Origin of the sequence: Bacillus sp. ISL-39 (assembly GCF_018613295.1) — a bacterium.
Taxonomy (GTDB): Bacteria; Bacillota; Bacilli; order Bacillales; family Cytobacillaceae; genus Mesobacillus.
Genome location: NZ_JAGGQM010000001.1, coordinates 134545 through 192215, shown reverse-complemented (window position 1 = coordinate 192215; position 57671 = coordinate 134545). Strand labels below are relative to the sequence as shown.

Here is a 57671-nt window from a genome sequence, read left to right as displayed (position 1 = left end):
TGGACAAATGTAATCGGCATTTCGCAATAAATATCATCGCCGTCACGCTCAAAGAATTCATGCGACCTGATGTGGAAGACAATGTAAAGGTCGCCTGGAGGACCGCCATTGATACCGGCTTCTCCTTTTCCTGCCACCCTCAGCTGCTGGCCATCATCGACACCGGCAGGAATTTTAACATGAATCTTGTTCCTTCTGGTAACCTTCCCAGTGCCAGAGCAAGTTGAACATTTTTCTTTGATTTCCTTACCTGTTCCATTACAGTAATGACACACTCGGCGGTTAACAATACGTCCAAAAGGCGTGTTTTGTTCTACACTGATTTGTCCGCTGCCATGACAGTGTTTACATGTATCGACTTTAGTACCAGGTTTGGCACCAGTTCCGTCACAAGTATCGCACTCTTCTTCACGAGGGATCTCGATATCTGTTTCCTTGCCAAATACAGCTTCCTCGAACTTCAAGGTCATTGTGTACTGAAGGTCAGCACCCTGTCTTGGCGCGTTCGGATCACGGCGCCTGCCGCCTCCGCCGCCGAAGAAGGAATTGAAAATATCTTCGAAACCGCCAAAGCCGCCGCCGAAATCGCCGCCGCCTCCAAATCCCTGGTTAGGGTCCACATGGCCGAACTGGTCATAATGAGCACGCTTTTGATCGTCGCTCAATACTTCATAAGCTTCCTTAACTTCTTTGAACTTTTCGTCTGCTCCCGGCTCTTTGTTAATGTCCGGATGGAATTTTTTAGAAAGCTTGCGGTAAGCCTTCTTTATTTCATCCTTCGAAGCCGAATTACTGACTCCGAGGACTTCATAGTAATCCCGTTTACTCATGATTACCACTCCCGAATCTTTTCACATAAAGATAATTCTAACATTCCCGTACATTCATACGCAATATTTAAAATATCTGGATATGCGTTATTTTGAATCTCTTTTTTTATCCAATGGCTATGATTAATTAGTCAGTTGGCATTAAAAAAGCCAAAGCCAAGTATGACCTGACTTTGACTTTTTGGTTGCTATGACAGTTTATTATTTATCGTCATTTACTTCTTCGAATTCTGCGTCTACGACATTGTCGTCTTTCTTTGTTCCTTCTTGACCTTCTGCGCCTTGCTGTCCCTGCTGTTGCTTGGCAGCTTCTTCGTAAAGCTTGACGCTTAGGTTTGTAACGATCTCTTGAAGAGCATCCTTCTTAGTGCGGATTTCTTCAATTTCGCCTTTTTCGATTGCAGCCTTCAGCTCATCTTTAGCTTCGTTTGCCTTCTTGACTTCTTCTTCATCTACCTTGCCTTCAAGGTCCTTCAAAGTCTTTTCAGCAGTGAATACTAACTGATCAGCTTCGTTGCGAAGTTCTACTTCTTCTTTAAGCTTCTTGTCAGCTTCAGCGTTTTCTTCCGCTTCTCTTACCATGCGGTCGATTTCTTCATCAGATAATCCTGTAGAAGACTTGATTGTGATCTGCTGTTCTTTGTTTGTACCAAGATCCTTCGCACGTACGTTTACGATACCGTTCTTGTCGATATCGAATGTTACTTCGATTTGAGGTACTCCGCGTGGCGCTGGCGGGATATCAGCCAACTGGAAGCGGCCAAGTGTCTTGTTGGCAGAAGCCATTGAACGCTCACCTTGAAGCACGTGGATATCAACGGCAGTCTGGTTGTCAGCAGCTGTTGAGAATACCTGTGATTTTGAAGTAGGAATTGTTGTATTGCGATCGATCAGCTTTGTGAATACGCCGCCCATTGTTTCAATACCAAGTGAAAGCGGAGTAACGTCAAGAAGAACGACATCCTTTACATCACCAGAGATAACGCCGCCCTGGATCGCTGCACCCATGGCTACAACTTCATCAGGGTTTACGCCTCTGTGAGGGTCTTTTCCAGTTTCTTTTTTGATTGCTTCCTGTACAGCCGGGATACGTGTAGATCCACCGACAAGGATAACTTTATCCAGTTCAGATGGGCTTAAACCTGCATCTTTAAGCGCCTGGCGAGTTGGTCCCATTGTACGCTCTACCAAATCTGCAGATAGCTCTTCGAATTTAGCGCGAGTCATGTTCACTTCAAGGTGAAGCGGTCCAGCTTCCCCAGCCGTGATGAACGGAAGTGAAATCTGTGTAGAAGTTACCCCGGAAAGGTCCTTCTTTGCTTTTTCTGCAGCATCCTTCAAACGCTGAAGAGCCATTTTATCTTTTGAAAGGTCAATGCCATTTTCTTTCTTGAATTGTTCTACCAAGTAGTCAATGATTACCTGGTCAAAGTCGTCACCGCCTAGACGGTTGTCACCTGCAGTAGATTTTACTTCGAACACGCCATCGCCAAGTTCGAGGATGGAAACGTCGAATGTACCGCCGCCAAGGTCATAAACAAGGATCGTCTGGTCTTCATCCATTTTATCAAGACCGTAAGCAAGAGCAGCAGCCGTTGGCTCGTTGATTATACGCTCAACTTCAAGGCCTGCGATTCTTCCCGCATCCTTAGTTGCCTGACGTTCTGCATCGTTGAAATATGCAGGAACAGTAATGACGGCTTTAGTCACAGGCTCACCAAGATAATCTTCTGCATAAGACTTCAAGTATTGAAGAATGACTGCAGATAATTCCTGCGGTGAGTAATCTTTTCCTTCAGCTTCCACCTTATGGTCTGTTCCCATGTGGCGCTTGATGGAGATGATTGTATTAGGGTTAGTGATTGCCTGACGCTTTGCCACTTCACCAACCTGGCGTTCGCCATTTTTGAACGCGATGACAGAAGGAGTCGTTCTGTTACCTTCTGGATTTGGGATTACCTTTGGTTCGCCGCCTTCTAACACGGCAACACAAGAGTTAGTTGTTCCTAAGTCAATACCAATGATTTTACTCATTTTCAATTACCTCCTGGTTCTTTTATGTAGGCTCTTTTCGTAAACTTTGTTGCTTTTTCAAGCAAACCGTAAAAACCGGCACCTGGGTTTTTACGAGTATTAATATAATCTTTCTTCAGAAATCTCCTCGAAAAGAGCCCTGATACCTTTATTAATACGGATGCTAGAAATGGTACGAAAAGCGACAATCACTGTAAAAACAGCCTTTAATAACCACTGTTATTGGTTCACTTTTACCATTGCCGGACGAATAATGCGGTCCTTGAGCATATAGCCTTTTTGAAACTCTTCAACAACAATGTTAGGACCGAAATTTTCATCTTCAGCCTGCATAACAGCCTGGTGAAGATGCGGATCAAATTCCTTGCCGACAGCTTCAATTACCTCAACGCCTTCATTTTTAAGCGCATCAAGCAAGCTGCGGTACACCATTTCCACTCCCTGCTTAAGGGATTTCGACTGTTCATTATCCACTTCCATCTTCAAAGCACGCTCGAAATTGTCGATAGCGGGCAGAAGATCCGTAATAATGCTTTGGGCTCTATATTTAGCGCTCGCTTCAAGTTCAATCCTTGAACGACGGCGGAAGTTGTCAAAATCAGCCTGAAGGCGCAAGTAACGGTTGTCGGCTTCATCAAGCTTCCCTTGCAGTTCAGCCACTTTCTTCTCCATCGGATCTTGCTCTTCCTCTTGAGATGGCATCTCTTCAGTTTTTTCAGAAGCTTCATTTTCAGCAAAAACTTCCTCAACCGTTTCTTCATCCGTCTGGCTGTTCAATTCTTGCTCAGTATTTCTCTCTTCTGTCACGTTAACTCACCTCCCTCAAAGTATCGCGGCCGTGTAGTGCCGCTGTTCCAGGTGGTCTGGATTGGTTTATATTTCAACGAAGCAAACATGCTTCAGTAGAAAACACATGACGATTCAGGATGGAACAGGCTGCTCCACCCTTAATCAATATTTCCATGCTTATTTATTTTGATACAGCTGTGTCAGCACCTTGGACAAATCGGTACTGATCAATTGGAGCAAGCTGATGACTCTCGAATACTCCATTCGTGTCGGTCCCAAAACCGCGATGGACCCTAGCTTTTCTTCACCCATGGAATAAGTCGCAGTAATCAGGCTGCAATTTTCCATTGCAGAGTTATCATTTTCTGTTCCAATCTTGACATTGATTCCAGCCGGGTTTTGCCTGATCAGATGATATAAACCATCTTCATGTTCAATCATATTCATCAGGTTACGGATTTTCTCGACATCATTGAACTCTGGCTGACTGAGGATATTCGTCTTGCCGCCAAAGAACACCTTCTCACTGGCCGGCATGTTCAAAGTATCCATGATGGTATTCAGGAGTGTGTCATAGCTGCTGATATGCTGGCGCAGCAGCATGGCAATCTCCTTGTAGATCTTGGAATTCAGATTGGTAAGCGGAACGCCTGCCAAGCGTTCATTCAGGATATTGACCATTTTTTCAACATCTGAAGGATCAATGCTGGTTGGGAAATGGAAAATCCTGTTTTCTACATGCCCTGTATCAGTTATGATGATGGCGATAGCCGTATCCTTATTCAAGGGAACGATCTGCAACTTTTTCAGCCTGTTATCCTTTACAGCCGGTCCTAAAACAATCGACGTATAATTCGTCATTTCCGATAAAATTCTCGCTGATTTCTGGACGATTTTTTCTAATTCGTAGATCCGCTCAGCAAAAATCGATTTTATAGCCGCCATATCTGAATGATTCACTTTTTGCGGCAGCAGAAGGTTATCTACATAAAAGCGATATCCCTTCTCGGATGGAATCCTTCCAGAGGATGTATGGGTCTTTTCAATGAATCCCATATCCTCCAAATCCGCCATTTCATTCCGGATCGTCGCCGAACTGAAATTAATTTCTTCCTTTTTCGACAAGCTCCTTGAACCTATCGGTTGAGCTGAACGAATAAAGTCATCAACAATCACCTGCAAAATGAGCACCTGACGATCTGTTAACAACATCATCACCTCTGTTAGCACTCTATAAGAACGAGTGCTAATTCTAAAAATAATTTATCAATAAACGCTGAGGATGTCAATGATTTGATACCCCGATGAAGGATTGAAAAACTTCATTACCGAGAAGGCGCCCCTGTCTCGTGAGGAAGATTTTTTCTCCATCCGTTTTGAGCAGACCTTTTCCAGACCAATCCTTGATTTGATCTGAGAATAAATGCAGCGGATTCCGGCCGAATTTTTCTTCGAAGTGTCGAATCGAGACACCTTCCGTTTTCCTTAGTCCGAGGAACATCTCTTCTTCCATTTTTTCCTCGACTGTAACCTTGTGGGCATCCATAATCGGAAGTTCACCTTTGGATAAGGGCTCCATATATTTTTTCATGGGCCCATAATTTGACTGCCTGATTCCATTGACATAACCATGGGCTCCGGCACCGAATCCAAAATACTCCTCGTTGTTCCAATAGGTAAGGTTGTGTCGGCTTTCAAATCCAGGGACAGCAAAATTGCTGATCTCATATTGTCTAAGGCCGCCGCTTTCCATTTGCTCGATGAGTGTTTCGTACATTTCCGCTTCCGTATCCTCGCCTGGAAGCAGCAGCTTTCCTTTTTGCAATAAGTTATAGAATACCGTTTTAGGCTCAATGATCAATGAATAGCCTGAATAATGGACCAGTCCCAATCCGAGGGCTGTTTGGATTGATTGTACGAAATCCTGCTTTGTCTGGCCGGGAAGGCTGTATATCAAGTCGATGCTGATATTATCAAAGCCAGCTGCTTTCGCATTTTCAATCGATTCAAACACATCCTTCGCCCGATGGCTTCGGCCGATTTTTTTTAAAAGTTCATCATTAAAAGTCTGTACTCCAAAACTCAGACGGTTCACACCAGCATCTTTCAGAATGGCGAGTTTCTCTCTTGAGAGATCGCCTGGATTTGCTTCAAAGGTATATTCAGTGTTGCTGTCTATATGAAGCTGCCTGTTTATACTTGAAACAAGTCTCTCCAGTTGTTTTTCATTCAAGGCAGTAGGTGTGCCGCCCCCGACAAACACCGTTTCCATAATTTGTTTGTTTGCTGAAAGGCTCATTTCATTCTCCAGGGACTCCAGGTAATCATCAACCGGCTGCCCTTTCATGAATACCTTGTTAAAATCACAGTAATGGCAAATGTGGTGGCAGAAAGGGATATGGATGTATGCTGCTTTCATTATTCGTTCACTTCCCAGGTGGCTTAAAAGCCAGATTTAGCATCAATTACTTTTCAAGAAATTTTCTTATAAACCGTGATTCTATTGAAAAAAGAGGCCAGAATCGCTTGCTTTAACAAGCACATCCAGCCTCCCCCGCTATTTTACTTCTTTGTATTGCTGTCGTCCATTTTCAGGACTGCCATGAAGGCTTCCTGCGGTACTTCTACAGAACCGACTTGCTTCATGCGTTTTTTACCTTCTTTTTGCTTCTCAAGGAGCTTACGCTTACGTGAGATATCCCCACCGTAACATTTTGCCAATACGTTTTTACGCATTGCCTTTATGGTGGAACGAGCAACGATTTTCTGTCCGATCGCCGCCTGGATAGGCACTTCGAATTGCTGTCGTGGAATTAGGTCTCTCAGCTTATCCACGATCACCTTTCCGCGTTCATATGCAAAGTCCCTATGAACGATGAAGCTCAATGCGTCGACTTTTTCAGCGTTAAGCAGGATATCCATCTTTACAAGCTTGGAAGGCTTGTACCCGATCAGTTCATAATCGAAAGAAGCATAGCCTTTCGTGCTTGATTTTAGCTGATCGAAGAAATCATAAACAATTTCAGACAACGGGATTTCATACACGATGCTTACACGCGTTTCATCCATATATTGCATATCGATAAAGATACCGCGCTTTTCCTGGCAAAGCTCCATGATCGCGCCAACATAATCATTCGGTGCCATCATTGTAGCTTTTACATAAGGCTCTTCAACACGGTCAATCTTCTGAGGGTCAGGCATATTAGACGGGTTGTCTACCTTCAGTTCAGTACCATCAGTCATGATGACATCATAGATAACACTTGGCGCAGTCGTAATCAAATCAATCTTGAATTCACGTTCGATACGCTCCTGGATGATTTCCATGTGAAGAAGTCCGAGGAATCCGCAACGGAAACCGAAGCCTAACGCCTGTGAAGTTTCCGGTTCGAACTGTAGCGCTGAATCGTTAAGCTCCAGCTTTTCAAGAGCTTCCCTTAGATCATTGAATTTCGCTGAGTCAATCGGGTACAGACCGCAATATACCATTGGGTTTAAGCGGCGGTAACCTGGAAGCGGCTCAGCAGCTCCATTCTTCGCGTTCGTAATCGTATCACCAACACGTGTGTCGCCTACATTTTTAATTGCTGCTGTTAAAAATCCAACATCTCCGACAGTCAGTTCTTCCGCAGGAGTGGCTTTCGGAGTAAACACTCCAACCTCTGTTACTTCAAACTCTTTGCCTGTCGCCATCATCCTGACTTTGTCGCCAACTTTTACCGTTCCATCGACGACTCGGATATAAGCAACTACGCCGCGGTATGCGTCGTATAATGAGTCAAAAATCAAAGCCTTCAAAGGTGCGTCCGGGTTCCCTTGTGGCGCCGGAACCTTTTCAACGATTTGTTCTAGGATTTCCTCAATTCCGATTCCTGCTTTTGCAGAAGCAAGAACAGCTTCGGAAGCATCCAGACCAATCACTTCTTCAATTTCATTTCTTACACGCTCAGGATCCGCACTCGGCAAATCAATTTTATTGATGACCGGCACGATTTCAAGATCATTGTCGATTGCAAGGTAAACGTTCGCCAATGTCTGTGCCTCAATTCCCTGGGCAGCATCGACAACAAGAACCGCTCCCTCACATGCTGCAAGGCTTCGGGAAACCTCATACGTGAAGTCTACGTGACCAGGAGTATCAATTAAATGGAATGTATAAACCTCTCCATTCTTTGCCTTATACTTCAATTGTACTGAATTCAGCTTTATCGTGATTCCGCGCTCACGCTCGAGATCCATGGAGTCCAAAAGCTGATCCTTCATTTCACGGGCAGTCAATGCATTCGTCTTTTCAAGGATACGGTCAGCCAGCGTGGACTTACCATGGTCAATATGGGCGATGATCGAAAAATTTCGTATTTTGCTTTGTCTATTAAGTCTATCTTCTCTGTTCATTGCGTTCACTCCTACTTTACTCGCGCATGTACACTATTGTTGATTATATCAGCACGAATATCAAGATTCAATAAATAATAGAGGAAGTCTCGCGGACAGCAGCCTAAACTCGGCTGGACTGCGTCCATAGATTGTTCACAGAATATTAGGAACTTATTAGGTAAAATAAACTGTAGAAAGGATGTGGATTATGTTTATAAAGAATCGCTCTGAATCGGAAGAGTTAAGAGTGCTTAAGGCGCTGAACCCAAGAATGGATTTAGCAGAGAAGCAGAAACAATATTATTTCAATCTAAAAAAAGGATTTGAAGGAGAGGTGATGTTTGATGGGTATCTCAAACGAATACTTATTCAATCTCTTATCCTTAACGATTTGCTGCTTGAACAGAATCATTCCCATTTCCAAATAGACTCACTGATGATTTCACAAAGCCTCACCTATTTATTTGAAGTTAAAAATTTTGAAGGAGAGTATTATTTTGACGGTGATACATTCAGGAAAATTAACGGGACCGAAGTTAAGAATCCACTGCTCCAACTTGAAAGGAACGTATCACTGTTAAGACAATTTTTCAATAGTATCGGATTTAAAATCCCCATCGAACCCTATCTTATTTTTGTCAATCCTGATTTCACTTTGTACCAGGCTCCCCTCAACAGGCAAATCATCCTCCCGACCAACCTAAATCGCTTTATCCAACATTTGAATAACCAGAAGTCTAGTCTAAACTATCAACATTCCAGACTGTCTGAATCATTATTATCCTCTCATTTGACCAGATCTCCTTTCACTAAAATACCACCATATGAATATGCACAGCTGCGAAAAGGTGTGTTTTGTCATTCTTGCGGGGCGGTTTTGGAGGAGTTTCGAGGGGTTATACTAACGTGCAAGAAATGCGGGAGACATGAGAATACAAAAGAAGCTTTGTTAAGAAGTATTGAAGACCATCGAATCTTAAGTCCGACTAAAAAGGTCTCTACGAATATCATCTATGAATGGTGTGGTGAAATATTACCCAAACCAGTAATAAGGCAGGTTTTAAAGGAGAATTACAGCGTTTCAGGCTATGGTAAATGGTCGTATTATGAATAAGTAACTTTTAAATCACTAATGCCTTAGTCGTTAGTGATTTTCTTTTGTTTTGTCTGCTTTCATGAGCATTTTTACCATAAATTAGAGAAAAAAGATGCCAATCAACTATATTGTTGTTGAGATTTTCTTTAATCTGGATTTTTCTGTTACCAATACGCCTTATTGATGTTGGGAATTTCCTTAATTTGGATTACCTAACTACCAATACGCCTTATTGGTGCTGACAATTCCCTTAATCTGGATTTTTCTGTTACCAATACACCTTATTGATAATGATAATTCCCTTAATCTGGATTTACTAACTACCAATACGCCTTATTGATGATGAGAATTCCCTTAATCTGGATTTCCTAACTACCAATACGCCTTATTGGCGTTGATAATTTCCTTAATTTGGATTTCCCAACTACCAATACGCCTTATTGGTGCTGACAATTCCCTTAATCTGAATTTTTCTGTTACCAATACGCCTTATTGGTGTTGGGAATTTCCTTAATCTGGATTTACTAACTACCAATACGCCTTATTGGTGTTGAGAATTTCCTTAATCTGGATTTACTAACTACCAATACACCTTATTGGTGCTGACAATTCCCTTAATCTGGATTTTTCTGTTACCAATACGCCTTATTGGTGTTGGGAATTCCTTAATTTGGATTCCCTAACTACCAACACGCCTTATTGGTGTTGATAATTCCCTTAATCTGGATTTTTCTACTATCGCTCATCTTAATTGGGTTATCCAATAACCTCAAAACAAAAAACAGCGGGCCAAGGCCCGCTGCTCTACTCACTTCCCTGCAATCAATTCAACGGTTTTCTCGACGATGGCGGATACTCCATCTGCGAGTTGTTTGCCTAGTGATGAGAAGAGGTTGAATGCTTTCATTTCTTCTAGTTTTTTCCGTTTTTGTTCGAGGTCATGGCTGGAAATGTCATTTCCTAAAATGGCGGTTTCAAAGCTCCCGTTTTCGTTTTCGTTTATGCTGAACGCACTTTTGAATTCAGGGTCTTCATAGCCTTTCATTTTATGGATGCCTTCATTTGCCTGCTGCATGCCGAACAATACGGATATGAACATTAAAGAAGCAAGCATGAAGCTTTTAAGCATGAACATTTTCATCTCGATCACCTATCGATTTTTTATTGTTTGTCAGAAGCTTCCTGCGATGGTGCATCTACTTTTTCCGCCTGCCAGTAGAATTCGCTGAAAACATCTGCAAGTGCGTCGGCGGACCGATTCAGCTCTTCAAAGGTGTTATCAACCCCGCCAAACTCTATTAGTAAGGCATTACCGGACAAGTCCTGATTGAACTTTCCATTCGTCGAGGCACCCTTTTTCTCGATAATCCCCCTGCTTAATCCCTTGCCGTATTTTTTATCAAGGAGATTATGCAATTCCCGCGCGAGAGCAAGGTTCTTTTCGTAATTGGCGTTTTCCCCGCCGATGACAAATGCAAGTTTTGCGTAAGGCTTTCCGTTGATATCAATCGTCGTTTTGTCTTTGCGGTAACCGTCTCGGTGGATATCAATAAAGTACTGAAGGTTCCGGTTCCCAGCCATAGCGGCTTGCACAACCGGCCGTGATTCCTGATAGGCTTTTCCAAACCCAAGCCCTTTCTTGCTGAGATTAGCCATTACATCGGTTTTATCTACTGTTGTTCCGATTCCGCGCTGCTCCAGGCTTGACTTCAGCTGGTCGCCTATCTTCGTGACATTCACCTGTGAGTGATAAGCCTTATTCGGATCGGTCACTCCCTTTAAATATGGAAGATACGATTCTCTAGTATGTGTAAAATAAATATAGACAGCTTTGCGGTCTCCAGTGGACAGCGGGGGTGCCGCGGTATTTCCCGGAGACCCTGATGTAAGGTCTTCCGTATTTTGCAATGCTGCTTCCTGCTCTGCCTTTAATACATCTACTGGAGGAGCCGATTCCATTGGCATATTGGTATAATTCGTGCCTTCACCTGCAACTAATATTTTTCCGTCAAAAAGTGAGAATCCCGGAAGCTCCCTGCCGAGCAAACTCCTTGGATCATCCAAATTAATATTGGTAGAAAGCTTGAACATGACGTTCGACAGCTTCGGTGTCTCATAGTCCTCTGGAAGCGCCTGCAGGAATTGATGGTTTTCCCAGCCCATCAGGCTGAATAGCAGCTGGCCATTCAGGTTGGTCGCTGCCTGATTAACAGAATCCGAGGTGATTCGATATTCAGGCCGCAGTGAAGTCATCGCTCCGCTTATTGAAAAAATCCCAATGAGAAAAAACACAAATGCTAAAGCCGCTTTTACTACTTGAGTCCCTTGGACAGCTACAATTATTCCGAATCGTTTACTAAGTCTCATTGTTCCACCTCTCTAGTGCAAGTCTAGTAAATGTTATGACTTTGCTAGAGAAGATAGAACATAGAATCCATCCGTAATATATTTGAAATAAACCTATAAATAAAATAGCCCTAGTGTGTGTACATGCCCGTATTATCCTGGTCAATATTCGAATGCAGCGCAGAATTGAGCCCGCTGGCAATCAAATTTGCCATGTCATCTATGAATACATCCACTTCTTTAGGAGTCACCATCAGGTTGTGGCCCAATGGAGACAGAACCTCATAAATCAGCTTCCGCTTTTCTTCGTCTTCCAGTGTTCCTATCATTCCGAGGAAGGTTTGACGGTGTTCTGCTTCCGGCAGGTCTTCTTCTGTCAGTTTCTTTCTTTTGCCAAAACTCATCCCGGCCGGCACAAGGGATCTCGAAGGCTTATCCCCTTCTCTCATTTCCTTTCCAAAGTGTTTCAAAATGAAATCAATCGTATCACTTGTAATCGAAACAGCATCTACTACTGTTGGCACCCCAATGGCAATTACTGGAATACCCAGCGTTTCTTTGCTAATTTCCTTCCTTTTATTACCTACGCCTGACCCAGGGTGGATACCAGTATCTGAAATCTGGATTGTCGAATTGACTCTTTCGATTGAACGGGAAGCGAGCGCATCGATTGCAATGACAAAGTCAGGCTTCGTTTTCTCGACGACCCCAAAAATAATGTCAGAGGTTTCAATACCGGTTAAACCCATTACCCCTGGGGAAAGCGCGCTGACAGAGCGATAGCCTTCTTCTACGCTTTCGGGCTGAAGATCGAACAGATGCTTAGTCACCAATAAATTTTCACATACAAGCGGCCCTAAAGCATCCGGAGTAACATTCCAGTTCCCTAAACCAACAATCAGACAGGATGCATCTTCCTTAATCCCGGATTGTTTGATAAAATGCGCAAACTCGTTTGCGAATACTTTCTCTACTTTTCCTTGCAGCTCGGTGTCCTGCTGGCGTATGCCGACCACTTCGATTGTCAAATATTGCCCCTGCTTTTTGCCAAGGCTCTTTTCTCCTTCAGCGGTCACCTCGACCAGGGAAATCTTTATATCATTTTCTTCTTTTTCCTTTATGATGACGCCTTCAATATGGGAGAGATTTTCCTGGGTATGGACAGTTGCCGCCTGGTCTGCCAGCACCATCTCCCTCGCTTCCACAGCCAGGTCAGTCCTGATTGAATACATGCTCAAGTCTACCGGTTCCTTCATTGTCGCATTCCTCCCAACACAGTTTGGCTGCTAAACAGCATACTATTGCCTATCTTTTCCTTTTACATAAAAAAACATTCACGATACACTAGACTTAAATTAACCCAGAGTATTGCATTATTGACCCCTGTTTGATAAAATATCATTTGTTCTTAATAAATAAGAAATGTACTGGAAATGTCGAGTTCCATAAAATCTCGATGCTTTTTAGGAGGTGAACGGAATGCCAAACATTAAATCTGCAATCAAACGTGTGAAAACTAGTGAAGCGAGCAAAGCTCACAACATTACTGTTAAATCTTCTATGCGTACAGCAGTTAAAAAAGCTGAATCAGCAATCGTAAACAACGATACTGATGCAAAGGCTTCATATGCTCAAGCAGCTAGCAAGCTTGATAAAGCAGCAGCTAAAGGTCTTATCCACAAAAACGCAGCTGCCCGCAAAAAAGCCCGTTTAATGAAAAAATTACAAGCTAATGGCTAATTTTTTTCATACTGCTAATAAAAAAACGACCTTTACGGGTCGTTTTTTTATTTTGCCTCTTATGTAACGGGTCATTTCCTGCCATTGATCTGGAACAAAATCATTTCAATCAGCATTTCTTTTTTCATGCCGCCGGTTTTCATCTGGTAATCAGCATCCGCAAGAAGTTTCATTATCCTGGTCAATTCCTCATCTGAAAAAGCTCCTGCCTGTCCAGCTGCCAGTTTCACCCTGAACGGATGGATTTTCAAAGCCCCTGCAATCTGCTGTTGTCCATAACCCTTTCGAGCCAACTCCTTCACCTGATAAATCAGCCTGAATTGACCCGTGATCACGGCTAGAATCTTAATCGGTTCCTCGTTTTGTTTTAACAAATCATAATAAATCCTCAAGGCAGATTCAACATTACGGTGTACAACCTTGTCGACGAGTGAGAATATATTCTGTTCCAACGATCTGGCAGTCAGACGATCGACAATCTCCCTGCTGATTGGCTGGTTTTCTCCGGCATAAAGTGCCAATTTATCAATTTCAGAAGTAAGCATGAACAAATTCGTCCCTGCAAGCGTCAATAGAAGCTCGATTGCATCGTTATTGATCAAAGCTCCATTTGCCTCAGCGCGTTCTTTTACCCAGGCTTTTGTTTCTTGTTCACTCAGCTTCTTTGCTTCAATGACCGTCGCTTTCCGCTTTAGCTCCTTCGTTACCTTCTTTCGTTCATCCAGTTTTTCGTATGGTGCAGAGAAAACAACGATTGAATAGGGCGCAGGCTGTGAAAGATATTCCTCCAGTTTCGCTAAGTTATGTTCTACCTTACTTTTCGACTTTTCCGAAGTCAAAAACACTGGATTCTGCAGGATGACCAATCGTTTTTCTCCCATGAACGGGAAAGTTTCAGCATCTTCCAGCGCTGCCTCAATCGGCGTTTCTTCTAAGTCGTAAACCGAGAAATTGAAATCTTTTTCTTCTTCATCCAATACATTGTCCACAAGCATCTGCTTTGTTTCATTTATCAGGAAGGTTTCTGTTCCAAACATTAAGTAGACAGGATCAACCTGTTTTTTACTGATTTTTTTCCAAATGTCCAATACCACTTTTTTCGCTCCGTTCAATCCAGTTTTGCCATATATTCTATCGTAAAGAAGCTTGGACATTTTGACAAGCATTCTAAGGGAATTGACCCAGGTTCGGGCCAATTCCCCTATTTATATTGAACGCTGAGATATAAGGCCTAGGATACTTAAATCTCAGCGGTGCATCGAAGTTAAGATTATTTTAGCCGCAGGCGGGAAAAGTATTTGTGACAACTCTTGGTACATGGCACAAAATAGAGGAAAGCCTGCAGAATTGTTCTGATCTCTTCAATTCGAATGCTGAGCAGACAAACACTGGATTTTTCAATTTGAATCGCTTATACTATTATAGAATTAATAGGGGGGATTGACTGTGAATCAATTCGAAGAAAATGTCCAAAGCAATCGTAATGACGCTGTTGACTCAGGTGTTGGATTCATCGTTTCTTTTGGATTCTTTGCAACAATGTTCATTATTGCGACAGTCGTGCAGTTAATCGGGAGTTAATCACGGCTACATAGGATAAACTTTTGGAGACTGCATTTACTTAAATGCAGTCTCTTTTCATGTTTTGTGATTATCAGGGGAGAAAACTGTTTGTTCTTGCTATATACTATGGAAATTGAGTCGAAAACGTTCCTGAATTGCCTGTAAACTTATAAATGATTGCGCCATCTTTATCGGTCCTGAAAATCTGGATGCCACGCTCTTCTAATCTTTTGATGACTTCCTCACCAGGATGCCCATACCTATTTTTCTCTCCAACGGAAATGACTGCAATGTCCGGGTTTGTCCTTTCCAGGAAAAGTTCAGAACTGGAATATTTACTGCCATGATGCCCAACCTTTAAAACGTCGATGTCAAAGTCAGCGATTTTCCGGGCCATTGTGTTTTCTCCTTCAATGCCCAAATCGCCTGAAAAAAGCCATTTCCTTCCTCCAATTGCTGCTTGAAGAACAATTGACTGGTCGTTTCGCTCTCCCATGCTTTCACTCGGGTTAAGAATCAAGAAACCTCCCTGGGCAGTTTTCCATCCAGTGCCCATTCCCGCTAAATAAACATCTGTACCATTCTCACTGGCAATTTTGATTATACTTTGCTCTAAATCAGATCGATCCGATATACGCGGTATGATCAGCTGCTTTACCCGTATTTCCTCCAATAAAGCAATGGCTCCCCCTATATGGTCCGCGTCTCCGTGGGTTAAAATCAATTTGTCCAAAGTCCTGATTCCTTCACTTTTTAAAAATGGAACTACAATTTTTTCACCAGGGTCAAAAGAACTCCCCCTCTGCTGCCAGTTTTCCTTTTCAAAAGACATGACACCGCCTGTATCGATAAGATAATTTCCCTGATTATACGGCATCTTAATGAAAATGCTGTCACCCTGACCGACATCCAGGAATATAACCTGCCCATATGGGTCTAAATAGGGCACGAAAACTTGGATTAAAAGCGGGATAACCGGAAGAGCAAAAATCCATAGAGGCGGCTTTAATTTTCTCAATATAAAACCTTCCCATATGAAAAAAAAGATTGGAATCAAAATGATTAGCAAAATCTGCAAAATTGGTTCCAGCTTACCAAGTATGAATGTCGACACCGGAAGCTCCGATAGTTGAATAGCCAAAAAATTCACCAGGTGGATAAGATTTTCCAGAAGGTTTAAAAAGAATGCAGGCAACTCTCCCAAAATTGACAAGATCATATAGGATATCAACAAAATCGGCAGCAGCACGAATGAGAATAGCGGCACAAAAAGGAGATTGGCGAAAATCGAAACCGCAGAGACTTCATAGAAGATGGCAAGGATGACCGGAAGACTTGAGAGCTGGGCTATAAAAGAAGCACCAGCAGTTTGTTTTAGAAAAGATGTAGAAGCTTTGAGTATAACTGGGGCTGAAATGATAAGGGAGAAGCTGACAGCAAAAGAGAGCTGAAATCCGGTATTAAATACGATGAGGGGCTGGAAAAGCGCCATGAGCATGAAGGCTGCCGAGACTGCGTCGAGCGGGGTCATACGCAGCGCCAAACGCCTTGAGCCGATCAGCATCAGCAACATGGCAGCCGCCCTGACAACAGGCGGAGCAAGGCCCGTCATAATGGCATAAATGGGCAGGAAGATCATTAGCAATATTTCCGTTTTTTCCTTCGTTATTCCCACCCTGATAAAAATGAAATACATCATTCCTGTAAGCAACCCGACATGAAGGCCGGAAATCGCCAGTAAATGCACGATTCCGATTTTTTGATATAAACGTTCTGTTTCGGGATCGAAGAGATTCCTTTCACCAAATATTAACGCTGCTGCAAGAGCAGAGGTCTCCTCTGGCAAGGTATCTTTTATCCTGGCAATTTCTCTATGCCTAAAAGCTTTTAGTGATGTAATAATACCTGTTTGTTGAGAGCAGGTTTCCAGTGAAAGTGTATCGACATCTAAAATCCAGGAGATTTTGTTTCTTTGAAGATACAGTTTGTAATCAAACGCATTGGGATTTCGCGCAGGTGATGGACTATTGAGGCTCCCGGAAGCTTGACAGTACATCCCAGGGATGAGGAGTTCTTGAATTGATTGTTGTTCCGCTAATGACTTGATTCTGTATCTTACCGCAAGCTTTTCATTGGAGGGCATGGCTTTAGCATAAGCAAAAACCAGGTCGCCGTCCACTTGGATTTCACCATCAAAAAAATGAGGAAGCTTTTTTCCCTGCCAGTAAATTCGGTTTCAAATTGAACAGAATCAAAGTATCCTGCAGCTATAAATAAGAAATAGCAGCCTGTCATCAGCATCAGATGGGAAGCAGGAAGTTTTTTCAGCTTTTTTAACAGGATCATGCCGAACAGAAACATTGCCCCGTATACGAGCTGTTTTTCGGTGATTGTCAGCAGACCCAATAAGGAGACAGCCGCCAGGAAAAACAGCTGCCCTTTCATTGGCCCAAATCGAATTGGCTTCATATTTTTTTATTCCTTAATCTCATTATTTAGATAAGTGGACAACCTCTACATCCCTTAAGAACAATTCATTATACTTGTTAGGATAGGCGCTGCGGTACACGATCCTTGTAATCCCTGACTGTGCAAGTGTCTTTGAGCACTTTTCACAAGGCTCATGAGTCACGAAGGCTGTTGCACCTTTCAGCAGACCTCTGTCGGCATGGATGACTGCGTTCTCTTCTGCATGCAAAGTCCTGATGCATCTTCCTTGTTCGTTGATCAGGCAGCCGGCGTCCTCGCAGTGGTCATGCCCATGTATAGAACCGTTGTAACCAGTTGACACAATGTGCTTGTCCTTTACAATGACACACCCAACATGCAGCCTCGGGCAGGTAGAGCGCGTGCCTACCTCTTCTGCGATATCCAAAAAGTATTGATCCCAACTCTTTCGTTCCATGCTGTTTTCCCCCTTTTAAAGACTCAAAATATGTAAAGGCATTATTAATAAACCCTTTCCCTGTCTCTAATTTTAATACTTATCATCAAAGAGTCAATTTCAATGCAGCTACTTAACTGAAATCAGGTCCTTCAGTTTTTCGAATGTTTTAACCCCTATCCCACTGATTTCCTTTAAATCTTCGATCGATTTGAACGGACCGTTTGTTTCCCGGTGCTTAATAATGGCGTCTGCTTTTGCAGGCCCTATCCCCGGTAATGTCTGCAGCTCGCTGGATTCGGCGGAATTAAGGTTCACTGTCCCTTTCCCATCACTCTCCCCCAACTGGGCTGGCAAAACTGCCTTAACCTCCTCTCCGATCCTCGGTACGTATATCGCCATTTCATCATGGACATACAGCGCAAAATTAATGGCAGCCGTATCTGCATCCTGTTCAAGGCCTCCAGCCAGTTCGATCAGGTCAATCACCCTTCCCCCTTCATTGATCTGATAGACACCCGGATTAACCACAGCTCCTTTGATATCAGCCATCATCGGTAATGCTTCTTCATCGAGGATGGTTTTGTTTTTTTCATCTGTGGCAGTTTCTTCGTTGGCAGCCAAAGCCAAAGCTTCTTTATTCATTTCGGTCAATTCTGCTTCTTTATCGAAGGAGGCATAGAGAAAAAATAATAAAGCGCTTATTCCTGCTATAATATAGATTTTGTTTTCCTTGATCCAGTCCATAAAATGTCAACACCTTTCTAAATGTCATAAACTGAAATTTAAAATCATATGGATATAGGAGAATAAATGTATGAAGGAGGGAAGGGTTATGAAAATAGGGATTATTGGCACAGGAAATATGGGGAGAATTCTCGCCGAAGCTCTCATTGATGGGAATGCCGTTTCCCCTTCTTCAATGAAGATTACAAACAGAACCTTATCAAAAGCTATAGAGATTCAAAAAATATATCCAGGCTTATCAGTTGGAAAGAATGCGGCAGAAGTTGCTGAAAATGCTGACGCCATTTTTGTCTGCGTGAAGCCTCATCATGTTTCGGGGGTCCTCAAGTCCATTAATCCTGTGCTTACTAGGGATAAATGCGTAATCTCCATAACAAGCCCAATCAGTGTGGAACAAATTGAAAGCATTGTGGATTGTTCTGTCATGAGAATAATACCAAGCATCACGAACAGGGCGCTCGCGGGTGTTTCGCTATTCTCATTTGGAACCCGATGCACGACAGAATGGAGGGAAGAACTGTTTACCCTGTTTAAAAAGGTTTCTGTTCCTCTGGAGATCGAGGAGAATATCACAAGAGTGGCGTCCGATATTGTCAGCTGCGGTCCAGCTTTCTTCAGTCATATTGTGCAGAGTTTTATCAATGCAGCCGTCAAGGAAACGGAAATTGACCAGGAAACTGCCACCAAGCTTTCAAGTGAGATGCTTATTGGATTAGGAGAACTCCTTAAGCAAAATCATTATACTTTACAAACATTACAGGAAAAGGTTTGCGTGAAAGGCGGCATTACAGGAGAAGGAATCATCGTACTCGAAAGTGAAACAGGAGATATGTTTGAAAAATTGTTTCAGGCGACACATAGAAAATTCGCAAAAGAATTGGAAAAGACGGAGGAACAATTCCGTCCTTAGAAGATTTCTCTACCAGCCTTTATAATCCTCCCTTATAAATGTGACAAATTTAGTACAAGAAAGGCTCCCAAATATTGGGAGCCTTTAAAAATCATTTCTTTTTCATAGCAAAAAACAACCGCTCTGCTGTTGGCTCAGGAGCCTTCAATGTGTAGTCCCCGGTGACCTCAATATTTGCAAAGCCTGCCTGCTCTAGCCATTTCACAAAAGAATCCTCTGGATATGTACGCTGGTAATGAAATTCTTCGACTCGGTCATATTTACCTGATAATTCATCACGGACGAAGAAAGTAAGCTCATGTTCAACACTGTGCGCGCCTTCACCTTTGAAGCTATTCCAAATATAAGTGATTTCTTCATTATCCCAGGTAAACGTCGCATCGGCAAAAATATGTTCCATTTTATAGACCGAATGGACATCAAACAGAAATAAGCCGCCTTTTTTCAAGAGGCGGTGCACCCCTTCAAGGGTCTGCCGGACCGCCTGTTCATCCTCCAAATAATTCAGGGAATCACAAAAGATGCCAATGATATCAAATTCACCTAATTCATCAAGCTCCGTCATGTCCTGCTGGAAAAATTGAATTGGCAATGACATCTCCTGAGCTTTTGCCTGGGCTACCGAAAGCATATCAGTTGATAAATCCGCGCCGGTGACATCAAAGCCTCTTTGCGCAAATCTTACAGATAGCTCCCCGGTACCGCATGCGAGGTCGAGGAGCTTCATTCCGTTCACTTGAAATTTCTCTTTGTATGCCTCTGCTATCGAAACCCATTCATCATAGGGAACGTCCTGCATAAGCTCATCATACAAATAAGCGAAACGTTCGTAAGACATTAATTTAACTCACTCTGTACGTTTTCGATTGGAGCATCTCCCCATAGGCGCTCGAGATTATAGTAGCTTCGCTCTTCTCTGTGGAAGACATGGACAACCACATCACCGATATCAATAAGCACCCATCTTGCTTCATCAAAACCTTCCATCCTCTTAAGACTATATCCCTGCTCTTCTGCTTTTTCCCTAATTTCACGGGCTATAGCCTGAACCTGCTTATCTGAATTCCCGTGGCAAATGATGAAATAATCGGCAATCAGTGAGATGCCTTTCATGTTCAGTACCATAATATCTTCAGCTCTTTTATCATCCGCTGCTTTTACCGCTGTCATTAATAATTCGCGATCACTCATTAAATCAACCTCCTGAATTTTGTACGATGCTGTTATATGCATTGAATGTATCCGGAAAGACCAGCTGGTTTTTCTTCATTAAAAAATTAATTGTATTTTTCATCGATTGAACCAAGGCCATGTCCAAATCATCCTCTGCCATTTTCCTGACTTCGTCCACTCCAGGAAAATGACGGCCTGGTTCAATATAATCAGCCAGATAGATGACCTTATCAAGAAGCGTCATGCCAATCCTTCCTGATGTATGATACCGGATTGCATCAAGGATTTCCTTGTCATCGATGCCGGCTTCCTTTTCGGCTAGATACGCTCCTACTGGCGCATGCCAGAGCTCGCTGTTAAACTCGAGCAGGATTGCCGGCATTTTTTGTTCCTCGATGATCTGTCTCATTTCATCCTTTGGGCGGAATTTAGCGTAATCATGAAAAATAGCAGCCAGTTCCGCCTTCTTTAGATCTGCTCCATATTTCCCGGCAAGCTTGATGGCTGTCTCCATCACGCCAAGAGTATGCTGGTAACGATGTTCGGTTAGCTGCGGCTTCACAATCTGAAGTGCTTGTTCACGTTCCATATAAGCTATGCTCCTCTATATAAACCCTCACCGGTTCGGGCAGCAGATAGCGGATGCTCTTTCCGCCCTTTACTCTTTCTCTAATCATACTTGATGAGATATCCATTTGCGGTGTATCTGCATAAAGAATATCATAAGGTGATTCAGTGCTGTATGAAGGTCTGCTGACACCGACAAACTTGACCATTTTCACAAGTTCATCAATTTTATGCCATTTTGGCAGATATTCAACCATGTCTCCGCCAATGATAAAATGAAAATCAATTTCTTTATACATATCTTTTAATATTTTCATCGTTTCATACGTGTAAGATGGACCACTTCTCTCGAGCTCTGCTTTTTCAATCCTGAATTGCTGGTTATCACCTACAGCAAGCTCGAGCATAGCCAGCCTGTCTGATTGGCTGATAGGCTCATCCACTGTTTTATGAGGCGGCACCTGATTCGGCATGAACCAAACCTCATCCAGCCCATAGGCATGCAGCACCTCATTTGCAATCACTAAATGTCCGGTATGCGGCGGGTTGAAGGTTCCGCCTAAAATGCCAACCTTTTTCAAACAGGCACCTCCCAGTAATTATCTTGGAAGAACGATTTGCTTATTTTCTCGGGACTCTTTATATAAAACGATTGTATTACCGATTACCTGGACAAGCTCTGCTTTGGCACCGCGGGAAAGCTGTTCAGCCACAGTGTCCCTGTCCTCGTCACAGTTCTGCAGGATGCTAACCTTGATCAATTCTCTCGCTTCCAGCACATCTGTGATTTGCTTGACCATATTTTCATTTACCCCACCTTTTCCAACTTGAAAAATCGGAGTGAGATGATGGGCTTTCGATCTTAAAAAACGTTTTTGCTTACCTGTTAACATGTGTTAACCTCCTAAATTTCTTAAAACATTCATTTCCATTCTATCAACGTCAGGAAAAATCCCTGTCCATTTTTCAAAAGCAAGCGCTCCCTGGAAAACAAACATTCCTACACCATTCTGGACTTCAGCTCCCCTTTTGGAGGCTTCTTTTAAAAACTCTGTTTGCATTGGATTATAAATTATATCACTAACTATCGTATTTAGGGTTATGTTTTCAGGAGACAGCGGCAAACTTTCTGTATCTGGCACCATACCAATAGAAGTCGTCTGGACGATCAGCTGATAGTCAGCCAGTGACTTTTTGGCTTCTTCGCGGCCAAGAACATTTGTATCCACCTTGAAAGGGCAAGAAGCTGCAAGTTCCTCAGCTTTTTCAGCAGTGCGATTATACAGGTCAATTCGCTCAAACCCTGCCTGGGCCATCGAAAAGTAAATGGCCCTCGAAGCTCCGCCGGCACCAATAATCAAAGCTGATCTTGAATCAAGATCAGCAGCCATATATTCAAGCCCTTTAACAAAGCCCGGACCATCCGTATTATAGCCTACCAGAAAGCCATTTTCGTTTTTGACAGTGTTGACCGCTCCTATTGCTCTTGCCAGTGGATCCACTTTATCAAGGTGCGTCATGATTGCTGTTTTATGCGGAATGGTTACATTGAATCCGCTCACACCCAGCGCTTTCAATCCTTTCACAGCATCCTCAAGATTCCCTTTGCTTACATGAAATGGCAGATAAACAGCATCAATTCCATAAAGCCCGAATAAATCATTGTGCATGGCAGGAGACATCGAATGCGCAATAGGAGCACCGATGACACCGAACAATTTTTTCAATTCCTCTCCCGCCCTTTCTATTTAAGTTGGATTACGTAACCTCTTATTTTAGACGGCCCTTACCGGCTCTAAATAAGTGACCTTCTCAGCATAACATGAACGCCTTTAGGGACATGCGCGGCGATTTTTGCGCCTGCGTCATTGACCGTTACCCAGCCAAGTCCTGAAAAAACAACATCAGTTTTCGCTTCCTTGATCGTGAACTCATGACGGACAAGTTCAGGGAATTCATCCATCTGCTCACGGCGCGGCGGTGTCAGCAGCTCACCAGCATGGTTCTGATACAACTCATCCGCCTTTTCAAGCTTTGTCCGGTGTATGCTGATTTCATTCGGCACATAACAGGAGAAAGATCTTCTGCCGCCAGATATATAATCGAAACGGGCCAGACCGCCGAAAAACAGCGTCTGCTGTTCATTTAGCTGGTATACCTTCGGCTTGATTTCTTTTTTTGGTGTGATGAACTTCAAATCTCGCTTATCAACGTAGTGCGCCATCTGATGATGGTTGATGATACCCGGTGTATCAACAATCGCTTTTCCATCCTCAAGCGGGATTTCTATCATATCAAGAGTAGTTCCCGGAAAGTGAGAAGTCGTGATGACATCTCCTTCCCCTGTTACTTCCTTGATGATCCTGTTAATAAACGTAGATTTCCCTACATTTGTACAGCCTACAATATAGACATCCTTGCCATTGCGATATTCATCTATTACTGCAGCAGCTTCCCTGATATTATATCCTTTTGCAGCACTGACGAGGGATACATCAATCGGATTGAGTCCCAGTTCCCTGGACTCTTTCTTCATCCAGTCAATCAATTTTCGCTGCTTGACCGATTTAGGAACAAGATCGGCCTTATTGCCAATCAATAATACCGGGTTTTTTCCGGCAAAACGCTGGATTCCTGGCAGCCAGCTCCCATTGAAGTCGAAAATATCAACAATCTTGACAATCAGGGCATCCCTGCTGCCCAGTTCATTCAATATTTTTAGGAAGTCGTCATCCGTCAGGCTAACATCCTGGATTTCATTATAATTTTTCAAGCGGAAGCATCTCTGGCAGACGACAACCTCTTTTTCCAATGAAGAGGCTGGGGCATATCCCAATTCCTCTGGCTTCTCCGTCTGGATTTTTATACCACAACCTGTACAGTTAAATTGCTCACTCAAATCTTAGTCCTCCCAATTAAGCTTTCCTTGTTTCCTGAACCAATTTAAAATTCTTCTTTCTACTTTCCTGTTGAACCTGGTCACAAACCCATCCGTCTGTGCAACTGGAACAACGAGAATCGTATGGAAGCCGCTTTTGTTACCGCCTAGTACATCGGTTAAAAGCTGGTCACCAATTACGACTGTTTCTTCCTTTTTAATTCCCATTTCCTTCAAAGCTTTATTGAAAGCTCGTCCCATCGGCTTTTTCGCCTGAAATATAAATGGTATTTTAAGTGGATCGGAAAATGCTTTTACTCTTTTTTCATTATTGTTTGAAACGATCGTTACGAGTATTTCATGTTTCCTCATATTATCAAACCACTCGATAAGCTTTGGAGTCGCACTTGGGCGGTCCCATTCAACGAGTGTATTGTCGAGATCTGTTATGATGCCCTTTACGCCCTTTTCCTTTAAGCTCTCAGGCTGGATTTCAAATATACTTTTCACATGCTGGTCCGGCAAAAAATGCTTTAGCAATTTCATTACACCTCATTAAATAAATTCCTATCATACCGTTAACATCATACCCAATTTTATCCTCGTATTCAAAACAAACATATAAATAGATAAGAAATAAAGAATTTAACCCGCTAAAGATCGTCAAAAATACTATCAATTCGCCTGTATTCGAAATTTTTAAAAAAAATCTCAAAAAACTTTTCGACAAAATCCAGCCATTTCCAGTCCTGTGGATAACCTTATACACAAAATACACATTGATTCTATTAATAATTTCCCATTTATAAACAAATTAATCACAGGTTATCCACCGCCGTTTGTGGATAATTAGAACAGTTGTTCTCTAAGTTTCATTCTGATAGAGTAAGGGTAGAACAAAACAACTTACAATTATATGCAATTAGCATCTGTTTTAGAAGATCCTTTTGGGGGTGAATGACTGGAATGCGTAAACTGTCGGACGAGCTGTTGATCGAGTCATATTTTAAAGCAAGAGAGTTGAATTTAAGCTACGAGTTTATTCGTTTGATTGAAACCGAAATACATCGGCGTTCATTATCTAACCGAATTAAAGCCTCATCCTGACAGCCCCTAAAAGGGCTTTTTTTTTGCTATTTTTCAGACAGCCTTATTCATTAACATTATAAAAATGGCTAAAGGCACAGATTCATTCTGTGCCCCCTCGCCTTTTAGACTTGTCCATTTAATGTGCCGATCTTCTCGCCATACTTAATATGATAGGGAGGAGTGATTTCCGGCAGCAGGTCAATAGAATTTTTCTCGAACAATAAGACTACAGTTGAGCCAAAGGTGAAGTATGCCATTTGCTCACCTTTTTCCAGCTTCTGGCCGTCGTGGGTTGTTTCAATCGAATTGACGAACATGGCCCCTACTTTGATTACAGCTGCCATCCCCGCTTCATGTTTGATTTCAGTAATCTTCCGATAGTTTTTAGACAATGGGTAGTTTCCATATTTCAATCCCATTTTGTTAACTGGATGCGACTTCTTTCCCAAAGTCCACTGATTAACGACCTCACCAGTCACCGGGCTATGAATTTGATGGTAGTGGCTTGGGCTCAAGTAAAAAATCATATAAGTCCCCTGCTCATACCTCGCCATCGCTTCATCATTACCGAGCATTTCGGATATAGAATAAACCTTCCCTTTTACCATGATCGTATGATCAGCTTCAATTTGGCCCACTTCTTCGATTACCGAATCTACTGGACTAACTACTGAATGAGGCTCCTGATCTATCTCCCTAGCGCCCTCTTTCAGGTTCCGGATGAAAAATTGATGGAGACTTTCATACTCCCCAATCGGCCTTTCCATTTCCTCCTGGTTGATTTTATACGTCTTAGCAAAGGAAGGAATAATCCTTTTGCTGCTTTTGGATTTTGCGAATTTATGCAGAATGGCTGAAGTCCACTTCCCATTTGTCAATTCGATGAGCAGACGATATATAGATTGGAACAATGCGATTACCTCCGATTATTATCTATGCGTGCACCGAATAGATTGTTTGTTTTGCTTTAATTAATCAAAATTTCCGAAAAGTATCAAAAAGAAATCTTTACGAAAAAGCATAATCAGCTTAGAATTATATATTATTATATAATAACCCAATGTGCCAGTTCCCTTTTCTGATTTCGAGGAGTGAAAATATGTTTCTGCATGATGTACTTGACAATACTGTCAAGAAAGTAAAATCCCAGACAGCCAATCTACTGACATTGGCAAATCTTTCTTTAGGCGGATTCGCGATCATCTTTGCCATCAACGGCAATCTGAATTTAAGTCTTTTACTGATTTTTATAGCAGCTCTGGCTGATCGTTTTGATGGCATGGTTGCAAGAAAGCTCAATATCGAATCCGATCTTGGAAAACAGTTAGATTCCATGAGTGATATTATATCATTCGGGGTCGCGCCTGCACTATTAATCTATCAGGGAATTTTATCCGATTTTGGTGCTCCCGGGGCCTTCTTCATCGTTTTCTACATAGGCTGCGGGGCCTTCCGCCTGGCACGATTCAATATCACCGAGAATACCGGGTATTTCACAGGATTGCCGATTACAGCAGCAGGAGTACTGGCAACACTGAGCTTCCTGGCCTTCCCCCTCCTTCCACCACAGACATTCCTGTTCACTATGATGACCCTCAGCCTGCTGATGGTCAGTCCCTTCAAGCTGAAAAAAGTATAAAAACCCAGCCTGATAACGGCTGGGTTTTCGTATGTTTTTTATGGCTATAGAAGCCTGTGTAACCAAATTCCCTCTTTTTAGGGGGACATTACTGCTGCCAATTTGGGAACCGCTTTAGCAAAGCTATTTACTCCTCAGTCAAAGCCATAAATTCCTCGACATCCTCTACACACATACGGACAGCTTTTTCCCAGAAATCCTTTTTCGTAAGATCGACGTTCAAGTGCTTTTGAGCAAGGTCCTCGACTGTCATAGAAGCAGAGTCCTTCAACAAAGCAATATATTTCTCCTCATACCCCTTACCTTCTTCCTGGGCCAATGCATAAATCCCAAGAGAGAATAAGTAACCGAATGTATACGGGAAGTTATAAAAAGGTACTCCAGTGATAAAGAAGTGCAGCTTTGAAGCCCAGAATAATGGGTGATACTGATCCAGCGCGCCGCCGTATGCTTCTGTCTGTGCATTTTCCATCAGTTCGCCCAGTCTTTCTGCAGTGACGACTCCTTGCTTGCGTTCTTCATAGAATTTTGTCTCAAACAGGAACCTCGAATGAATATTCATCAAAAGCGCAACAGAACGCTGGATTTTATCCTCCAACAGACCAAGTTTTTCTTCTTTTGTTTTTGCGTTTTTGACAGATGCATCAGAAACAATCATTTCAGCAAAAGTCGATGCAGTTTCGGCAACATTCATCGCATAATTACGATTCAGTAAATGTAAATCCCTCATCGCATAAGTGTGGAAACCATGTCCAAGCTCGTGCGCAAGTGTAGAAACATTGGATGGTGTTCCTGAGTAAGTCATGAAAATCCGGGATTGGCTGCTCTCAGGGAAGAAGGTATGGAATCCGCCTGGAGCCTTCCCAGGGCGATCCTCCGCCTCAATCCAGTTGTTTTCAAATGCCATCTTCGCAAAGTCTGCCTTGTCCTTGCCAAATTGCTCAAAATTCTCGATGATAAAATCTGCGCCTTCCTGATAGGACATTTTCGTCTCGGTACTGCCAATCGGTGCATCTAAATCGTACCAGCTCAACTTTTCAAGTCCAAGAAGCTTTGCCTTCCGATCGAGGAACTGAACAAATGGCTCCTTATTGTCGGAAATGACCTCCCACATGGCATTAAGTGTTTCTTTTTTCATCCGGTTAATATCAAGCGGCTCTTTCAATACATCTTCCCAGCCGCGGAGTTTATAGACATTCAAACGAAAGCCCGCAAGATGGTTAAGAGTTTTTGCGAAGGCCTCCTCATTCTCTCCCCAGGCTTTTTCCCATTGAGCAAAAATCTCCTTACGGACAGAGCGGTCAGCATCGGAGAGCTTATTGGCTGCCTGGCCGACAGATAAACTTTCTTCTTTATAATTGATTTTCGTATTGCCAACAAGAAGGTCATACATCTGGCCCCAGCTATGGTAGCCGTCTACACTCAAGGCATTGATTGCTGATTCTTCTTTTTCGGAAAGTTTTTCCGCAGCACGCTCGCGTCGCTCTGACAGTACAAAACGCAGCTCATGCAACAATCCTTCCTGGACAAGCTCCTCCCAAACACTTTCCGAAAAGCTGGATAGCTTCTGGTCAAAGATTGTCAGCGCCGTTTGCAATGACGCACTTAGTTCTGTGACTGCCGATTTTAATTGTCCGGCTTTTTTATCACCAGTATTCTGAGCATGCAAACAGCTTACAAAAGCCCCTGCCTGCCTTACCTTCCTGGCTGCTCCATCAAACATTTCTACAAGACTTGCCAGCCTTTTCCCCTCGCTTTTCTTGTCTGCTGGCTGCCAGCTCTCAACTTCCTTCTTGAAACTTGCGATTTCCTTACCTGCAGACTTAAGGTGCTCAGCGAATACGGGTGAATCACTTCCCCCTTCAAAAAACACGTCTAAGTCCCAAACTTCAGAGTATGTATTGGACATTGAATAGTACCCCCTTTTTTTCTATTATATTATTATAATGTTATTTTTCTAAAATTTCTATTTTTTCAAATGTTTTTCTGGATATGATTCTGCAGGATGATGCAGAAAATGTTTTTACCCTTAAAAATTTTATTATTCGTAAGGGAATAATGTAAGCAGGAATCAAAATAATAGGCTGTTTTCGTAAAGAGTGTTGTTAACATCCTAAAGCCGATTTTAACGTGATAAAAAGCCATTTTGCAGTGCGGAATTAAGTGTCAAGCTCTTTTCTCATGATAAACTTTATTTTTGTGAAGAAGCATAGGTCATTCAATCCTATTTTGTAGTTTGAGAAAAGAGCCAAAGAACAACAAGCGCAAGCGCCTCGTTAAGCCCCGACAAGCGCTGGAGGGCCTGACAGTGAAGTCGTTCTTTGACTTCATTGGCAGGACCGAAACGACTCGAGGGGCTAGGCGCTGGAGCTGGATTAATAAAACTTCAGAGAGTTATCCACAACTCAATAACTTTTATAAATTCCTTAACCATAATAAAGGTTTACCCTTGATTGCAGGATAAACCTTCTGCCTTCTATCCGTAGAAGTACCACCAGCCGCCAAAGATCAGGACTATGACCAGCAGGATGATGAACAGTGCAAACCATACACCACTTCCGCCGTAATATCCCGGATAACCTCCATAAGGTGCACCGTATGGTGGATAATAACCGTAAGGCATACTTTCACACTCCTTTTCTATATCCTATTATTACTTTATGGGATTCTGTCCATTTTGGTTTGGGCTTTTGGCGAACCTTTTCAAAAATGTTATGTAAAACTCGTTATACGTGCACAGTTTTTCCAAACTTTTAAGGTAGGATGAACTTAACAATTACATTTTCAAGGAGTTTTTTTATATGGCTACGATTTTGTTAGTAGATGATGAAACGCGAATGGTTGATTTGCTTGCGCTGTATTTAACACCATTAGGATATAAATGCATAAAAAAAACTTCAGGCAGTGAAGCCATCAGCTTTCTCGAGAACGACAACGCTGATCTCGTTTTGCTTGATGTCATGATGCCTGAGATGGATGGCTGGGAGACATGCAATGAAATTCGCAAACATTGGGATATCCCCGTCATCATGCTTACTGCAAGGAGTGAGAAGCCTGACATTGTCCGAGGCTTGAAAATTGGAGCTGATGATTATATCACCAAACCGTTCGATGAAGGTGAATTAGTTGCAAGAATTGAGGCAGTGCTGCGGAGGCAAACTGCCCAAAGTCCCCTTCTCTCTTTCAATGGTTTAAAACTTAATATAGATTCCTATGATGTGCAGTTCAACGGGACTTTGATTCCGCTTACCCCTAAGGAATTTGCCCTGCTAAGCCTTTTCCTGCAAAACGTCAACAAGGTCTTTACAAGGGAACACTTAATTTCCACTATATGGGGATATGGAGTTGATACAGAAGACCGTACGATCGATTCACATGTAAGGAACCTTAGAGATAAACTTCGCAAATCTGGTTTTGCTGCGGACAATCATCTATCTACCGTTTGGGGTGTAGGTTATAAGTGGGTTGATTGATTAAACTTTTTGCCATAAATAGTTTCAGTCATAACCCTTTGGATAAAGAGAGATAATAGTGACGTTAACTTTTAGGCAGGGGGATGATAGAATGGAGACTTTATATGATCGCCTGGGCGGACAGGAAGCCATTTCAAAAGTAGTAGATGTATTTTATGAAAAAATACTGGCTGATCAAACAGTCAATAAGTTTTTCGAGGAAACAGACATGGAAAAACAGCGCCGACACCAATCATTGTTCATAAGCTGGGCATTAGGCGGGCCTAACCAATATTCCGGAAGAAGCATGGAGCTTGCGCATAAAGGCATGAATCTTAATGATGAGCATTTTGGAGCGATCGCCAATCATCTTGCTGCTAGCCTAAGGGAATTCAATGTACCGGAAGAAGACATCAACGAAGTACTGGAGAAACTGACAGGCATGAAGAACGAAATTCTTTATAAATAATGAAGAAAAGGAGAGGAAAATCCCCTCTCCTTTTCTATTTACGCTGTTTTCGTAAACTATGTTGCTTTTAGATCCAATTGACGCATATTCGATTCGGAAGCATCTCCGAGAAGAGCCCGAAACCTCTAAGAATGCGGAAAACTGTATGTGTTCGTAAAGCAACAATCAGTTGCGAAAAACAGCCTTTATTTATTTAATTGTTTAGGCAGGTTTTGCAGGAAGGAGATCATCAATGTCATGCCTTCCCTTGTTTCTTTCTGGGTGACCGCCTTCATAAGCTGCATGGATGACAATGGCTCTTTATCCTTTGTTTCCTCTTGAGCATGATGAAAAGCAGTTAGCATTCCATCTACAAGGTCAATGGCACCAAGCTGGACGAAGGAATCTGCAAGTTCTACACCTTTGATTGCCTTCTCAGCCATATCTGTCACCATCGGGCCAGTCATGGCACCCTTCATGGCAGCTGCCATATCCGCAAGCTGCATCAAGGATTTCAAGACACCTGTTTCTTCCATGCGTTTTACTTCCATTAAAGTACGCTCAAGGTTCTCAGCCACCTCAGGAAGGGCCTTTAATAAGGAAAGCGTTTCAGGCTGAAGCAGATCGTCGGCCATCTCGACCATCTTTACCCCTGTTTCGGCAATCGTCGAGACCATTTCACCGGTTACTGCATTCATGGCAGCATCGGTGAAGCTGACAAGTTTATGTTGGTCTTTTTGTTGAGCTTGAGGTGTTTCTGTAGCCATCTCAACCACCCCTTCTATAAAATCCCTTTGGCATTTAACCAGTAAAGCTCATTGTATACAGCTTTGAACCAGTGCAGCAGGTCGGAAGTTTCTGCAGGCTGCGGTGGATTATTGTAATCGAATGTAATCATGCTTGCATCTTCAAGGCTGTTTTCAAGGAAGCACGCGACCTTTCCATTGTACACAGCAGTTTCAGGACGGCCTGTCAATCTGCTGAGGATGTTCGCAACCAGCGATTCAGACTGGTAGTGTGCCGTCGAACCAGCTTTGCTGATTGGAAGATTTGTAGCATCACCAATTACATATACATCATCCCGGCCAATCATCTTCAATGTTGTACGGTTTGTCGGAATGAAGCCTGATTCATCGCCGATGCCGGAATCAATCACAGCTTTAGCGCCTGTATGGGCTGGAATAGTTATAAGCATGTCATATTCATGTTCTGAACCATCCATTGTGATGGCCACTTTGCGCTTTGGATCCACTTCTTCCAGGTTGAAGAATGTTTCGTACTTGATATCGCGTTTCTCAAACTGTGGCAAGCCCCACTCAGCAACAGGAACAAGTGAATGGATACGGCCGATTGGATAAGCGTATTTTATTTCAATATCCTTGCGTCTTCCATTCTTGCGGTAATAGTCATCCAGCATCAATGCAAGCTCAAGCGGAGCAGCAGGACATTTATGCGGCACATCAATCGTGATCAGAATTTTTCCTTTTTCCATGGCTGCAAGATCCTCGCGCAGGCGTTCAGCACCTTCAAGCGTATAGAAGTTATGCGCTCCTTCTCTTAAGCCAGGTACACTGTCGAAATCAGGATGTGATCCTGTTGCGATGACAAGGTAGTCATACTGATACTGCTTCTTGCCTTTGACCGTCTTCTTTTCAACATCAATTTTTTCAACATCATCATATACCAGGTTCACATGACGATGAACGAGTGTTTCCTGCTTTCTGATGAAATGCTCGGATGGCTTCTCATTGAAAGCGATGAATAAGTATCCTGGCTGGTAGATATGCTTTTCTGTATTGGAAATCAACGTGACTTCGACTTCACGCTTCTTGATTTCTTCCCCAAGCTGGCGGGCTAGTCTGTTTGCGACCATAGTACCCGCGCTGCCGGCTCCAAGAACGACGATTTTCTTTGTCATTTGGTCCACACCTCTTTATCGGATTCTTTGATGAAGGCTCTTACTGTTTAAACAGCAATCACTTACTTTACCTTTTTAACCGCGATCTTGAATTCATCGCCTTCATTTTCGAGGTAGGCAATTTCGTGGCCCATTTTGTTTACCCATTCAGGAATATCGACTGCTGAACCTTTATCTGTTGAAAGAACTTCTACAACATCGCCAACTTGTGCTGTCTTGATTCCTTTTACCAATTCCATTAACGGACCTGGGCAATATGCCCCTCTTGCATCGATTGATTTAGTTACTTGTACTTCACTCATGATTTTTTCCTCCTGTATAGTTAAGTTTTATGTTAAAATTAGAAAAGATTTTTTATTTTTGCATGAAGGGGAAAAGGTTGAAAGGCCTGCACGCCATCCACTTTTTCCTGCTTCTGCAGCTTACATTGTAATAACTGTTGCTCCCTGAGTCATTCCAAGGAATTTCGTAACCCCGATTACTCCATCAAATACATCAATCATGTCTTCTTCTTGCCAATCCATGATGTCCATCGCTAATGCGCAGCCGTAAATATTAAGTTCTCCCATATCTTTTCCTTCCTGTAAAAGTGAATCAAATAATGGGATCTTTTTAGCCAGCATTTCCTTGCCAATAGTTCCAGTGATAAAATCAGTAGTTTCAAAGCTGTCTTTGCGGAAAGATTTTAATGCGTTCATCGTGACGAAGACATTCACAGTCATCCCTGACATTGATGCGACTGATCCGACCAATGCACCAGCATGCAGCTTCTCAAGATCTTCTGATAATAAAATAACGGCTAAAGATGGAGCTTGTTGTTCCATAATTTATTTCCTCCTAATAAATTCGAATGATTTACCTTACACTTGAATTATACCTATACCCCTATGTCTATGTCTGTTTCTTTTATGTGAACTTTCTTAGTCTAAAAAGTGACAAAAGAAGGTGTTCATAGAATTATCTCTTGCTTCTTCAAAATATTTTTCTGGCTTAAATTTCCAATATAAAATATTTATGCGGACAGACACAATCGTCCCCCTTCAGACATAGGAATTTATTATAGGCGAAAGCCTAAAAATGCGGGGGTGGAAACATGTCGGGCATACTAGCAGCACTCGGGTACTTAGTTAAAGAAGTGATCCTTCTTGTTTCGTATGTTAAAAACAATGCATTTCCTCAACCGTTATCTGCAGCTGATGAGCGAAAGTACTTAAGGTTGATGGCTAATGGCGATCCACACGCAAGAAATATGCTGATTGAGCACAATCTGAGGCTTGTCGCACATATCGTGAACACAATATGAACATAAAGCAATGTATAAAAAACCCCATTACATATAGGGTTAGAGCAAACTTTACTTTAAGAAAATCCGGGAGATTTAATAAAATAATAATTGATAACGATAACTTTCATACTTTAGATATTTTGTTTAGATAAATTGGACAAGCTATTATATATTAGAAATAATTTGAATAGTAAATTCACCGAAAGGCATGGATAAACTCCGTGCTTTTTATTTGGAGGCTATCTTACATAAAACCCCAAATAAAGGGAAAACTAATAACCACCGAGTCTAGTATTGGGGGCTGCAATGTGTTTAACAAGAAATCAGATATTTTATCACTTTGTACGTTGTTTCTTCCTTGGTTATCCGCACCTTTTTTGGGGAAACAAGTATTTAAACGTTTTACTTCAGTAGCAATTTTCACAAATATCTTATGGAGTATTATCAGTGTTGTTGCTAATAAAAAGAAATGGTGGAAGGCAAATCCTTTTATCCTTAAAAATGTACCTATTGACATTCCATTTGTAGCTGGTATATATTTCGTTACGACCCTATGGGTGTTTAAACTAACATACGGGAACTTCAAAAAATACTTTACTTTAAACGCGATTATAGATTTAATATTAGCATTCCCAATTGTGAAATTTTACGAAAAGATGGGTGCTTATAAATTAAGGAAAATGCCTCCCATTATATTTTATCTCCTTGTGGTGTCTTTAGCTGTAATCATTTATGGCTATCAATATAGCTTGGAAAAGTTGATCAAAAAATTTTCGACAAAAGGTTGTTTCAATGATCAAAAAGCCACTAACTAGCATTAGTGGCTTTTTGTATTGCTTTCTCGACAAGGAAGGCAACGATCTTCTGTTGTACCTGTCTCACTTTCTCCTCATCGATTTCGTCATTGCTTGGGTGATAGACGAATTCTAGTTGCTTTGCCAATCTATATCACCTCATGACAATGTATGAGGTGATATGGTTGTCCTATGACGAGCTAAGGTGAATTATTCTTTATCCAACCCTAAGAAAAACTCAACAAAATCCCGACCAAACTTTGACATCTCGAAGTTCTCCTTGGACTTTAATTTCGGCTCTTTTAACTTAGGGAGTGATCCTTTAAATCTAGGATTTGTCAGTTTGTCTAGGTAAGAATGTAATTCCTTGAATTTCTTCACAATCTCATCAAGGTCATCTTTAATATTCAAATCAGTTTTTGTTGTCAGCAATCCAATTCGAAGTAAATTCCTTCTTACTGATTCATATTGCTCGTAGCTAATTCCATGCCTTTCCATTACATCATGAAACGTTTCACGGGCTTCTTGATCAAATATAAACCGAGAGGAGTACATAAGCCTTAAAACGGAGATATCGACCATTCTGAGCTCTTTAAGCACATCATAATATGTGAGGATGAAATCATCTGATACCTGTTCATGTTCTGTGATATTAACAAACCCATTTACCATATATTGAATTTTTTCTTCTTGTTGTTCGTCAATAACGTAATCCATTACATAATTAAACAGTTGATCAATTTTTTCTTTCTGTTGAATCGTTTTATGCTCTAAATTAACCCTAATTTCTTCGATTTTCGAATGCAATTCGTCGGTGAAAGTTCTTATGTTCCTTTCGAAACGAGCACGTTTATATCCCTGCACTGCTCCTGACACCCCGGGAATAAGCGAACTTGCTGTATCAACAAGCATATCGCCTACTATGCTTGTTATGGTTTCTTTCGCAATGTCTGCTGCCGTATCACTACCAACGGTTAAGACTGTTTCAAGCGCAAGTCCTTTGCCAGTTTCAGTTAAATCCTTTCTTTTTTCACGATTCAAAGCACTCTCTCCTCTAGATTTTGTTAATTGCAATGCCAAAAGGGAGCAATCTAGCTCCCCATGGATTTATTTTACCATCCAAAACGTATTGTTTCTTGCCGATTTGTTTGATAAGATACTTTTAGTTTACATTTTACATGTCGTTAGTTTCTGCAAAAAACTAACATTCAAGGTAGGGCTTTTATAAGTCCTACTTTTCTTTTCGTACGCCTTTAAAAGGCTTTGGACTACTTGTTTTCTGGTCCATAAATCTTCCGGTATCTGCATCTCTTTTAACCCAGTTCCCGTTTGGACCTTTAAATTGTGATCTTTCTTTTACTGCGCCAATACGACCTTTACCTGTTTCTCCATTCTTAGCCACTAATGAGTCCCCCTTTATTGATAAATATAACGGATAGTAAAGTCAGGATCGATTTGATATCCAAAGTTTACGGCAAATCGATTGCTGTTTTGCAAATGCGCCACTTGTTCAGCAATTTCTCTTTTTTGCTCATCAATGCCTTTAGTTTCATTTTGATCGATTTGTGCTCCAATTGGAGTTAACACTGTCACTTGAACTCGTCCACCACTTGTGTTTAACTCTAACCCATCAAACGGAAGTGTGATTTTGTAATCAAATGCTTTTGGATTTCCTTTAACCGGATACAATTTGTGCTCATAAGATAAATGGTACGTGTTCGGTGCATCTGGAATTGGAGTAAGCGTTGATTTCTTTAACACTGTGCGCAATAATAGCTTCGCTGCATCCATTTTCACTTCTTCAAGATTTCCTGCTTCAGCTTGTTGTTGAACATCTTCTGTACCTTTTAAAACATTTTCTGCTAGTGTCGGTAACATTGTAATACCTGTTGCATCAAACATTGCTAATACTTCTGGTGGAACGGAAACCCCGGCTGGAACATACCATGACCATTCAGTTGGAAGCGGTTCAGTTGTAACAAGTAATGTTTCAACTCGTGCGATATCGTATTTGCCTCCGTTATAACGAGACGTTCCAGTAATTGATACGGTTAAATCTTGTAATTGAATTTTCATTTAAAAATTCCCCCTAAAAATTTTATAATCACATGACTTGTCCGACGAGCAGCAATTTTTATCTGTTTTTACGTTTTCAACATCATCCCATTTCATAAATTACGCTGTCACCGTAATTTTTATTCTAAAATAAATATAAAACGCAGAAAAATATAAGTCAATACATTTTTACGTCTTGAACGTAAAAAATAAAATATGTTACACTGAGAGCGTAGGAGGAATCACTTATGAAACTTGGAGAACGTTTTAAATCACTAAGAAAATCAGCAGGATTAACACTTGCGCAACTAAAAGATGCTACAGGACTTTCTGTGTCTTATTTATCAGATCTTGAACGTGGAAGAACAAATCCTTCGGTGAAAACACTTAACAAGCTTGCCAGCATCTATAAAATTTCTGTTTCTTCTTTAACCGAAGGGGTTGAAGGATACGGAGTTAATAACGATGAAGAGTTAATTCCTGAAAGTTTACTTGCACTAAAAGACGATACGGATATCGGAAAACACATTACGGATGAAGATCTTTATTCTCTTAACAGAATTTCATTAAGAGGTAAACAACCTCAAACAGCATTGGAATGGAAGGAGATCTACTTGTATTTAAAAAGAATGCTGCCAGGAGATGAGTAAATGGATATTCCTCGGAATTTGAGAGAGCGTATGGAACAACTGGTACAGAATACATTAAAAGATTTCAATATAATAGGATTCACAACACCTGAAGATGTAGCACAGAGATTGGGTTTGACCATTCACAACGGAAAACTTCAACAAGTTGATGGGGCATTCGATGAAGAAACAAAAGTCATTTTAATAAATGACAATGTAAGACTTGATCAAAGAAGACGCTTCACATTATTTCACGAAATTTGCCATTACCTACTTCGCAACGATGATGAATTCTTTTCTGACTTAAACGACTTATATGAAGATGATGAAGAATTTAGAAAGGTTGAAGAAAGACTTTGTGATATGGGTGCAATAGAATTCGCTGCTCCAAAAGAAGAGGTCCAAGCATTAATTAATGAAAACGGCTTTTCTATTCATTTATTGTTCGAACTTGAAGAAAAATTTCACTTGTCCAAGCAAAGCGCAATGTGGCGGTTAGCAGAATGTGCTCCTCATTCTTGTATCCTGGCTATTTGCCGAGCTGATTTTGATATTTTTCCTCTATTAAAATTAGTACCAAAAGAAATAAAAATTGAGAATGCTTGGAATTCTGAATGGACGCCATATAAATTGAGAAAAGAAACGTCAATCCCTAAAGATCACCCTATTTGGACGACATCAGATTCTTTTGACGAATACTTTTCTTTCGAAGATACTTATATTCAATATTATTCAGGAAGTCAGATGGAAGCAAATGTAGAAGGTGTATGGATAAATGGTCGAGCTTATATCGTTTTTGATTTAATATAAAAATAAAAAACAAGCAAATTTGCAGATTATAAATTTAAAATCTACATTTTGCTTGTTTTTTTATTTAATATTTTTTATTGATTTTTATTTACTTCATCAAACCCGGATGCCTTGAGGAGTTCATATACATGCTCACCCATATATCCTTCAAGTTGATCACGGAATAAATCATCTTCTAGAATTTTACCAAAGAAGCCTTGATTCTTTTCAAATCCTTCAACAACATAATCCATAAAACGTTTACGAAAACCTAGAATAAAGTCATCGAGCGAGTTGTTTTGTGCCTGAGTTCTGAGGGTTTGATCCTCTTTAGCCGTTTCAATGATTTGCTGGATGTTTAACTTTTCATGTTCACCGAATTCTGTCCCATTTTTAGAGTTCAACCTTTCAAGGATCGCTGTCAGAGGATCTGTTGGCGGCTCTTCATTGCCTTTTCCGCCACTAACATTAATTTCAACAAAATAATCCTCTTCATCTTCCCCAAGTGTAATATTCGTCTCGCCTTTTTTCTTTTTTAAGGAGTAATATTCAAGCACTATTTTATCCTCTAGATTAACAGGAGGGCTACCCTTAATCGATATCTTTTTTAATAAATAGCGAAGATAAACAAACAGCTTATGCAGTTCAACATCTTTAAATGGTGTGATTTGAAGTACAAACATATATATGCTATTAAACTTTTTAGCTTTACTCACAAAATCACGCTGTTCTTCTTCACTTAAACGTTTATACCGATCCACAGCTGAATCTATATAGTTATTAGAGAGTTCAGTATCACGCTTTGTTTTCTTGTCTTTGTAGATAATTTCAACGAATTTATCCACTTCATCATCCATTAGAATCATATAGTTATCTATTTCTTGTTGAATGCTATAAAGCTCGTTCGGTTCAACATCACCTTTTAATACGGTGTCTTCATAATAAGGCTCAAACGATTTACGAATATCTTCTGGATCATTTACAAAATCTAAGATGAACGTATCTTCTTTGTCAGGATGTGTCCTATTAAGTCGCGATAGAGTTTGAACTGCTTTTAGTCCAGTCAGCTTTTTATCAACAAACATCGTATGTAACTTCGGCTGATCAAAACCGGTTTGATACTTTTCAGCAACAAGCAAAACTTGATATTCATCACTATCAAACTTCTTAGGTAATTGCTTTTCCGGAAATTTATTCATACCAGGCTCTGTATATTCATCTCCGTTATCTTTCACCGTGCCTGAGAACGCTACGAGCGCTTTCATATCCTTGTAGCCCTTTTTCTTTATGTAAGCATCAAACGCTAGTTTGTAGCGAACAGCGTGCAAACGTGAAGCGGTAACAACCATCGCTTTAGCTTGTCCGTTAAGTTTTTTACTCGTGATTTTCCTGTAATGTTCAATAATGATTTCTGTTTTCTGTTCGATATTATGCGGGTGTAAGCTTACAAAACGAGAAATCGCTTTAGTTGCTTTTGCGCTTTCAAATTCCGGATCATCTTCGATCTTTTTAGCCACTCGGTAATAGGTGCCATAAGTAACGTAATTTTTTAAAACGTCTAGGATAAAGCCCTCTTGAATCGCTTGTTTCATGCTGTATAGGTGAAATGGATGTGGCTTACCTTCATCATCTTCTGTACCGAACATTTTTAGTGTGCTGCCTTTTGGAGTCGCTGTAAACGCAAAGAAACTAATATTAGGCTGTTTTCCAACTCGAGTAATTTCGTCTAGGATTTTTTCTTCTGCATCCGTTTGGTTTGCTTCAGCTTCTTCGTCCTGTTTTTGAGCTTCTTCTAAAGTCAAGCTGGTCGTAAGTGCTGCCATGTTCTTTCCGCTTGTTGAAGAGTGTGCTTCATCAATGATGATTGCGAAGTTCTTATTTTTTAAAGTACCGAGTTTATCAAGAATATATGGGAACTTTTGAATAGTCGTAATGATAATTTTCGTACCTTTATTTAAAGATTCAGCTAATTGAGACGAGTCTTCTTCAATTTTTGCAACCATTCCTGCTTTATGCTCAAGTTGATACACTGCTTTTTGAAGCTGTTTGTCTAACACTTTACGATCTGTTACAACAATTACACCTTCGAAAACCGACTGATTTTCGTCATTGTGCAATGTCGCTAAACGGTGTGATAACCAGGAAATCGAGTTGGTTTTACCACTTCCAGCGCTATGTTGGATGAGATAGGATTGTCCAGACCCAAATGATTTAGCGTGCGTAATAACCTTATTAACAGCATCACGTTGATGATAACGGGGAAAGATTAACGTTTCCTTTGTTTTTATATCACCATTCTCATCTTCTTCTTCATCTACTTTCAGATAGACAAACTTATCAAGGATTTCAAGTAGGTTATCACGCGATAAAACATCTTCCCAGATATAATGGGTTTTCAGCTTTCCCTCGACTATTGGATTACCTTTTCCCCCGTTGTGCCCTTTGTTAAATGGCAAGAAGAACGTTTTAGTACCATTCAACTTTGTTGTCATAAATACCTCGTTTGTATCCATTGCAAAACAAGCGATAACGCGTTGTTTAAAACGAAACAACGTATCTTTTCCGCTACGATCAAGCATCCATTGTTGTTTTGCATCCTCAACATTTTGACCTGTGAATTCATTCTTTAATTCAAAAGCGAGAACTGGTAGACCATTCAAGAAAATAACAAGATCAATACGTTCTCCCTCTTTGTGAACAAGCTCTTCGGTTACAGAAATACGATTTTTTTCATGAAGCGCCATCAAATCTTTATTTAGAGATGTTGGCGGTTTAAAATATGAAAAATTCAATTGAACTCCGTAATCCTTAATACCTTTACGGAGCACATCAACCATACCACGACGCTTTAATTCGCTATCTAGTCTAAAAAGGATTTTTTGTCTATATTGACCTTTGTATATCTCTTTTAGTTTTGATAAAGACTTTTCTTGGGTCTCCTCTAAAAATAAGAACAATTGAGTCTCATCGAACGCATATGGACGATTATAATCATTATTAGTGCCTTCAATATATCCATTTACAGTGGTCAAGTATTCCTTGACCACTGTTTGAAACGCTCGTTCTTTTAATACATTTGGTGTTAGTATCATGATCTCACCTCCAGGCTACTTTTATAATTTCTAACATCTATTTTTCCAGTCACACATTCATAAAGAAGCGATTTTTTATAAGTTTCCAGTTCATTTATTAACTGTTCTTTTTGATTGATTAATTGATTTATATGGGCACATTTAGCATCTAAGAAATTTGCTATTTCTTTTTGTTCATGAATTGAAGGTACCAAAACAGGTAATTTCTTAAGTAATTCTTGGCTCAAAGATGCTCTTGTAACTAAATTCATTTCCTTAACAAAAAATTTTCTATGAATTTGACTTCTAAAATAATACTTATAAAAATTAGGATTTAATTCATCTGAATAGGGTCTAAAACGAATTACAAACCCCGCAAAAACCGCGTTTTCAATTGTTTCTAGGCATGTAGAAGCAAAACCAACTTCTTCTATAGTTTCGGATGTCCTTGTGAAAAAAACATCACCTGACTTAACGGAATAACTTTTCCTATCGGAAATAGAAGAATTAACTAAACCTTCTACTTTTTGTGGCAATACAATATTTTTATATACGTCTCCATAACTTACAAACGGATAACCTTGTCCGAAATATTCAGAAGATTTACTTATCCCGTTTTGTAATGTTCCCAAATATCTTAGTTTCTTTACGGTCCAATTTTCAGGAATGTCTCCTAAATATTCAATCCCACTGTCTTTCAATTTAACTTTCGCATTTATTCCTTTTGTAACAGTTTCACTAATAAGAGACTGTTTATATTGTTTGTATTCTTCAATAGACTTTTTATTTAATTCAATAATCGAATCAATTTTAGATATATTTTCATCAAGAAAGTTGGTAATTTTTTCTTGTTCTTTTGATGAAGGATAAGGAAGCATAACAGTATTTAGTTTTGACATTTGTATTCGCATTCGAATTTCCAGAATACCATTACCATAGCCTTTTAAACTTTCTTGGAAGACTTTAGTTTGAAAAATATGATTAAAATAATTTACAGAATCCTCAGTTTTCCTAGGGTAAAGCATATAGTAAACAGGGCTAACCGCACCAAAATATCTTGAAAGACCTACAGAACCAATCATTACATTCATGCTATTTAAAACAATGTCATTTGGATATGCCAATTTGTATCCTGTTAAGTCCTCTTTGGATTTATTTCCAACATCACCCTTCTCCGTGTAAGGAATTACACCTCTATCGTTTGTGAGCGATAGAATGAAATCTGTTTTTATAGGTGCGTTTTTTTCATTTCTTTCAATCAAAACTGATTTTAATCTCTTTATTTCCCATTCTGCAGGAATGGTCCCAATCCAGTCCACTCCACTATCTTTCATTTTCCTACTCATTTGAAGCCACCTACTTCATGGAATAAATCATTTAAGGTTGTTATAATTTTTTGTTCCATTTCTAGAATTCGATTCTCAATTTGATTTGCTTTTTCAGGTGCTTCATATTTATAAAAATGTCTGGTAAAAGGTATCTCATAACCAACCTTCGTTTTACTCTCGTCAATCCATGCATTTTGTACGTATGGCAATACTTCAACTTCAAAATGTTTATAAATATCTTCTTTTAATGGTACTAATTCTGTGTCGCGGAACAATGGATCGGCTTCAATTTTACCTTTTGCATCACTACAAATATCTGCTGAATTATCTCTTTCCGATAAACCCATGTAAATTGACTTCCACAATCCTGCTTTCACTTCAGGAATTTCTTTAAATAAAGGTTTTAATATTTTTATAAATTCTTCGCGATTTTTATACAATTTATTTGAAATGTTTTCTTTAAGAGTTTGCAAAATCTTCTCTTGAAGTCTCTTTCCTTCCTCAAGACTTTTCAATTTCTTATCATCATTTTGCTTTTTGTTTTTCTTCCGAGATAATTCAACATATGTTTCTTCATCGAATAACTTGGCAAATCCGGATTCATTATATAAATTTTCAATACGGTCTTCTGAAATCATAAAATTTAGTTGGAGCGGACGTTCAACAGTAATTTTCCTATATCCGAATTCAACTCCATCAAAAATCTTACAATATTCATTTTCTTTAAATTCACCATATAGTCTTGTAATTTCAGCAATTTGTGTTTCAGTAATTTCATTACGTTTACTACCTAGGTTTTTACGCATCCTTTCATAAAAACTCGATGCATCAATTAACTGAATTTTCCCTTTGCGTATCGAACCTTTTCCCAAGTTTTCATTTTTACGATTTGAAAGGATCCAAATGTATGTAGATATTCCTGTGTTGTAAAAAAGTTGATCAGGAAGTGCAACTATACCCTCTAGTAAATCTTTTTCAATTATCCAACGGCGAATTTCACTTTCTCCACTTCCAGCATCACCCGAAAACAACGGTGATCCACTAAAAATAATAGCCATGCGGCTTCCTTTTTCATCTCGTTTCATTTTTGAAACCATGTGTTGTAAGAATAATAGTGATCCATCCGAAGTCCTTGGAAGCCCTGCACCATAGCGACCGTCAAACCCCTTTTCGGCGTTTTCTTCTATAATGCTTTCGCCGTAATGTTTCCAATCAACTCCAAAAGGTGGATTCATTAGCGCATAACGAACTTGTAAGTCCTTGTGCCCGTCTAATTCGTTTAGTGAATTACCAAAAGCAATATGACCGGCATTTTGTCCTTTAATCAATAAATCGGCACATGCGATGGCATATGATTTCGGATTTATTTCTTGTCCGAACACCTCTACTTGTGTATTTGGATTTAATTCTTGGATAAATTGGGTTGCTTCTGACAACATCCCTCCTGTCCCACATGCAAAATCGCCAATTTGTACTATTTTACCTTCTTGCATTAATTCCGATTGATCTTCGTTTAAAATAAGATTAACCATCAGTTTGATAACCTCACGGGGTGTATAGTGATCCCCGGCTTCAGCGTTTTCAGAAAAACGACGAATTAATTCTTCGAAAATGTATCCCATCTGCATGTTTGATACTTTTGATACGCTCAAATCCATACTCGCGAATAATTGAATAACACTGTATAACAAGTTATGCTCGTCCATTTTTTTGATTTCATCTTCAAAATCAAATCGCTCAAAAATAACTCGAACGTTTGATGAAAATCCTTGTATGTAATTACGTAAATTAGCAGCGATATTATCAGGATCTTTCAATAGCGTTTGGAAATCAAATGGGCTTGTATTATTAAAGTCATAACCCGTAATCCTATTTAATATTGCATCATGCTTTACTGATTTAGCTTTTTCTAACACTTCTTTTTTTGTTGGTTCTAGTAATGAGTCGAAGCGGCGTAGTACACTTAAAGGTAAAATAACATCTCGATACTCTTCTTTTTTGTATGGTCCTCGTAAAATTTCAGCATTTTTCCATATAAAATTAACAAATTCATTATTTTTTAGTATTTCCATATTAAAATGACACCCTCTTATTTAATTTGTATAACAATAAATATACTCTTTTATAATTTTACCGTAACTGATATCATGTTTCATCATATTTCCGCAAAAAATGGAATTTCCTTCCGATTTACTCAAAAAGAAAATCGCCCTAACCAACAGGGCGATTTCTCAAATAGTCATAAAATGTGGTTCGGCTTACGCCCGTTTTCTTTGTTATTTCCGCGACAGAATACCGTTTCGATTCGTAAAGCGCAAATGCCAATTCTAATTTTTCACTATCAACGGTTGGTCTTCCGAGCTTCACGCCGTTTTTCTTTTTGGCAGCAAGCTGCTCTTTCGTTCGCTCCGAAATGATATCACGCTCGAACTCAGCGATTGCTCCCATCATTCGGAAGAATAATTTTCCCGAAGCGCTGTTTGTATCGATTTTTTCATGCAGGGAGATGAATTCAATTCCTCGTTTTTCAAACACTTCAACAAGCTCTTCTAAATGCTTTAAACTTCGACTAATCCGATCCAACTTAAACACTCCGATTTCATCGCTTTCGCGAGCGTAATCAAGCAGTCGATTTAATTCTGGACGATCCTTTTTCATTCCGGATACATGTTCTTTATAAATGTTTTCTTCTTTAACGCCTGCTGATTTAAGCGCTTCTAATTGCATAAGCATGTCTTGATCATCAGTCGACACACGTGCATATCCTAGCTTCATTTTTTCCTCCTATTGATTGTACGAAAAAAGGTGACTTTAATCTTTTTCGAACAAAAGACTTTTCGTACCCTTTTTCGAACATTTTTTAATCAGTATAACAAGAAAAAACAACCGTTATACATTGTCTGACAATTCGTCAATTAAACGGTCGTTTTTCGTACACTAACATTATGTTTCATAAATTTTATTATTAGACCTTTATATTGGTTCTTGTGTAGTCGTAAAAATTTTTCAATACTCGCATTCCCCTAAAATGTTCTGTACATTCATATATTCGCATTCATCCCAATACTCCTCTAAAGCTTTTTCTTTTTTATAAATATACATTCCTGAGATCATCAAGATGATAGCAAGAATAGAATACAGCAATATCTTTTGTTTCTTTTTCATGATAACACCTCACTTTTTATTCACATCCAATAATACCTTGAACCTTATTACTTTCACATTTTTTCCAGTGTTCATTAATTGGTTTGTAGCGTAGTTCATAAAAAGCAAATAAAGAAACAGTAAGTAAAATTAAAAAAATAATAATGGTAATTTTCTTTTTCATGATAACACCTCACTTTTTGTCATCTTAAAAGAAAAGATGAATAAAGCAAGTAAAATAATAAATTCCGTTTACCAGATTTAAAAATAAGCCTATGTTAAAATTTTACATTTTTTTACATATTTCAAAATTTTCAAATACAATTAAAATGTAACAATAATAATCTTTTATTGGGGGAATATGGATGAAAAAGATTTTGATAATCCTATCTGCAGTTTTACTATTAACAACAGGATACACAACTCAAGCAATGACCATCACAGATGACCCGGATATGTATAACGATAATTATCTTAAGAACATTAACATTGAACATTTATGGAATTTTGACGGTGATTTTGGTTTTAAAGGAAACGGTGTAAAAGTTGCAGTGATTGATGAAGGATTTTATAAAGGTCATTCAGATTTTGATCAACAAAAGATAACAGTTTATGACTGTAAGACAACAAATACGTGTATTACAACAGCGGAAAATCTGGTGAGTGGACATAAAACCCATGGTACAAATGTGTCAGGCATCATTATAGCAAAACATGATGGAATAGAAATTGACGGCGTAGCGCCTGGAGTCGAACTAGAGTTTCATAATGCCGATTTGACAACTCATGAGACGACCAGAGAAAGCCTACCTAGAGTATTGAATTTTATATACGAAAAAAATCAAACATTAAACCGGAAAGATCAAGTAAAGGTTATAAATTTAAGTTTAAGCGTTATAAATACAGAAGAATCTAAATTAGCAATTGATACTGCCATCGAAAGATTAGTATCACAAGGGGTACTTATTATTGGAGTAGCCGGTAATAATGGATCGAATAAAGTTGGTTATAACTATCAACCAAATGCACAATATACAACTCAAGATCCGGACGACTCTACTATAACAGATAAAAAAATGTATTACGCTGATTGGAATAGTACATTTTTTGGATATGAAGAAGCAATAGCTGATCCAAAGTATGGTGTAGAATATCCAGGAAGTAATCCTAATGTTATGGCTGTTGCAGCGATTGATACTGGGAACAACCGTGCTAAGTATATCAGTGATGATCTTGATGCTGACAGTCCTTGGTCCCAAACTGGACCTGATGTTGAAATTGCAGCTTTTGGAAAAGATGTTAAACTAGCATGGCATGGTGGAAAAAGTTATGATACGGATTCTGGCACATCAATTGCCGCACCATTCGTAACAGGAGTTGCTGCTTTGTTATTCGAAATGTATCCAGATGCAACTGGACAAGAAATTAGAGAGAAATTAATCGATAACGCAAGCTATACAGCTAATTACGGTGATGTTTATCATCCGGAAACAAAATCGACATCAACAAACACTGATCATAATTGGGAATATGGTTATGGATTTTTATTAGCAAATGTTCAACAGCAGCTAATTAAAAATATCGAAGATACCGAAGGTAGCGGAATGAGAAATTTATATACCATCGGCGATATTAAAACTTATTATCCTTATCCATCATTATCTGCTGACAGCTATCATCTGGAAGGTGAAAACAAAATATCAAAAACTCAATATTATTGGAATGATTGGGTACAAGTCGCACAAAACAAATGGTTTATACCTTCTTCAGAAGAAATAGGCGCTGATTACACAGTATTTTCAACATCTGATTTGTATGATGCACCATACGGAAACGTTGTTCCTGATACCAAAATCGAACCGGGCGATGTTAAAGTATATAAACAATATGGAGATGATTACTACGGTTTTTACCAATTAGGCTCAGACTATAATAATTATTGGGTTCGGGGTCAAACAGGTAAACTCGGAAAAGAAGTACCATATGAAACGACACTTACAACGTACAAGTACGAATATTTATATAGCTTTCCATCAACCCGATTTAATACGTGGGTGGCGATCAACGAAAATCAGCAAGTAACCACTCTTTCACGTTTTATTGATGGAGAAGGTATCTGGTGGTTTAAAGTGGTTAAAGATGGACAAGTTGGTTGGATTATGGGTGACAAAGGTGGTTATTTCACCATTGAAAACATCAATAAAACGATGTATTTAAGAGAAGGAATTCGTTACCGCGAAACACCTGATCAAAATAAACCAGTTATTTCAACTTTAACTGAACCTTCAGTAGAGGTGACAGGAAGGTATATTGATTACCTTAATGATTTTACTTGGTACCGAGTAAACATTGAATCACAGGACTATTGGATTATTGGAGAAGAAGGTCTTTATGCAATAGAACCGACTGATGTTGAAACGTATAAAACAGCTTGGTGGTTAAGCCAAACACTTTTCCAACACCCATTTTCTGAAACAACGTACGAATTAGGAACTATACCGTATTACGAAGACGTTCAAGTGAATGGCATGTGGGAAGATGATGATTATATTTGGTATAATGTGACTTCAAGTATTGGAACAGGATGGATTAGAAGTAATTACAACGACTAAGAAAATTAGTGTAAAGCATTGAAGATAATTATATCTTCAATGCCTTTTTATTTTTTGCTTCAAAGATATATTTTTAGGTCTAATTTATATTTTTACTGGACATAATGGTCTAATAAGGACAAGAGGTATATAAATGAAAGGAGAAAATAAATTGAAAAACCATAATTATATAGAAGAACAATTTGGATATGCAGTTGAATTAGCACCACCTATCAAAGCAATTCCCGACGATAGTGTACTGACCCCTAATGATGTGGCTGACTTGATCGGTTTATCTGTTCGTCAAGTTCGTAGATACTGCGAAAGTGGTAAAATAAGATCCTATTGTTTCGGGAGTAAGTATGTCATATACGGTAGCGATTTTAAGGAGTTTATGAAAGACAACCAGGTAACACCTAGTCCGATTAGAGAGATGATTCAGTGAGCAAACATTTAGTTGCTATTGCTTTTTTAAAGGAAAGTAAGATCGATTATCGATTAGAAAAAGATAAAATCGTCTTTCCTTGCTTCAATTGTTATTCAGAAGTAGAAATGGAACAGTCAACAACAAACTGGAACTGCGCTTTTTGTAATAACGCAGGAACACTTAGACATCTTATTGAAGCAATAGAACATCAAAAGAATCTTCAATTAGAGGATAAAATGGTTTATCACCCAAACAAAGTATTTAAAGAAATTGAAAAAGATTTTGACCGGATTATTAAAAAGAACATCAATAAAGATATAATTGAAAAAATGATAGTTCTTAAAGAAAATACAATTGAATTAATCCAATATTTGTTAGACAAAAACAGAGGAGCTTGATGATATGCTTCTCTGTTTTTTTATTGGTTCAGTTGGTTGATACCAAATTTTAGTCTATTTGGTTTCCACTTACTATGTATAAAATTTCGTTCTTAATGTACGATGAAAAAAAGCAAACGGACACAGCGGACACTAACGGACACTTTTTAGGAAAGGAAGTTGCCAACCCCTTCCGAAAAATGGGGTATAGTGTCCGCTGTGTCCGCACATAATAAATAGTGAGGTGAGAAAATAAATGCTTGTTGATGACTTAGAAATTCACAAGAAAACGAAAACTGCATTGAAGAAGAGTGGGTTTGAAACTTTGGAGGATATTGCTAAAGCTTACCAAGAAAAAGGTAATGCAGCCTTTTCTTCTGATCGTGTAAAAAGCAAAATAGTTCCGGTTTTATATGACAAAGGAATATTAAAACAACTTCCTTCTCAAGAAGAACTTGAAGTACAATTACAAACTAGTTTACTTGGACTTGCGGAAGCAGCAAGACAAACTGGAATAAACCATGTTACTCTAACTGAATTGCTTGAAGCAGATAGAATTCCGCGAGATTGCTATTACGTACGTGGGGTTGATGTAATAACAAAAGCACATTCTTTTACCTATCTTTTTCATAAAGATAAGTTTTTTAATTTTATGAATAAATTCTCAACCCTTACTAGTATCTCCAAAGAATTAAATGTTAGCAAGGATTTACTTTCAAAACTACTCTCAACTCAATTAGACGAAGATCAACTCAGCAAGGTGAAGCTTCATCTTCAACATTGGGATAGGGAGTGGATCAAACAAAATTATTTAAAACTTATTAACAATAGAACGGAAGCAAAGCGCGGAAATGGCACTAACTATTACGAGTATTTTAGTGATGATCTTCAAGTATTAGTTGATAACTATTTTGAATATCGTATAAAAAACGATGAAATTACTTTCGATGGCGTTGTTTATTTTAGTCAACGTATCAAAAAACAAACCACACTAGAAAGTGTAAAGCCGAAACTTGTTAGATCTTTATACAAAATTCTATGTGGACGCGCAAATATAAAAAACTTTTGGGATACTGTAGGAAATACCAAGACTTATAGAAGTCTTACGATTGAAGAGGAGTCGGAACTTTTATCAGTAGAATTTGATCCTATTAAGTTTGATGAAGAAGATGCAAAGTTCATGGTCGCTGGAATTGAAAGCGACACCTATAAATGGAAAATTGCTGCTGAAATGAAGCCATTTTTATATTATGCACTTATGCTAGCGGAAGACGAGTATTACAAAAAGCTTGATTTAAAGGATGCAGGAGAACTCCCCGATTTCGATAGTATGGCAGAAAAAGAGAAATTGTTTAGATTCAAACGTCGGATTGATAAAGCGTTGAAAACGGATATCCCTGTTAAACCACCAAAGAAAATGAAAACTGCCCATAGAAAAGTCTTTGCAACGCGCTCACAACTTGTCCAAACGTTTTTATCTACTCTTACTAATAAAATGTCCCACAGAATGAGATATCCTATTAAAAATGCAGTCATGATTTTAATTGGATTTCTTGCCGGGGTCAGACCTGTGGAGTTATGGAAGCTTGAAATCGATAAACATCTAGACATTGAAAAAGATCCTAGTCATCCGGACTTTGGGTTGCTTAAAAAATATCGAATCGAGCGTATAAGCGGATTGAACGCTGACTTTGTCAGAACCTCGATTGATGATCCGGAAGGCTGGAGCAGGCTTTGGATTTCAGAAGGAATCAGCAAAGGAACCTACAGTCCATCACCTGAATATGGAACATTGCTGGTACCAAGGTTAGTTAATAGGATTAATGAATATTTGATTTGGCTCTATAACCTTTCTCCTAAAGAATATAAAGGGCAAGGATTTTTATTCCGATGTGATGAAAAAAACCCATTTAAAGAATATGCTAAAACTCTTTCCCTTACTAAATGGATTTGGAAAGTAAGAAACGACTTTTCCGACTTCTTATCCGAAACAGAAATAAAGAATTTTAGTTATTACGAAACGCGACACACAGTAAACAATCTAATTGTTAATCGAACTTTGATTGAAGATAAACAATTAAACGATTGGAAAAAGCGTGTCGCTGAGGTTCATTGTAGACATGAAATGGGTGATGAAGATGAAAAGGCTAAAAGTAGAATCAACGAATTTCACTATCAAGAAGATGTACCGCTGTGGGTTTATTATTCAGTAATCAAAGAATCATTAGATTTTCCGTTCTCAAAAACCGAATTAATCAAATGGGAAAAGATTCATAACCCATTGGGAGTCATTGAGTCCTTAGAAGATGAGCCTACACAAATTGATTCAGCAATAAACAACCAAGAATTGTTGGATTCCATTACAAAACCTTCTTCTGACATGACCTTGTCAGCTGAAGAGCAAGAAATGTTTAATGATTTTTCGGAGAAGTTAAATCAACTAACAAAAGAATACGAAATCATAAAACACCCAGTTAAAGCCAAGAATATATATAAACTTGAAGGCAAAGAACGACGGATTAGGCTTTCTAAGCTGAAGGCTGAAATGGCTGAACTCGGCGAACAACTACAAATAATAAGACAAGGTGAAGCATCATGACGTACGATGAGTTTATGAAGGAATGCCATTCAAAGGGGTTAGACCCCTTTGAATACCTTATGCCTAGCGAATCATTTGAAGAAATCATTGATGACTCTCTATATGGCACAAAAGACATTAAAGACTATATTATGCGAAATGAACGGACTGCCAGAAGATGGTGTAATAGTGGTTATATTAAAGTCGTAAGCAAAAACCCGTGGCTATGCACAGGGTTAGAACTAAAGCGTACATTGTTTAAAGAATTTCATGATCAAATCATGACTCAATTTTTACAGAGCGGAAAGAAAAACATTATGTAAATGTTTTACATAGTAAAATGAGTCTAGATAAAAGAAACTGAACGGTTTTGTTCAGTTTTTTTGTTATCCCAGGATTACGAAGATTGTATATTAAGCTAACGGAAAGTTAATAATGTTAGTAATGGAAAGATTATCTAAAATTATGACAACAAAACCATCTGTCAATCTATTTAATGTTCAAATGCATTTATTAAATGATTATATTGTTCGAAACGGAGGTAAATGTGTACAAATCCATAAGTTCCTCTATCGTTTTGACTGCCAAGGTGAGGTATATTACTTGAAAGTCAATCTAGCCGATAATTTGTTTTTTCTTTTTACGAAATCAAGTTCCGGAACACCAAGACTGTTTCAATCGATGGGTGAACTAAGAAGATGGATTGAAAGTGTAAATAACCATGAATCAACAAAAAACCAACTCGAATTTTGAGTTGGTTTTTTTAGCTATTTAATATCGTTGAAAAACGCTTAGGTTAATTACTCTGGGATTGACCATATAGACTCATTTGCTTGAAAATCAATTCAATCATTTCTTCGTATTCTTGTTTTCTTATCCCGAATCCCGTTGTGGTTGAACCTCTATAAATAGTGATAATTGATAGGTCCAATCCTTTTGTATATATGATTTTAATACCATCATGATTGCTTGAAAAGGTATCCCCCCTTGTTCTTCCTTGTCCCTTAAAGGCTTTATTAACCTTTATCAGCTTTACATTTACGACTCTGCTAATTGGGATGGTGTAAGTATCTCCCCCACATTCTAAGACTAAACTCCGTTTAAACAACCGTAGCCACATTTTTCTAGGAATATCGTATTCCCCGCCAAATGGTGAATGATGCCTCTCGACTTTTCCTGATACTTCTTTAATGAATCCTAATTTTTTCTTTTCAAGTCTCCGTTTTAATATAGCTTCAATGATAAGAGGAATACACAGAATTCCAAAGAGATAGTAGTTATACGGGAATATTTCATACATACCGAACAATCCGAATAAGCTAAGAAACATTATAAAAAATAAAATTGCCCAAATGAAACCTAATACTTTTAGTAAAGTTTTAATCCTCAACACCACCTATTTGACAAATACTCTTCTATCTAATTGTAACAGGAAAGTTCAAATGGATATTTAGTTTTTGGTAAATAATTCCCCTCCCTGTTTTGTTCCGTTCAAAAAATCTATACTTTTAATGAATCATGGTAAGAATGAATATACATAGCATTAGAGGAAGGAGTTGACATCATGATTGGCATTTACTTACGTGTAAGTACCATATCACAAGCTGAAGAAGGCTACAGCTTAGAAACTCAAGAAGAGCTGTGTATGAAGCGTGCAAAAGAGTTAGGCTTCTCCCCTTCACAAGTGAAAGTTTACCGTGAAGAAGGTCGAAGTGGTGAGGACATTGATCGTCCACAAATGAACCAGCTTCGTGATGATACAGCAAACGGAATCATCCATAAAGTCATTATAACGGATCCGGATCGTTTGACTCGTGACCTGACCGACAAGCTTATCGTATGTAAGGAATGGGACAGACAAGGCGTAGAAATCATTTTCATTGATACCGAATATCAAAACACCCCTGAAGGTCAAATGTTTTTTAACATGCGCTCTGTGTTCGCTCAGTACGAGTTAGCCCAAATCCGAAAGCGAACCATTAGAGGAAGGCTCCGCGCAGTTGAAAAAGACAAAAAAATCATGCCGATGCGCACAGCGCCGTATGGATATGATTATCGTGACGGCGAACTCGTGATAAACGAGCCCGAAGCGGTTTTTGTTAATAAGATATATTCTTGGTACTTGGAGGGGCATACACTTCGTGAGATTGGAGATAAGCTATTCGCCGCAGGCGCCGTACCAAAACGTGCGGAAAGTAAAAACTTCGGTGCGACATCGATCAGAAGAATTTTAACCTCTGAAATCTATATCGGGAATTACGTTTACAACAAACGGGAAACAAAAAAAGTTTGGGGTGAGCGAACAGGCTCCGGTAAACAGAAGAAAACCTATACCATACGTGATGAAAGTGAATGGATTCGCGTTGATGTACCTCCGATTGTCGATGAAAAGACATTCCAGCTTGCTCAAAAGCAAAAAGAGAAAAACATCAAAAAGCGAGGCAACGTCAAATTTAATTATCTTTTTAAAGGTATGATTCGCTGTAAGCATTGCGGACGGATTTGGGAATGTACGACGTATAACGGTAGAGAAGATAAAAAGACCGGTGAGAAGAAGAAATACGGCGCGTACAGGTGTCCTAACCTTAATCCCAAACGTTATGGTGATGGGATAACAAAATGCGAGTCAAGAAGTATTCGAGTGGAACTGTTGGATGATTACATCATGAATCTCTTGTTTGAGTCTCTAAGTGATCCAGAGATGTTCTACGAAGCCATCAAAGCCCGTCTAACAGAAAAAGATGACACACTAGACGAACAAGTCAGCGAGCTCGAAAAGCAGCTTAAAAAGAAAACGGATGAGCGTGACCGGATTAAGCGCATGTATGTAGTGGCTCAAGTCATCACTGAAGAAGAAATGCTTAAAGACATGAAGAGAATAAACTCTGAAATTACCGGTATCACAGATGAAATCAATGCACTAAAGCGTAAGAAAGAGCAACAAGAGATCAACACCATTTCTGATGAACAAATAAAACTTATACTCGATAATATAAATTTAATGTTTGAAGATAATGACATGACTTTTGATAGCAGGCGAGAACTAATGGAGTTACTCATTGAAGAAATACAGATTGACGCTAAAAGCGAACAAGTGGCTATTACCGTAAAAGGTCCACTCAATGACATTGCTTCATACTCACAACGTCAAAAAATTCGAAAACACCGGCGAGGATTCGGAGGATTTGATTTCTATCGGAACAATCGGTCTGATCAAGGCTATTGAAAGCTATTCGGAAGGCAAAGGCACCAAACTCGCAACATATGCTGCCAGATGCATAGAAAATGAAATCCTCATGCACTTAAGAGCATTGAAGAAAACCAAGAAGGATGTATCATTGCACGATCCCATCGGCCAGGACAAAGAAGGAAATGAAATTTCGCTCATCGATGTCCTGAAGTCAGAATCAGAAGATGTCATTGATACCATCCAGCTCAATATGGAGCTTGAAAAAGTAAAAGAATATATCGATGTCCTCGATGAGCGTGAAAAAGAGGTCATTGTTGGCCGATTTGGCCTTGATTTAAAGAAGGAAAAAACACAGCGTGAAATTGCGAAAGAACTTGGCATCTCAAGAAGTTATGTATCCAGGATCGAGAAGAGGGCATTGATGAAGATGTTCCATGAATTTTATCGGGCGGAAAAAGAAAAGAAGAAGAATAAAGGGAAGTAACGCAGAAACCCGGGCAACGCTCCGGGTTTTTTCAGTATCAATTTATCCAGGGAAAAGAACAAAAAGCGCAAGTGCCTCGTTAAGCCCCGACAAGCGCTGCTCGCCTATGACGCCACGTCCTGTGGCTGGCGGGTCTAGCACATCGTGTGCCTCGGAGGGCCTGACAGTGAAGTCGTTCTTTGACTTCATTGGCAGGAACGAAGCGTCTCGAGGAATTAGGAGCCGCAGCTAGACAAGCGACTCGAGGGGCTAGGCGCTGGAGCTGGATTAAGAAAACTTCAGAGAGTTATCCACAACTCAATAACTTTTATAAATTCCTTAACCACAAGAAAGGTATCAACCCAAATTGGATTGATACCTTCAGAAACTCTATTCCACGCTTACTTCTGCAGCAACTACGAGACCGACAGCGCCGCAGATCACCAATCCCATGACAATCAAGAACATGCCTATCACCCCTTCAGCATTCACCCGTATTTACACCAAATTTACCATATAATGACGGTGCTAAAAGGAAGAGGTTGTGAACATTTTGTTAACGATGGGATTTCTTTTTCCTGAATATTAGTGTTAACAGCAATACGTGCAGTGACATACAGATTACCTCCCGACCCCGTCGTTAGGTGGTGTCCTTCTCCACCCATAAGCTAGCCAGTCTTCTTTGAATTAGATAAACCATTTTCATTCCACCTTTCTTTAGTTGATTATTCAAATGAATTAAAACAGGCGCAGCATTGTTTGACGAGTTTTGTTGTCTTCAACCATTTTTTCTACCATTTCGTTATGGCGAATTTCTTCCAAAGACATTTGGCGTTTGTTAATTGTAATTGTAAAGAACAAGATATTTAAGGTCATAATCGGTTCACCTCCTTTTTTATTTCCACCCCAAAAAGCCGCAAGGATTCCTCCCCTGCGGCAAAATGGGCACAAAAAAGCCACAGGGCACGATTCTCCCTGCGGCCATGGATGTATAAGTGTCAAAAAACAGCTTAAATAATCCAGTCCGATCCGGTCGAATGCGTATTGCGATATGAAGTTTGTGCGTTATCCCAGTATCCATTCATGATCATTTCACTCGACCTCCTTTTGAATTATTTAACCACACTGGTAAGTATATCCACTTTACTTTAATTTGTAAACCTTTTTTTGCCCGATTTTCCCAAAAAGCATTCGTCAAAATCCAACAAAAAAAACGCCCAAAGGACGTTTTATTTCTTCATTAATAACTCCTGGCCTTCTTCTGACTCAATCAGCTCGTTGCGGTATTTTTTCGCAAAAGAAAAAAATACGATAGAACCAGCAAGAAACACGATGGACGCACCAGTAGCAATATATATATCTGTCATCACTTTCGTTTCAGACGGAAGGATCGTTCCAAGATAAAAGAAAACTCCTACAGCAAGCAGGACTGTCGCAAATTGTTTAACGTCAACCATTTTCTCATAGAGTTGCTTAGCCTTCATTAATATCACCTGCATTTTAATAGACTTAACCACAACCCTACTGTAACATCTTTTAAACGTTTTTTACGTATGTAATTTTTGGAAAATGGGTGAGTTGAGATATTTTGTGAGGAGATTAAGGTTACGTTAATATTTTCGGATGCACCAGAGCTGCTGCTTCGGGTAAAACTAGCGGCTTCAGCTGTGATTTTGTCCGAACCCGGGGCTACTTCGGACAAAACTAGCGGACTTCCCTTTGATTTTGTCCGAACCTGGTACTACTTCGGACAAAACTGACTGCTCCTGCTGAGATTTTGTCCGAACCTAAGGCTACTTCGGACAAAACTGACTGCTCCTGCTGTGATTTTGTCCGAACCTAAGGCTACTTCGGACAAAACTGGCGGCTCCAGCTTTGATTTTGTCCGAACCTAGGGCTACTTCGGACAAAACTACCTGACATCCCTTTGTTTTTGTCTGAACCTAGGGCTGCTTCGGACAAAACTGGCGGCTCCAGCTTTGATTTTGTCCGAACCTAGGGCTACTTCGGACAAAACTAGCGGACTTCCCTTTGATTTTGTCCGAACCTGGGGCTGGTTCAGACAAAACTAGCTGCTCCAGCTGTGATTTTGTCCGAACCTGGACTACTTCGGACAAAACTACCTGACATCCCTTTGTTTTTGTCCGAACCTAGGGCTGCTTCGGACAAAACTAGCGGACATCCCTTTAATTCTGTCCGAACCTGGGGCTACTTCGGACAAAACTAGCGGACATCCATTTAATTTTGTCCCAACCTAGGGCTACTTCAGACAAAACTGGCGGCTCCAGCTGTGACTTTGTCCGAACCTAGGGCTACTTCAGACAAAACTGGCGGCTCCAGCTGTGATTTTGTCCGAACCTGGGACTACTTCGGACAAAACTAACGGCTTCAGCTGTGATTTTGTCCGAACCTAGGGCTACTTCAGACAAAACTGGCTGCTCCAGCTGTGATTTTGTCCGAACCTGAG

At 39.8% G+C, this 57671-nt stretch carries 59 protein-coding genes and 2 pseudogenes (1 of these 61 running past the window's edge); 19 read left to right on the top strand and 42 right to left on the bottom strand.

Features of this window, described 5'->3' with window-relative positions; translation table 11 throughout:
• The 6 genes from dnaJ to lepA all read right to left on the bottom strand — a co-directional run.
• On the bottom strand, positions 1 to 830 hold the 5' portion of the coding sequence (gene dnaJ, locus J7E37_RS00925) for a molecular chaperone DnaJ (protein WP_214778207.1). The gene continues 298 nt to the left of window position 1, outside the view; the window shows 830 of its 1128 coding nt (coding positions 1–830); its start codon is at positions 828 to 830; its stop codon lies beyond the left edge, outside the window.
• 201 nt (positions 831 to 1031) lie between these two features.
• Complete coding sequence (gene dnaK, locus J7E37_RS00920) at positions 1032 to 2864, bottom strand: molecular chaperone DnaK (protein ID WP_214778205.1); 1833 nt, start codon at positions 2862 to 2864, stop codon at positions 1032 to 1034.
• 219 nt (positions 2865 to 3083) lie between these two features.
• Positions 3084 to 3671, bottom strand: a complete 588-nt coding sequence (grpE, locus tag J7E37_RS00915) for a nucleotide exchange factor GrpE (protein WP_214778203.1) — start codon at positions 3669 to 3671, stop codon at positions 3084 to 3086.
• 159 nt (positions 3672 to 3830) lie between these two features.
• Positions 3831 to 4862 (bottom strand): heat-inducible transcriptional repressor HrcA, encoded by a 1032-nt coding sequence (gene hrcA, locus J7E37_RS00910; RefSeq protein WP_214778202.1) that lies wholly within the window; start codon positions 4860 to 4862, stop codon positions 3831 to 3833.
• A gap of 76 nt (positions 4863 to 4938) precedes the next feature.
• Positions 4939 to 6075 (bottom strand): radical SAM family heme chaperone HemW, encoded by a 1137-nt coding sequence (gene hemW / locus J7E37_RS00905; RefSeq protein ID WP_483297191.1) that lies wholly within the window; start codon positions 6073 to 6075, stop codon positions 4939 to 4941.
• Positions 6076 to 6215: 140 nt separating this feature from the next.
• Positions 6216 to 8051, bottom strand: a complete 1836-nt coding sequence (lepA, locus tag J7E37_RS00900; RefSeq protein ID WP_214778198.1) for a translation elongation factor 4 — start codon at positions 8049 to 8051, stop codon at positions 6216 to 6218.
• Positions 8052 to 8241: 190 nt separating this feature from the next.
• Between lepA and J7E37_RS00895 the strand changes: the two genes are divergently transcribed.
• Positions 8242 to 9147, top strand: a complete 906-nt coding sequence (locus J7E37_RS00895) for a nuclease-related domain-containing protein (RefSeq protein ID WP_215021899.1) — start codon at positions 8242 to 8244, stop codon at positions 9145 to 9147.
• Positions 9148 to 9937: 790 nt separating this feature from the next.
• Here J7E37_RS00895 and J7E37_RS00890 read toward each other — a convergent pair.
• From J7E37_RS00890 to gpr, 3 genes are all read right to left on the bottom strand, one after another.
• Entirely contained in the window at positions 9938 to 10270 is a 333-nt protein-coding gene (locus J7E37_RS00890) for a YqxA family protein (RefSeq protein WP_214778705.1), read from the bottom strand.
• 20 nt (positions 10271 to 10290) lie between these two features.
• Complete coding sequence (gene spoIIP / locus J7E37_RS00885) at positions 10291 to 11496, bottom strand: stage II sporulation protein P (protein WP_215021897.1); 1206 nt, start codon at positions 11494 to 11496, stop codon at positions 10291 to 10293.
• A 110-nt stretch (positions 11497 to 11606) separates the two neighbouring features.
• Positions 11607 to 12731, bottom strand: coding sequence for a GPR endopeptidase (gene gpr, locus J7E37_RS00880; RefSeq protein WP_214778187.1), 1125 nt, complete (start codon positions 12729 to 12731; stop codon positions 11607 to 11609).
• 223 nt (positions 12732 to 12954) lie between these two features.
• On the opposite strand from gpr, the gene rpsT reads away from it, so the two are divergent.
• Positions 12955 to 13215, top strand: coding sequence for a 30S ribosomal protein S20 (rpsT, locus tag J7E37_RS00875; RefSeq protein WP_214778185.1), 261 nt, complete (start codon positions 12955 to 12957; stop codon positions 13213 to 13215).
• 71 nt (positions 13216 to 13286) lie between these two features.
• On the opposite strand, the gene holA is transcribed toward rpsT, so the two are convergent.
• Positions 13287 to 14309, bottom strand: a complete 1023-nt coding sequence (gene holA, locus J7E37_RS00870; protein WP_215022023.1) for a DNA polymerase III subunit delta — start codon at positions 14307 to 14309, stop codon at positions 13287 to 13289.
• A 352-nt stretch (positions 14310 to 14661) separates the two neighbouring features.
• On the opposite strand from holA, the gene J7E37_RS00865 reads away from it, so the two are divergent.
• The gene (locus J7E37_RS00865) at positions 14662 to 14796 is read left to right on the top strand and encodes a YqzM family protein (RefSeq protein ID WP_023627242.1); all 135 of its coding nucleotides are present in this window, start codon (positions 14662 to 14664) and stop codon (positions 14794 to 14796) included.
• Between the two features lie 106 nt (positions 14797 to 14902).
• Here the strand turns inward: J7E37_RS00865 and J7E37_RS00860 are convergent, their stop codons facing one another.
• From J7E37_RS00860 to J7E37_RS00845, 4 genes are all read right to left on the bottom strand, one after another.
• Positions 14903 to 16957 carry a DNA internalization-related competence protein ComEC/Rec2 gene (locus J7E37_RS00860; protein ID WP_215021896.1) on the bottom strand — a complete coding sequence of 685 codons (2055 nt, stop codon included), beginning with the start codon at positions 16955 to 16957 and terminating at the stop codon, positions 14903 to 14905.
• A complete protein-coding gene (locus tag J7E37_RS00855; protein WP_215021894.1) occupies positions 16894 to 17247 on the bottom strand; it encodes a hypothetical protein in 354 nt (117 codons plus the stop codon). The genes J7E37_RS00860 and J7E37_RS00855 overlap by 64 nt, the downstream gene beginning before the upstream one ends.
• Positions 17248 to 17269: 22 nt before the next feature.
• Positions 17270 to 17683, bottom strand: coding sequence for a deoxycytidylate deaminase (locus J7E37_RS00850; RefSeq protein WP_215021892.1), 414 nt, complete (start codon positions 17681 to 17683; stop codon positions 17270 to 17272).
• Between the two features lie 108 nt (positions 17684 to 17791).
• Entirely contained in the window at positions 17792 to 18409 is a 618-nt protein-coding gene (locus tag J7E37_RS00845) for a helix-hairpin-helix domain-containing protein (RefSeq protein WP_215021890.1), read from the bottom strand.
• An 88-nt stretch (positions 18410 to 18497) separates the two neighbouring features.
• Here J7E37_RS00845 and comER point away from each other — a divergent pair, with 88 nt between their 5' ends.
• Positions 18498 to 19319 (top strand): late competence protein ComER, encoded by an 822-nt coding sequence (gene comER, locus J7E37_RS00840; protein ID WP_214778177.1) that lies wholly within the window; start codon positions 18498 to 18500, stop codon positions 19317 to 19319.
• A gap of 91 nt (positions 19320 to 19410) precedes the next feature.
• Here comER and J7E37_RS00835 read toward each other — a convergent pair whose 3' ends face one another.
• The 8 genes from J7E37_RS00835 to J7E37_RS00800 form a co-directional block, all read right to left on the bottom strand.
• Positions 19411 to 20157, bottom strand: a complete 747-nt coding sequence (locus J7E37_RS00835) for a class I SAM-dependent DNA methyltransferase (RefSeq protein WP_214778176.1) — start codon at positions 20155 to 20157, stop codon at positions 19411 to 19413.
• Positions 20157 to 20510, bottom strand: coding sequence for a ribosome silencing factor (gene rsfS, locus J7E37_RS00830; protein WP_214778175.1), 354 nt, complete (start codon positions 20508 to 20510; stop codon positions 20157 to 20159). Before rsfS ends, J7E37_RS00835 begins: the two co-directional genes overlap by 1 nt.
• A 4-nt stretch (positions 20511 to 20514) precedes the next feature.
• Positions 20515 to 21081, bottom strand: coding sequence for a bis(5'-nucleosyl)-tetraphosphatase (symmetrical) YqeK (gene yqeK / locus J7E37_RS00825; RefSeq protein ID WP_215021882.1), 567 nt, complete (start codon positions 21079 to 21081; stop codon positions 20515 to 20517).
• Positions 21071 to 21640: a nicotinate-nucleotide adenylyltransferase gene (locus J7E37_RS00820; protein ID WP_214778165.1), complete on the bottom strand. Its 570-nt coding sequence runs from the start codon at positions 21638 to 21640 to the stop codon at positions 21071 to 21073. The genes yqeK and J7E37_RS00820 overlap by 11 nt, the downstream gene beginning before the upstream one ends.
• 18 nt (positions 21641 to 21658) lie before the next feature.
• The gene (gene yhbY, locus J7E37_RS00815) at positions 21659 to 21952 is read right to left on the bottom strand and encodes a ribosome assembly RNA-binding protein YhbY (protein WP_214778163.1); all 294 of its coding nucleotides are present in this window, start codon (positions 21950 to 21952) and stop codon (positions 21659 to 21661) included.
• Between the two features lie 3 nt (positions 21953 to 21955).
• A complete protein-coding gene (aroE, locus tag J7E37_RS00810; RefSeq protein WP_215021880.1) occupies positions 21956 to 22786 on the bottom strand; it encodes a shikimate dehydrogenase in 831 nt (276 codons plus the stop codon).
• Positions 22787 to 22854: 68 nt separating this feature from the next.
• Complete coding sequence (gene yqeH / locus J7E37_RS00805) at positions 22855 to 23958, bottom strand: ribosome biogenesis GTPase YqeH (RefSeq protein ID WP_214778158.1); 1104 nt, start codon at positions 23956 to 23958, stop codon at positions 22855 to 22857.
• Positions 23959 to 23961: 3 nt separating this feature from the next.
• Positions 23962 to 24477: a YqeG family HAD IIIA-type phosphatase gene (locus tag J7E37_RS00800; RefSeq protein WP_214778156.1), complete on the bottom strand. Its 516-nt coding sequence runs from the start codon at positions 24475 to 24477 to the stop codon at positions 23962 to 23964.
• Positions 24478 to 24903: 426 nt separating this feature from the next.
• Here J7E37_RS00800 and sda point away from each other — a divergent pair, with 426 nt between their 5' ends.
• Positions 24904 to 25044 carry a sporulation histidine kinase inhibitor Sda gene (gene sda, locus J7E37_RS00795; RefSeq protein WP_102265137.1) on the top strand — a complete coding sequence of 47 codons (141 nt, stop codon included), beginning with the start codon at positions 24904 to 24906 and terminating at the stop codon, positions 25042 to 25044.
• A gap of 104 nt (positions 25045 to 25148) precedes the next feature.
• On the opposite strand, the gene J7E37_RS00790 is transcribed toward sda, so the two are convergent.
• On the bottom strand, positions 25149 to 25937 hold the full coding sequence (locus tag J7E37_RS00790) for a phosphatidylserine decarboxylase (RefSeq protein WP_214778154.1): 789 nt from the start codon (positions 25935 to 25937) through the stop codon (positions 25149 to 25151).
• Between the two features lie 188 nt (positions 25938 to 26125).
• Here J7E37_RS00790 and pssA point away from each other — a divergent pair, with 188 nt between their 5' ends.
• On the top strand, positions 26126 to 26665 hold the full coding sequence (gene pssA, locus J7E37_RS00785; protein ID WP_215021878.1) for a CDP-diacylglycerol--serine O-phosphatidyltransferase: 540 nt from the start codon (positions 26126 to 26128) through the stop codon (positions 26663 to 26665).
• Positions 26666 to 26792: 127 nt separating this feature from the next.
• Here the strand turns inward: pssA and J7E37_RS00780 are convergent, their stop codons facing one another.
• Positions 26793 to 28574, bottom strand: coding sequence for a M3 family oligoendopeptidase (locus tag J7E37_RS00780; RefSeq protein WP_214778150.1), 1782 nt, complete (start codon positions 28572 to 28574; stop codon positions 26793 to 26795).
• 567 nt (positions 28575 to 29141) lie between these two features.
• Positions 29142 to 29288 carry a hypothetical protein gene (locus tag J7E37_RS00775; protein ID WP_170029993.1) on the bottom strand — a complete coding sequence of 49 codons (147 nt, stop codon included), beginning with the start codon at positions 29286 to 29288 and terminating at the stop codon, positions 29142 to 29144.
• A gap of 178 nt (positions 29289 to 29466) precedes the next feature.
• On the opposite strand from J7E37_RS00775, the gene J7E37_RS00770 reads away from it, so the two are divergent.
• Both J7E37_RS00770 and J7E37_RS00765 read left to right on the top strand, forming a co-directional pair.
• Complete coding sequence (locus J7E37_RS00770) at positions 29467 to 30138, top strand: response regulator transcription factor (protein ID WP_214778146.1); 672 nt, start codon at positions 29467 to 29469, stop codon at positions 30136 to 30138.
• Positions 30139 to 30229: 91 nt separating this feature from the next.
• Positions 30230 to 30586, top strand: a complete 357-nt coding sequence (locus J7E37_RS00765) for a group I truncated hemoglobin (protein ID WP_215021876.1) — start codon at positions 30230 to 30232, stop codon at positions 30584 to 30586.
• 185 nt (positions 30587 to 30771) lie between these two features.
• Here J7E37_RS00765 and J7E37_RS00760 read toward each other — a convergent pair whose 3' ends face one another.
• The 4 genes from J7E37_RS00760 to J7E37_RS00745 form a co-directional block, all read right to left on the bottom strand.
• The gene (locus J7E37_RS00760) at positions 30772 to 31332 is read right to left on the bottom strand and encodes a helical membrane plugin domain-containing protein (RefSeq protein ID WP_214778142.1); all 561 of its coding nucleotides are present in this window, start codon (positions 31330 to 31332) and stop codon (positions 30772 to 30774) included.
• Positions 31333 to 31346: 14 nt separating this feature from the next.
• Positions 31347 to 32483, bottom strand: coding sequence for an NAD(P)/FAD-dependent oxidoreductase (locus J7E37_RS00755; RefSeq protein WP_215021874.1), 1137 nt, complete (start codon positions 32481 to 32483; stop codon positions 31347 to 31349).
• A 62-nt stretch (positions 32484 to 32545) separates the two neighbouring features.
• Positions 32546 to 32785 (bottom strand): sulfurtransferase TusA family protein, encoded by a 240-nt coding sequence (locus tag J7E37_RS00750; RefSeq protein WP_023627220.1) that lies wholly within the window; start codon positions 32783 to 32785, stop codon positions 32546 to 32548.
• Between the two features lie 120 nt (positions 32786 to 32905).
• Positions 32906 to 33307 (bottom strand): DsrE/DsrF/DrsH-like family protein, encoded by a 402-nt coding sequence (locus tag J7E37_RS00745; RefSeq protein ID WP_041965171.1) that lies wholly within the window; start codon positions 33305 to 33307, stop codon positions 32906 to 32908.
• 269 nt (positions 33308 to 33576) lie between these two features.
• Between J7E37_RS00745 and J7E37_RS00740 the strand changes: the two are divergent.
• A pseudogene (locus J7E37_RS00740) lies at positions 33577 to 33774 on the top strand (RNA polymerase subunit sigma-70); the annotation flags it as partial.
• Between the two features lie 302 nt (positions 33775 to 34076).
• The gene (locus J7E37_RS00735; protein ID WP_215021872.1) at positions 34077 to 34583 is read left to right on the top strand and encodes a hypothetical protein; all 507 of its coding nucleotides are present in this window, start codon (positions 34077 to 34079) and stop codon (positions 34581 to 34583) included.
• Here the strand turns inward: J7E37_RS00735 and J7E37_RS22195 are convergent.
• From J7E37_RS22195 to J7E37_RS00720, 4 genes are all read right to left on the bottom strand, one after another.
• Complete coding sequence (locus tag J7E37_RS22195; RefSeq protein ID WP_285290281.1) at positions 34576 to 34710, bottom strand: hypothetical protein; 135 nt, start codon at positions 34708 to 34710, stop codon at positions 34576 to 34578. The two genes, J7E37_RS00735 and J7E37_RS22195, sit on opposite strands and share 8 nt — an antisense overlap.
• Positions 34711 to 34772: 62 nt before the next feature.
• Positions 34773 to 35603 (bottom strand): hypothetical protein, encoded by an 831-nt coding sequence (locus J7E37_RS00730; protein WP_215021869.1) that lies wholly within the window; start codon positions 35601 to 35603, stop codon positions 34773 to 34775.
• Positions 35604 to 35793: 190 nt separating this feature from the next.
• Positions 35794 to 35964 carry a hypothetical protein gene (locus J7E37_RS00725; protein ID WP_215021867.1) on the bottom strand — a complete coding sequence of 57 codons (171 nt, stop codon included), beginning with the start codon at positions 35962 to 35964 and terminating at the stop codon, positions 35794 to 35796.
• 14 nt (positions 35965 to 35978) lie between these two features.
• Positions 35979 to 36638: a hypothetical protein gene (locus J7E37_RS00720; protein ID WP_215021865.1), complete on the bottom strand. Its 660-nt coding sequence runs from the start codon at positions 36636 to 36638 to the stop codon at positions 35979 to 35981.
• 227 nt (positions 36639 to 36865) lie between these two features.
• On the opposite strand from J7E37_RS00720, the gene J7E37_RS00715 reads away from it, so the two are divergent.
• Complete coding sequence (locus tag J7E37_RS00715) at positions 36866 to 37267, top strand: helix-turn-helix domain-containing protein (RefSeq protein ID WP_215021863.1); 402 nt, start codon at positions 36866 to 36868, stop codon at positions 37265 to 37267.
• Positions 37268 to 38056, top strand: coding sequence for an ImmA/IrrE family metallo-endopeptidase (locus J7E37_RS00710; RefSeq protein WP_215021861.1), 789 nt, complete (start codon positions 37268 to 37270; stop codon positions 38054 to 38056).
• A gap of 74 nt (positions 38057 to 38130) precedes the next feature.
• Here the strand turns inward: J7E37_RS00710 and J7E37_RS00705 are convergent, their stop codons facing one another.
• The 6 genes from J7E37_RS00705 to J7E37_RS00680 form a co-directional block, all read right to left on the bottom strand.
• Positions 38131 to 41127, bottom strand: a complete 2997-nt coding sequence (locus tag J7E37_RS00705; RefSeq protein WP_215021859.1) for a type I restriction endonuclease subunit R — start codon at positions 41125 to 41127, stop codon at positions 38131 to 38133.
• Entirely contained in the window at positions 41124 to 42452 is a 1329-nt protein-coding gene (locus tag J7E37_RS00700; RefSeq protein ID WP_215021857.1) for a restriction endonuclease subunit S, read from the bottom strand. The genes J7E37_RS00705 and J7E37_RS00700 overlap by 4 nt, the downstream gene beginning before the upstream one ends.
• Positions 42449 to 44506 (bottom strand): type I restriction-modification system subunit M, encoded by a 2058-nt coding sequence (locus tag J7E37_RS00695; RefSeq protein WP_215021855.1) that lies wholly within the window; start codon positions 44504 to 44506, stop codon positions 42449 to 42451. The genes J7E37_RS00700 and J7E37_RS00695 overlap by 4 nt, the downstream gene beginning before the upstream one ends.
• A gap of 139 nt (positions 44507 to 44645) precedes the next feature.
• A complete protein-coding gene (locus J7E37_RS00690; RefSeq protein ID WP_215021853.1) occupies positions 44646 to 45209 on the bottom strand; it encodes a recombinase family protein in 564 nt (187 codons plus the stop codon).
• 231 nt (positions 45210 to 45440) lie between these two features.
• Positions 45441 to 45599: a hypothetical protein gene (locus tag J7E37_RS00685; RefSeq protein WP_215021851.1), complete on the bottom strand. Its 159-nt coding sequence runs from the start codon at positions 45597 to 45599 to the stop codon at positions 45441 to 45443.
• Between the two features lie 16 nt (positions 45600 to 45615).
• Entirely contained in the window at positions 45616 to 45762 is a 147-nt protein-coding gene (locus tag J7E37_RS00680) for a hypothetical protein (protein WP_215021849.1), read from the bottom strand.
• A 181-nt stretch (positions 45763 to 45943) separates the two neighbouring features.
• Between J7E37_RS00680 and J7E37_RS00675 the strand changes: the two genes are divergently transcribed.
• From J7E37_RS00675 to J7E37_RS00655, 5 genes are all read left to right on the top strand, one after another.
• Positions 45944 to 48190, top strand: a complete 2247-nt coding sequence (locus tag J7E37_RS00675; protein WP_215021846.1) for a S8 family peptidase — start codon at positions 45944 to 45946, stop codon at positions 48188 to 48190.
• A gap of 133 nt (positions 48191 to 48323) precedes the next feature.
• Positions 48324 to 48614, top strand: coding sequence for a helix-turn-helix domain-containing protein (locus tag J7E37_RS00670; protein ID WP_215021843.1), 291 nt, complete (start codon positions 48324 to 48326; stop codon positions 48612 to 48614).
• Positions 48611 to 48994, top strand: coding sequence for an RING finger protein (locus J7E37_RS00665; protein ID WP_215021841.1), 384 nt, complete (start codon positions 48611 to 48613; stop codon positions 48992 to 48994). Before J7E37_RS00670 ends, J7E37_RS00665 begins: the two co-directional genes overlap by 4 nt.
• A gap of 235 nt (positions 48995 to 49229) precedes the next feature.
• Entirely contained in the window at positions 49230 to 51572 is a 2343-nt protein-coding gene (locus tag J7E37_RS00660) for a hypothetical protein (RefSeq protein WP_215021838.1), read from the top strand.
• Positions 51569 to 51874: a hypothetical protein gene (locus J7E37_RS00655; protein WP_215021836.1), complete on the top strand. Its 306-nt coding sequence runs from the start codon at positions 51569 to 51571 to the stop codon at positions 51872 to 51874. The genes J7E37_RS00660 and J7E37_RS00655 overlap by 4 nt, the downstream gene beginning before the upstream one ends.
• Before the next feature lie 473 nt (positions 51875 to 52347).
• Here J7E37_RS00655 and J7E37_RS00650 read toward each other — a convergent pair whose 3' ends face one another.
• Positions 52348 to 52941 (bottom strand): hypothetical protein, encoded by a 594-nt coding sequence (locus J7E37_RS00650; protein ID WP_215021833.1) that lies wholly within the window; start codon positions 52939 to 52941, stop codon positions 52348 to 52350.
• Between the two features lie 174 nt (positions 52942 to 53115).
• On the opposite strand from J7E37_RS00650, the gene J7E37_RS00645 reads away from it, so the two are divergent.
• Together J7E37_RS00645 and sigK are read left to right on the top strand one after the other, a co-directional pair.
• On the top strand, positions 53116 to 54777 hold the full coding sequence (locus tag J7E37_RS00645; RefSeq protein ID WP_251009381.1) for a recombinase family protein: 1662 nt from the start codon (positions 53116 to 53118) through the stop codon (positions 54775 to 54777).
• Positions 54689 to 55225: pseudogene (sigK, locus tag J7E37_RS00640) on the top strand (RNA polymerase sporulation sigma factor SigK); the annotation flags it as partial. The gene J7E37_RS00645 and the pseudogene sigK, both read left to right, overlap by 89 nt.
• A gap of 717 nt (positions 55226 to 55942) precedes the next feature.
• Here the strand turns inward: sigK and J7E37_RS00635 are convergent.
• Positions 55943 to 56080, bottom strand: coding sequence for a YrzI family small protein (locus tag J7E37_RS00635; RefSeq protein WP_214778704.1), 138 nt, complete (start codon positions 56078 to 56080; stop codon positions 55943 to 55945).
• Positions 56081 to 56433: 353 nt separating this feature from the next.
• A complete protein-coding gene (locus tag J7E37_RS00630) occupies positions 56434 to 56688 on the bottom strand; it encodes a YrhC family protein (protein WP_251009380.1) in 255 nt (84 codons plus the stop codon).
• Positions 56689 to 57671: the final 983 nt, after the last annotated feature.

What these genes read in the sequence shown, in the direction of transcription:
- dnaK (WP_214778205.1), bottom strand. Translation starts at nt 2,864, where the DNA reads ATGAGTAAAATCATTGGTATTGACTTAGGAACAACTAACTCTTGTGTT.
- lepA (WP_214778198.1), bottom strand. Translation starts at nt 8,051, where the DNA reads ATGAACAGAGAAGATAGACTTAATAGACAAAGCAAAATACGAAATTTT.
- J7E37_RS00895 (WP_215021899.1), top strand. Translation starts at nt 8,242, where the DNA reads ATGTTTATAAAGAATCGCTCTGAATCGGAAGAGTTAAGAGTGCTTAAG.
- J7E37_RS00890 (WP_214778705.1), bottom strand. Translation starts at nt 10,270, where the DNA reads ATGAAAATGTTCATGCTTAAAAGCTTCATGCTTGCTTCTTTAATGTTC.
- spoIIP (WP_215021897.1), bottom strand. Translation starts at nt 11,496, where the DNA reads ATGAGACTTAGTAAACGATTCGGAATAATTGTAGCTGTCCAAGGGACT.
- gpr (WP_214778187.1), bottom strand. Translation starts at nt 12,731, where the DNA reads ATGAAGGAACCGGTAGACTTGAGCATGTATTCAATCAGGACTGACCTG.
- rpsT (WP_214778185.1), top strand. Translation starts at nt 12,955, where the DNA reads ATGCCAAACATTAAATCTGCAATCAAACGTGTGAAAACTAGTGAAGCG.
- J7E37_RS00855 (WP_215021894.1), bottom strand. Translation starts at nt 17,247, where the DNA reads ATGAAGCCAATTCGATTTGGGCCAATGAAAGGGCAGCTGTTTTTCCTG.
- J7E37_RS00850 (WP_215021892.1), bottom strand. Translation starts at nt 17,683, where the DNA reads ATGGAACGAAAGAGTTGGGATCAATACTTTTTGGATATCGCAGAAGAG.
- J7E37_RS00845 (WP_215021890.1), bottom strand. Translation starts at nt 18,409, where the DNA reads ATGGACTGGATCAAGGAAAACAAAATCTATATTATAGCAGGAATAAGC.
- comER (WP_214778177.1), top strand. Translation starts at nt 18,498, where the DNA reads ATGAAAATAGGGATTATTGGCACAGGAAATATGGGGAGAATTCTCGCC.
- J7E37_RS00835 (WP_214778176.1), bottom strand. Translation starts at nt 20,157, where the DNA reads ATGTCTTACGAACGTTTCGCTTATTTGTATGATGAGCTTATGCAGGAC.
- rsfS (WP_214778175.1), bottom strand. Translation starts at nt 20,510, where the DNA reads ATGAGTGATCGCGAATTATTAATGACAGCGGTAAAAGCAGCGGATGAT.
- yqeK (WP_215021882.1), bottom strand. Translation starts at nt 21,081, where the DNA reads ATGGAACGTGAACAAGCACTTCAGATTGTGAAGCCGCAGCTAACCGAA.
- yhbY (WP_214778163.1), bottom strand. Translation starts at nt 21,952, where the DNA reads ATGTTAACAGGTAAGCAAAAACGTTTTTTAAGATCGAAAGCCCATCAT.
- sda (WP_102265137.1), top strand. Translation starts at nt 24,904, where the DNA reads ATGCGTAAACTGTCGGACGAGCTGTTGATCGAGTCATATTTTAAAGCA.
- pssA (WP_215021878.1), top strand. Translation starts at nt 26,126, where the DNA reads ATGTTTCTGCATGATGTACTTGACAATACTGTCAAGAAAGTAAAATCC.
- J7E37_RS00780 (WP_214778150.1), bottom strand. Translation starts at nt 28,574, where the DNA reads ATGTCCAATACATACTCTGAAGTTTGGGACTTAGACGTGTTTTTTGAA.
- J7E37_RS00775 (WP_170029993.1), bottom strand. Translation starts at nt 29,288, where the DNA reads ATGCCTTACGGTTATTATCCACCATACGGTGCACCTTATGGAGGTTAT.
- J7E37_RS00770 (WP_214778146.1), top strand. Translation starts at nt 29,467, where the DNA reads ATGGCTACGATTTTGTTAGTAGATGATGAAACGCGAATGGTTGATTTG.
- J7E37_RS00765 (WP_215021876.1), top strand. Translation starts at nt 30,230, where the DNA reads ATGGAGACTTTATATGATCGCCTGGGCGGACAGGAAGCCATTTCAAAA.
- J7E37_RS00760 (WP_214778142.1), bottom strand. Translation starts at nt 31,332, where the DNA reads ATGGCTACAGAAACACCTCAAGCTCAACAAAAAGACCAACATAAACTT.
- J7E37_RS00755 (WP_215021874.1), bottom strand. Translation starts at nt 32,483, where the DNA reads ATGACAAAGAAAATCGTCGTTCTTGGAGCCGGCAGCGCGGGTACTATG.
- J7E37_RS00750 (WP_023627220.1), bottom strand. Translation starts at nt 32,785, where the DNA reads ATGAGTGAAGTACAAGTAACTAAATCAATCGATGCAAGAGGGGCATAT.
- J7E37_RS00745 (WP_041965171.1), bottom strand. Translation starts at nt 33,307, where the DNA reads ATGGAACAACAAGCTCCATCTTTAGCCGTTATTTTATTATCAGAAGAT.
- J7E37_RS00720 (WP_215021865.1), bottom strand. Translation starts at nt 36,638, where the DNA reads ATGAAAATTCAATTACAAGATTTAACCGTATCAATTACTGGAACGTCT.
- J7E37_RS00715 (WP_215021863.1), top strand. Translation starts at nt 36,866, where the DNA reads ATGAAACTTGGAGAACGTTTTAAATCACTAAGAAAATCAGCAGGATTA.
- J7E37_RS00710 (WP_215021861.1), top strand. Translation starts at nt 37,268, where the DNA reads ATGGATATTCCTCGGAATTTGAGAGAGCGTATGGAACAACTGGTACAG.
- J7E37_RS00705 (WP_215021859.1), bottom strand. Translation starts at nt 41,127, where the DNA reads ATGATACTAACACCAAATGTATTAAAAGAACGAGCGTTTCAAACAGTG.
- J7E37_RS00700 (WP_215021857.1), bottom strand. Translation starts at nt 42,452, where the DNA reads ATGAGTAGGAAAATGAAAGATAGTGGAGTGGACTGGATTGGGACCATT.
- J7E37_RS00695 (WP_215021855.1), bottom strand. Translation starts at nt 44,506, where the DNA reads ATGGAAATACTAAAAAATAATGAATTTGTTAATTTTATATGGAAAAAT.
- J7E37_RS00690 (WP_215021853.1), bottom strand. Translation starts at nt 45,209, where the DNA reads ATGAAGCTAGGATATGCACGTGTGTCGACTGATGATCAAGACATGCTT.
- J7E37_RS00685 (WP_215021851.1), bottom strand. Translation starts at nt 45,599, where the DNA reads ATGAAAAAGAAACAAAAGATATTGCTGTATTCTATTCTTGCTATCATC.
- J7E37_RS00680 (WP_215021849.1), bottom strand. Translation starts at nt 45,762, where the DNA reads ATGAAAAAGAAAATTACCATTATTATTTTTTTAATTTTACTTACTGTT.
- J7E37_RS00675 (WP_215021846.1), top strand. Translation starts at nt 45,944, where the DNA reads ATGAAAAAGATTTTGATAATCCTATCTGCAGTTTTACTATTAACAACA.
- J7E37_RS00670 (WP_215021843.1), top strand. Translation starts at nt 48,324, where the DNA reads ATGAAAGGAGAAAATAAATTGAAAAACCATAATTATATAGAAGAACAA.
- J7E37_RS00660 (WP_215021838.1), top strand. Translation starts at nt 49,230, where the DNA reads ATGCTTGTTGATGACTTAGAAATTCACAAGAAAACGAAAACTGCATTG.
- J7E37_RS00655 (WP_215021836.1), top strand. Translation starts at nt 51,569, where the DNA reads ATGACGTACGATGAGTTTATGAAGGAATGCCATTCAAAGGGGTTAGAC.
- J7E37_RS00645 (WP_251009381.1), top strand. Translation starts at nt 53,116, where the DNA reads ATGATTGGCATTTACTTACGTGTAAGTACCATATCACAAGCTGAAGAA.
- J7E37_RS00635 (WP_214778704.1), bottom strand. Translation starts at nt 56,080, where the DNA reads ATGACCTTAAATATCTTGTTCTTTACAATTACAATTAACAAACGCCAA.
- J7E37_RS00630 (WP_251009380.1), bottom strand. Translation starts at nt 56,688, where the DNA reads ATGAAGGCTAAGCAACTCTATGAGAAAATGGTTGACGTTAAACAATTT.